The following is a 57,671-nucleotide window of genomic DNA, read 5'->3' as shown; positions in this document are numbered from 1 at the left end:
GGCACCTGTAGTGTGTTGCAATACACCTCCGGCTGGGCGTGAATCTGCCTGATGGCCTCGTAATCCCGTGTTTCTGCGTGGCGTATTACTATCTCACTCATTCCTTTGTCCTCTTTGGGGTAAATGTCCCTTTCAACATCATTGACTTTCAAATGCGAGTCAAATGCATTTTTTTGCAAAAAGTGTTGGACAAGTGCGAATGAGAATGATTATTATTGTCTCGCGATCAGGAAGACCCTCGCGGAGAACCTGAAAGCACGACATTGCTCACATTGCTTCCAGTATTACTTAGCCAGCCGGGTGCTGGCTTTTTTTTTGATCTTTCGTTCTCAATTTATCCACGGGAGTGCTTGTGTTCGTTATGCGCACTCCAGTAGGAACCACGTCCGCTTTGCGCTAAGGTGTAAATAACCACCTTAAAAAGGACGAAATCATGGTCATCAACTGCGCCTTTATTGGCTTCGGCAAAAGCACCACCCGTTACCATCTGCCGTATGTACTTAACCGCAAGGATAGCTGGCATGTCGCGCATATTTTTCGTCGCCATGCGAAGCCGGAAGAACAGGCTCCCATTTATTCCCATATCCATTTCACCAGCGATCTCGACGAAGTACTAAACGATCCCGATGTTAAGCTGGTTGTTGTCTGCACCCACGCGGACAGCCATTTCGAGTACGCGAAACGCGCGCTGGAAGCCGGGAAAAATGTGCTGGTCGAAAAACCGTTCACCCCGACGCTTGCCCAGGCGAAGGAGCTGTTTGCGTTGGCGAAAAGCAAAGGGCTGACCGTCACGCCGTATCAGAATCGTCGCTTTGACTCCTGCTTCCTGACAGCGAAAAAAGCGATTGAAAGTGGCAAGTTGGGAGAGATTGTTGAAGTGGAAAGCCATTTTGACTATTACCGCCCGGTGGCAGAGACCAAACCTGGGCTGCCGCAGGATGGCGCGTTTTATGGCCTTGGTGTGCATACGATGGACCAGATTATTTCTCTGTTCGGTCGCCCGGATCACGTCGCTTATGACATCCGCAGCCTGCGTAATAAAGCCAATCCTGACGACACCTTTGAAGCGCAACTGTTTTATGGCGACCTGAAAGCCATCGTCAAAACCAGCCATCTGGTGAAAATCGATTATCCGAAATTTATCGTTCACGGTAAGAAAGGTTCGTTTATTAAATACGGTATCGACCAGCAGGAAACCAGCCTGAAGGCTAATATTATGCCGGGCGAACCGGGATTCGCAGCGGATGATTCGGTCGGTGTGCTGGAGTATGTCAATGACGAGGGCGTGACGGTCAGAGAAGAGATGAAGCCGGAGATGGGCGATTACGGGCGCGTTTATGATGCGTTGTATCAAACCATCACCCACGGTGCGCCAAATTACGTCAAGGAATCTGAAGTTCTTACGAATCTGGAAATCCTTGAACGCGGATTTGAGCAAGCCTCTCCCTCCACAGTAACTCTCGCTAAGTAAGTTTGATGGCCCCTCGAATAGTTCAATTTTTTTGAACAGAGGGGTCAATTTTCACCCTCTATCATCCCAGGCAGATCGGGTCCACACTAAGCCCATCGAAATCATTCATGGGGCGAATACAAATGATCTACTTACGCAAAGCAAATGAACGTGGTCATGCAAATCATGGCTGGCTGGACTCCTGGCATACTTTCTCTTTTGCCAACTATTACGATCCGAACTTTATGGGCTTTTCCGCGCTGCGCGTGATTAACGACGACGTGATTGAAGCAGGGCAGGGCTTCGGCACTCACCCGCATAAAGATATGGAAATTTTGACCTACGTGCTGGAAGGTACTGTTGAGCATCAGGACAGCATGGGCAATAAAGAGCAGGTTCCGGCGGGTGAGTTCCAGATTATGAGTGCGGGTACGGGTATTCGTCACTCAGAGTACAACCCAAGCAGCACCGAGCGTCTGCATCTGTATCAGATCTGGATCATGCCTGAAGAAAATGGCATTACGCCGCGTTATGAACAGCGTCGCTTCGATGCCGTGCAGGGCAAACAGCTGGTGCTCTCGCCGGATGCGCGAGATGGTTCGCTGAAAGTGCATCAGGATATGGAACTGTATCGTTGGGCGTTGCTGAAAGATGAGCAGTCGGTGCATCAGATTGCCGCTGAACGCCGCGTCTGGATCCAGGTGGTGAAAGGCAATGTCACCATTAACGGCGTGAAAGCCTCGACCAGCGATGGTCTGGCAATCTGGGATGAGCAGGCAATCTCCATCCATGCGGATAGCGACAGCGAAGTGTTACTGTTCGATCTGCCGCCGGTTTAAAACTCAACGGCATCTTTGAAGCCTGCCTTTTTGCAGGCTTCCTCGCTCGCTCCGGTCGCGTGCTGATGCACGCTTCCGGGGTTTTGCCGCGTCGTTAGCACAATGCGATGCAATTGATTTAGTGTATATCTAATAATTGTAAACAAGCACTGTTTTCCCCGGGAAGGTTCTGATGCGTCCGTGTTAAACTAAGAGAATCTATCTCTTTTGTACCTTCAGGACGATGAAAAAGAAAAGACCCGTACTTCAGGATGTGGCTGACCGTGTAGGCGTGACCAAAATGACGGTCAGCCGCTTTTTGCGTAACCCGGAGCAGGTTTCCGTCGCTCTACGCGGCAAGATTGCCGCCGCTCTTGATGAACTGGGCTATATTCCCAATCGTGCGCCCGATATCCTCTCTAACGCTACCAGCCGGGCGATTGGCGTCCTGTTACCTTCTCTCACCAACCAGGTTTTCGCGGAAGTATTACGCGGAATCGAAAGCGTCACCGACGCGCACGGTTATCAGACGATGCTGGCGCACTACGGTTATAAACCGGAAATGGAGCAAGAACGTCTCGAATCCATGCTGTCCTGGAATATCGACGGCCTGATCCTCACCGAACGTACCCACACGCCGCGCACCTTAAAGATGATTGAAGTGGCGGGGATCCCGGTGGTGGAGTTGATGGACAGCCAGTCGCCGTGCCTCGATATCGCCGTCGGTTTTGATAACTTTGAAGCGGCACGCCAGATGACTACCGCCATTATTGCGCGCGGGCATCGCCACATTGCCTATCTCGGCGCACGTCTCGACGAACGTACTATCATCAAACAGAAGGGATACGAACAGGCGATGCTGGATGCAGGCCTGGTGCCGTATAGCGTGATGGTTGAGCAATCTTCTTCTTACTCTTCCGGTATTGAACTGATTCGCCAGGCGCGGCGGGAATATCCGCAGCTGGATGGCGTGTTCTGTACTAATGATGATCTGGCGGTCGGCGCGGCGTTTGAATGTCAGCGTCTGGGGTTAAAAGTTCCTGACGATATGGCGATTGCCGGTTTCCACGGTCATGACATTGGTCAGGTGATGGAGCCACGACTGGCGAGCGTGCTGACGCCGCGTGAGCGGATGGGCAGTATTGGCGCTGAACGCCTGCTGGCGCGTATTCGTGGCGAATCTGTGACACCGAAAATGTTAGATTTAGGTTTCACCTTGTCACCGGGCGGATCTATTTAAGCCCACAAATTTGAAGTAGCTCACACTTATACACTTAAGGCACGGATGGATATTGCTTCTGATATTGTCCGGCCGGACAATGTTACCGATAACAGTTACCCGTAACATTTTTAATTCTTGTATTGTGGGGGCACCACTTTGAGCACGACTAACCATGATCACCACATTTACGTCTTGATGGGCGTCTCAGGCAGCGGCAAATCTGCGGTCGCCAGTGAAGTGGCGCATCAACTTCATGCCGCGTTTCTTGATGGCGATTTCCTCCATCCACGGCGCAATATCGAAAAAATGGCGTCTGGCGAACCGCTGAATGACGACGATCGCAAACCGTGGTTGCAGGCGCTGAACGACGCCGCGTTTGCTATGCAGCGCACTAATAAAGTGTCACTGATCGTCTGTTCTGCATTGAAAAAACACTATCGCGACTTGCTGCGTGAAGGTAATCCGAATCTCTCTTTCATCTACCTGAAAGGCGATTTTGACGTGATTGAAAGCCGCCTGAAAGCGCGCAAAGGCCATTTCTTTAAAACCCAAATGTTGGTGACGCAGTTTGAAACGCTGCAGGAGCCGGGTGCGGACGAAACTGATGTACTGGTGGTGGATATCGATCAACCGCTGGAAGGTGTTGTGGCAAGCACCATTGAGGTTATTAAAAAAGGCAAATAAGTAGTGACTACATTAACGCTTGTTTTAACAGCAGTAGGGTCTGTTTTACTGCTGCTGTTTTTAGTCATGAAGGCGCGTATGCACGCTTTCCTGGCTTTGATGGTGGTGTCCATGGGGGCTGGCCTTTTTTCCGGTATGCCGCTCGATAAAATCGCAGCGACGATGGAAAAAGGGATGGGAGGCACCCTCGGCTTCCTGGCGGTGGTTGTCGCCCTGGGAGCTATGTTTGGCAAGATCTTACATGAAACCGGCGCAGTCGATCAGATTGCCGTCAAAATGCTCAAATCCTTCGGTCACAGCCGCGCGCATTATGCCATCGGCCTTGCGGGGCTGGTCTGTGCGCTACCGCTGTTCTTTGAAGTGGCGATTGTTCTGCTGATTAGCGTTGCTTTCTCAATGGCGCGCCACACCGGTACGAACCTGGTGAAGCTGGTAATCCCATTATTCGCAGGCGTGGCGGCCGCGGCTGCGTTCCTGGTGCCTGGGCCAGCGCCAATGCTCCTCGCATCGCAGATGAACGCCGATTTTGGCTGGATGATCCTGATTGGCCTGTGTGCGGCAATTCCGGGAATGATTATTGCCGGGCCGCTGTGGGGTAATTTCATCAGCCGCTACGTGGAGTTGCATATTCCTGACGACATCAGCGAACCGCATCTCGGCGAAGGCAAAATGCCATCTTTCGGATTCAGCCTGTCGCTGATCCTGTTGCCGCTGGTGCTGGTGGGGCTGAAAACCATTGCCGCGCGTTTTGTGCCAGAAGGCTCTACCGCTTACGAATGGTTCGAGTTTATTGGTCATCCGTTTACCGCGATTCTGGTTGCTTGTCTGGTAGCGATTTATGGCCTGGCAATGCGTCAGGGCATGCCAAAAGACAAAGTGATGGAGATTTGCGGTCACGCGCTGCAACCGGCGGGGATCATTCTGCTGGTGATTGGTGCAGGCGGCGTGTTCAAACAGGTGCTGGTTGACTCTGGCGTAGGTCCGGCACTGGGCGAAGCGTTAACCGGCATGGGCCTGCCGATTGCTATCACCTGCTTCGTGCTGGCAGCTGCAGTGCGCATCATTCAGGGTTCTGCCACCGTAGCCTGTTTAACGGCGGTAGGACTGGTGATGCCGGTTATTGAACAACTGAACTACTCCGGTGCGCAAATGGCGGCGCTGTCGATTTGTATCGCTGGTGGTTCGATTGTTGTCAGCCACGTTAACGACGCCGGTTTCTGGTTGTTCGGTAAATTTACCGGCGCGACCGAAGCCGAAACGCTGAAAACCTGGACCATGATGGAAACCATCCTCGGCACTGTCGGTGCCATCGTTGGGATGATTGCGTTCCAGCTGTTGAGTTAAGTTTGTTCGCCCGGTAGTTGTGACACTACCGGGTTCTTTTCGAAAAACTCTCCTCGTTACCCCTTCATCCACATTCGAATGCCGTCGAGGAACATCTGGGTTGCCATCATCACCAGAATCAATCCCATCAGGCGTTCAAGTGCGTTCACCCCTTTCTCGCCCAGCAGACGTAAAAATAGCGAAGACTGTAGCAGGATGACAAAGGTGCCGCCCCAGGCCAGCAGCAGAGCAATCACCAGATGCCCCATCTGATTCGGGTACTGATGAGACAACAACATCAGCGTGGCGAGAATAGTCGGCCCGGCGACTAACGGAATTGCCAACGGCACGATAAATGGCTCTTCACCTGCCGGAAGCCCGCTGCTATTTCCTGAAGCGCTGGGGAAAATCATCTTAATGGCAATTAGAAACAGAATGATGCCGCCAGAAATGGAGACGGTTTCTGCTCGCAGGCTGAGAAATGCCAGAATTTTCTCACCCGCAAACAGGAACACCAGCATCACCAGGAGAGCAATAAGCAACTCTCGCACCATGATTGCCCGCCGTCTTTTCGGTTCAGTATGTTTCAGTACGGACATGAAAATAGGTAGGTTTCCGAGCGGATCCATAATCAGGATCAATAAAACTGCTGCAGAAATGATTTCATTCATAACTCAAATTCCCTGATAATTGCCGCGGACTTTCTGCGTGCTAACAAAGCAGGATAAGTCGCATTACTGATGGCTTCGCTATCATTGATTAATTTCACTTGCGACTTTGGCTGCTTTTTGTATGGTGAAAGATGTGCCAAGAGGAGACCGGCACATTTATACAGCACACATCTTTGCAGGAAAAAAACGCTTATGAAAAATGTTGGTTTTATCGGCTGGCGCGGTATGGTCGGCTCCGTTCTCATGCAACGCATGGTTGAAGAGCGCGACTTCGACGCCATTCGCCCTGTCTTCTTTTCTACTTCTCAGCTTGGCCAGGCTGCGCCGTCTTTTGGCGGAACCACTGGCACACTTCAGGATGCCTTTGATCTGGAGGCGCTAAAGGCCCTCGATATCATTGTGACCTGTCAGGGCGGCGATTATACCAACGAAATCTATCCAAAGCTTCGTGAAAGCGGATGGCAAGGTTACTGGATTGACGCAGCATCGTCTCTGCGCATGAAAGATGACGCCATCATCATTCTTGACCCCGTCAATCAGGACGTCATTACCGACGGATTAAATAATGGCATCAGGACTTTTGTTGGCGGTAACTGTACCGTAAGCCTGATGTTGATGTCGTTGGGTGGTTTATTCGCCAATGATCTTGTTGATTGGGTGTCCGTTGCAACCTACCAGGCCGCTTCCGGCGGTGGTGCGCGACATATGCGTGAGTTATTAACCCAGATGGGCCATCTGTATGGCCATGTGGCAGATGAACTCGCGACCCCGTCCTCTGCTATTCTCGATATCGAACGCAAAGTCACAACCTTAACCCGTAGCGGTGAGCTGCCGGTGGATAACTTTGGCGTGCCGCTGGCGGGTAGCCTGATTCCGTGGATCGACAAACAGCTCGATAACGGTCAGAGCCGCGAAGAGTGGAAAGGGCAGGCGGAAACCAACAAGATCCTCAACACATCTTCCGTAATTCCGGTAGATGGTTTATGTGTGCGTGTCGGGGCATTGCGCTGCCACAGCCAGGCATTCACTATTAAATTGAAAAAAGATGTGTCTATTCCGACCGTGGAAGAACTGCTGGCTGCGCACAATCCGTGGGCGAAAGTCGTTCCGAACGATCGGGAAATCACTATGCGTGAGCTAACCCCAGCTGCCGTTACCGGCACGCTGACCACGCCGGTAGGCCGCCTGCGTAAGCTGAATATGGGACCAGAGTTCCTGTCAGCCTTTACCGTGGGCGACCAGCTGCTGTGGGGGGCCGCGGAGCCGCTGCGTCGGATGCTTCGTCAACTGGCGTAATCTTTATTCATTAAATCTGGGGCGCGATGCCGCCCCTGTTAGTGCGTAATACAGGAGTAAGCGCAGATGTTTCATGATTTACCGGGAGTTAAATAGAGCATTGGCTATTCTTTAAGGGTGGCTGAATACATGAGTATTCACAGCCTTACCTGAAGTGAGGACGACGCAGAGAGGATGCACAGAGTGCTGCGCCGTTCAGGTCAAAAAAATGTCACAACCAGAAGTCAAAAATCCAATTGGATGGGGTGACACAATAAAACAGGAAGACAAGCATGTCCGATCGTATCGATAGAGACGTGATTAACGCGCTAATTGCAGGCCATTTTGCGGATCCTTTTTCCGTACTGGGAATGCATAAAACCACCGCGGGACTGGAAGTCCGTGCCCTTTTACCCGACGCTACCGATGTGTGGGTGATTGAACCGAAAACCGGGCGCAAACTCGCAAAACTGGAGTGTCTCGACTCACGGGGATTCTTTAGCGGCGTCATTCCGCGACGTAAGAATTTTTTCCGCTATCAGTTGGCTGTTGTCTGGCATGGTCAGCAAAACCTGATTGATGATCCTTACCGTTTTGGTCCGCTAATCCAGGAAATGGATGCCTGGCTATTATCTGAAGGTACTCACCTGCGCCCGTATGAAACCTTAGGCGCGCATGCAGATACTATGGATGGCGTCACAGGTACGCGTTTCTCTGTCTGGGCTCCAAACGCCCGTCGGGTCTCGGTGGTTGGGCAATTCAACTACTGGGACGGTCGCCGTCACCCGATGCGCCTGCGTAAAGAGAGCGGCATCTGGGAACTGTTTATCCCTGGGGCGCATAACGGTCAGCTCTATAAATACGAGATGATTGATGCCAATGGCAACTTGCGTCTGAAGTCCGACCCTTATGCCTTCGAAGCGCAAATGCGCCCGGAAACCGCGTCTCTTATTTGCGGGCTGCCGGAAAAGGTTGTACAGACTGAAGAGCGCAAAAAAGCGAATCAGTTTGATGCGCCAATCTCTATTTATGAAGTTCACCTGGGTTCCTGGCGTCGCCACACCGACAACAATTTCTGGTTGAGCTACCGCGAGCTGGCCGATCAACTGGTGCCTTATGCTAAATGGATGGGCTTTACCCACCTCGAACTACTGCCCATTAACGAGCATCCCTTCGATGGCAGTTGGGGTTATCAGCCAACCGGCCTGTATGCACCAACCCGCCGTTTTGGTACTCGCGACGACTTCCGTTATTTCATTGATGCCGCACACGCAGCTGGTCTGAACGTGATTCTCGACTGGGTGCCAGGCCACTTCCCGACTGATGACTTTGCGCTTGCCGAATTTGATGGCACGAACTTGTATGAACACAGCGATCCGCGTGAAGGCTATCATCAGGACTGGAACACGCTGATCTACAACTATGGTCGCCGTGAAGTCAGTAACTTCCTCGTCGGTAACGCGCTTTACTGGATTGAACGTTTTGGTATTGATGCGCTGCGCGTCGATGCGGTGGCGTCAATGATTTATCGCGACTACAGCCGTAAAGAGGGGGAGTGGATCCCGAACGAATTTGGCGGGCGCGAGAATCTTGAAGCGATTGAATTCTTGCGTAATACCAACCGTATTCTTGGTGAGCAGGTTTCCGGTGCGGTGACAATGGCTGAGGAGTCTACCGATTTCCCTGGCGTTTCTCGTCCGCAGGATATGGGCGGTCTGGGCTTCTGGTACAAGTGGAACCTCGGCTGGATGCATGACACCCTGGACTACATGAAGCTCGACCCGGTTTATCGTCAGTATCATCACGATAAACTGACCTTCGGGATTCTCTACAACTACACTGAAAACTTCGTCCTGCCGTTGTCGCATGATGAAGTGGTCCACGGTAAAAAATCGATTCTCGACCGCATGCCGGGCGACGCATGGCAGAAATTCGCGAACCTGCGCGCCTACTATGGCTGGATGTGGGCATTCCCGGGCAAGAAACTACTGTTCATGGGTAACGAATTTGCCCAGGGCCGCGAGTGGAACCATGACGCCAGCCTCGACTGGCATCTGTTGGAAGGCGGCGATAACTGGCACCACGGTGTCCAGCGTCTGGTGCGCGATCTGAACCTCACCTACCGCCACCATAAAGCAATGCATGAACTGGATTTTGACCCGTACGGCTTTGAATGGCTGGTGGTGGATGACAAAGAACGCTCGGTGCTGATCTTTGTGCGTCGCGATAAAGAGGGTAACGAAATCATCGTTGCCAGTAACTTTACGCCGGTGCCGCGTCATGATTATCGCTTCGGCATAAACCAGCCGGGCAAATGGCGTGAAATCCTCAATACCGATTCCATGCACTATCACGGCAGTAATGCAGGCAATGGCGGCACGGTACACAGCGATGAGATTGCCAGCCACGGTCGTCAGCATTCACTAAGCCTGACGCTACCACCGCTGGCCACTATCTGGCTGGTTCGGGAGGCAGAATGACACAACTCGCCATTGGCAAACCCGCTCCCCTCGGCGCGCATTACGACGGTCAGGGCGTCAACTTCACACTTTTCTCCGCTCATGCCGAGCGGGTAGAACTGTGTGTCTTTGACGCCAATGGCCAGGAACATCGCTATGACTTGCCAGGGCACAGTGGCGACATTTGGCACGGTTATCTGCCGGATGCGCGCCCGGGTTTGCGTTATGGTTATCGCGTTCATGGCCCCTGGCAACCCGCCGAGGGGCATCGCTTTAACCCGGCGAAGTTGTTGATTGATCCTTGCGCGCGGCAAATTGAGGGGGAGTTTAAAGATAACCCGCTGCTGCACGCCGGTCATAATGAACCTGACTATCGCGACAACGCCGCCATTGCGCCGAAATGCGTAGTGGTGGTTGATCACTATGACTGGGAAGATGATGCCCCGCCGCGCACGCCGTGGGGCAGCACCATCATTTATGAAGCCCATGTCAAAGGATTAACGTACTTGCACCCGGAGATCCCGGTCGAGATCCGTGGCACTTATAAAGCCCTCGGGCATCCGGTGATGATCAACTATTTGAAACAATTGGGCATTACCGCGCTGGAACTGCTGCCAGTGGCGCAGTTTGCCAGTGAACCACGTCTGCAACGCATGGGGCTAAGTAACTACTGGGGTTACAACCCGGTGGCGATGTTTGCGCTGCATCCGGCGTATGCCTGCTCGCCAGAAACGGCGCTGGATGAGTTTCGCGATGCAATCAAAGCACTGCATAAAGCGGGTATCGAAGTCATTCTTGATATCGTGCTCAACCATAGTGCGGAACTGGACCTCGACGGCCCGTTATTCTCGCTGCGTGGGATCGATAACCGTAGCTATTATTGGATAAGAGAAGACGGCGATTATCACAACTGGACCGGTTGCGGCAACACGCTCAATTTGAGTCATCCGGCGGTGGTGGATTATGCCAGCGCCTGCCTGCGTTATTGGGTAGAAACCTGCCACGTCGATGGTTTCCGCTTTGATCTGGCGGCAGTCATGGGCCGTACGCCAGAGTTCCGTCAGGATGCGCCGTTGTTTACCGCTATCCAGAACTGCCCGGTGCTCTCGCAGGTGAAGTTAATTGCTGAACCGTGGGATATCGCTCCTGGTGGTTATCAGGTGGGAAATTTCCCGCCGCTGTTTGCCGAGTGGAACGATCATTTCCGCGATGCTGCCCGTCGTTTCTGGCTACATTATGATTTGCCTCTGGGGGCGTTTGCCGGGCGTTTTGCTGCCTCCAGCGATGTTTTTAAACGTAATGGTCGTCTGCCGAGTGCCGCGATTAATCTCGTCACCGCGCATGACGGTTTTACGCTTCGCGACTGCGTTTGCTTCAACCATAAACACAATGAAGCAAACGGAGAAGAAAATCGCGACGGGACCAACAACAATTACAGTAACAATCATGGTAAAGAAGGGTTAGGCGGTTCTCTTGACCTGGTTGAACGGCGGCGCGACAGCATTCACGCCCTGTTAACAACGTTGTTGCTCTCCCAGGGTACGCCGATGTTACTGGCCGGTGACGAACATGGTCACAGCCAGCATGGCAATAACAATGCCTACTGTCAGGATAACCAATTAACCTGGTTGGACTGGTCGCAGGCAAGCAGTGGTTTAACCGCATTTACCGCCGCGTTAATCCATCTGCGCAAGCGCATTCCCGCTTTGGTGGAGAATCGCTGGTGGGAAGAAGGCGACGGCAATGTCCGTTGGCTAAATCGATATGCTCAACCTTTAAGCACGGATGAGTGGCAAAACGGGCCGAAACAGCTGCAAATTCTGCTCTCGGATCGCTTTTTGATCGCAATTAACGCCACGCTTGAGGTAACAGAGATTGTTTTACCTGCTGGGGAGTGGCACGCCATTCCCCCATTCGCTGGAGAGGATAACCCAGTGATTACGGCTGTCTGGCAGGGACCTGCACACGGATTGTGTGTGTTCCAGAGATGATAAAAAAGGAGTTAGTCATGGTTAGTTTAGAGAAGAACGATCACTTAATGTTGGCGCGCCAGCTGCCATTGAAATCTGTTGCCCTGATACTGGCGGGAGGACGTGGTACCCGCCTGAAGGATTTAACCAATAAGCGAGCAAAACCGGCCGTACACTTCGGCGGTAAGTTCCGCATTATCGACTTTGCGCTGTCTAACTGCATCAACTCCGGGATCCGTCGTATGGGCGTGATCACCCAGTACCAGTCCCACACTCTGGTGCAGCACATTCAGCGCGGCTGGTCATTCTTCAATGAAGAAATGAACGAGTTTGTCGATCTGCTGCCAGCACAGCAGAGAATGAAAGGGGAAAACTGGTATCGCGGCACCGCAGATGCGGTCACCCAAAACCTCGACATTATCCGCCGTTATAAAGCGGAATACGTGGTGATCCTGGCGGGCGACCATATCTACAAGCAAGACTACTCGCGTATGCTTATCGATCACGTCGAAAAAGGCGCACGTTGCACCGTTGCTTGTATGCCAGTACCGATTGAAGAAGCCTCCGCATTTGGCGTTATGGCGGTTGATGAGAACGATAAAATTATCGAATTCGTTGAAAAACCTGCTAACCCACCGTCAATGCCGAACGATCCGAGCAAATCTCTGGCGAGTATGGGTATCTACGTCTTTGACGCCGACTATCTGTATGAACTGCTGGAAGAAGACGATCGTGATGAGAACTCCAGCCACGACTTTGGCAAAGATTTGATTCCCAAGATCACCGAAGCCGGTCTGGCCTATGCGCACCCGTTCCCGCTCTCTTGCGTACAATCCGACCCGGATGCCGAGCCGTACTGGCGCGATGTGGGTACGCTGGAAGCTTACTGGAAAGCGAACCTCGATCTGGCCTCTGTGGTGCCGGAACTGGATATGTACGATCGCAATTGGCCAATTCGCACCTACAATGAATCATTACCGCCAGCGAAATTCGTGCAGGATCGCTCCGGTAGCCACGGGATGACCCTTAACTCACTGGTATCCGGCGGCTGTGTGATCTCCGGTTCGGTGGTGGTGCAGTCCGTTCTGTTCTCGCGCGTTCGCGTGAATTCATTCTGCAACATTGATTCCGCCGTATTGTTACCGGAAGTATGGGTAGGTCGCTCGTGCCGTCTGCGCCGCTGCGTCATCGATCGTGCTTGTGTTATTCCGGAAGGCATGGTGATTGGTGAAAACGCAGAGGAAGATGCACGTCGTTTCTATCGTTCAGAAGAAGGCATCGTGCTGGTAACGCGCGAAATGCTACGGAAGTTAGGGCATAAACAGGAGCGATAATGCAGGTTTTACATGTATGTTCAGAGATGTTCCCGCTGCTTAAAACCGGCGGTCTGGCTGATGTTATTGGGGCATTACCCGCAGCACAAATCGCAGACGGCGTTGACGCTCGCGTACTGTTGCCTGCATTTCCCGATATTCGCCGTGGCGTTACCGATGCGCAGGTAGTATCCCGTCGTGATACCTTCGCCGGACATATCACGCTGTTGTTCGGTCATTACAACGGGGTTGGCATATACCTGATTGACGCGCCGCATCTCTATGATCGTCCGGGAAGCCCGTATCACGATACCAACTTATTTGCCTATACCGACAACGTATTGCGTTTTGCGCTGCTGGGGTGGGTTGGGGCAGAAATGGCCAGCGGGCTTGACCCATTCTGGCGTCCTGATGTGGTGCATGCGCACGACTGGCATGCAGGCCTTGCGCCTGCGTATCTGGCGGCGCGCGGGCGTCCGGCGAAGTCGGTGTTTACTGTGCACAACCTGGCCTATCAAGGCATGTTTTATGCACATCATATGAATGACATCCAATTGCCATGGTCATTCTTTAATATTCATGGGCTGGAATTCAACGGACAAATCTCTTTCCTGAAGGCCGGTCTGTACTATGCCGATCACATTACGGCGGTCAGTCCAACCTACGCTCGCGAGATCACCGAACCGCAGTTTGCCTACGGTATGGAAGGTCTGTTGCAACAGCGTCACCGTGAAGGGCGTCTTTCCGGCGTACTGAACGGCGTGGACGAGAAAATCTGGAGTCCAGAGACGGACTTACTGTTGGCCTCGCGTTACACCCGCGATACGTTGGAAGATAAAGCGGAAAATAAGCGCCAGTTACAAATCGCAATGGGGCTTAAGGTTGACGATAAAGTGCCGCTTTTTGCAGTGGTGAGCCGTCTGACCAGCCAGAAAGGTCTCGACCTGGTGCTGGAAGCCTTACCGGGTCTTCTGGAGCAGGGCGGGCAGCTGGCGCTACTCGGCGCGGGCGATCCGGTGCTGCAGGAAGGTTTCCTTGCGGCGGCAGCGGAATACCCCGGCCAGGTGGGCGTTCAGATTGGCTATCACGAAGCATTTTCGCATCGCATTATGGGCGGCGCGGACGTCATTCTGGTGCCCAGCCGTTTTGAACCGTGCGGCTTAACGCAACTTTATGGATTGAAGTACGGTACGCTGCCGTTAGTGCGGCGCACCGGTGGGCTTGCTGATACGGTTTCTGACTGTTCTCTTGAGAACCTTGCAGATGGCGTCGCCAGTGGGTTTGTCTTTGAAGATAGTAATGCCTGGTCGCTGTTACGGGCTATTCGGCGTGCTTTTGTACTGTGGTCCCGTCCTTCACTGTGGCGGTTTGTGCAACGTCAGGCTATGGCAATGGATTTTAGCTGGCAGGTCGCGGCGAAGTCGTACCGTGAGCTTTACTATCGCTTGAAATAGTTTTCAGGAAACGCCTATATGAATGCTCCGTTTACATATTCATCGCCCACGCTTAGCGTAGAAGCTCTTAAGCACTCTATCGCTTACAAGCTGATGTTTACGATTGGAAAGGACCCGGTCGTCGCCAATAAACATGAATGGCTGAACGCAACGTTATTTGCTGTGCGCGATCGTCTCGTGGAGCGCTGGTTACGTTCAAACCGTGCCCAGTTGTCGCAAGAAACTCGTCAGGTTTACTACCTGTCGATGGAGTTTTTGATTGGCCGTACGCTCTCCAACGCCATGTTGTCGCTAGGAATTTACGAAGATGTACAGGGCGCACTGGAAGCGATGGGGTTAAATCTCGAAGAGCTGATTGATGAAGAAAATGATCCGGGCCTCGGTAACGGTGGCCTGGGACGTCTGGCGGCTTGCTTCCTTGATTCTCTGGCGACGTTAGGGTTGCCGGGGCGCGGTTACGGCATCCGCTATGACTACGGTATGTTCAAGCAGAACATCGTTAACGGTAGCCAGAAAGAGTCGCCAGACTACTGGCTGGAATACGGTAACCCGTGGGAATTCAAACGCCACAACACGCGCTATAAAGTCCGTTTTGGTGGTCGCATTCAGCAGGAAGGTAAAAAAACGCGCTGGATTGAAACCGAAGAGATTCTGGGAGTCGCTTACGATCAGATAATCCCTGGTTACGATACCGACGCGACCAACACGTTGCGTTTGTGGAGTGCGCAAGCCAGTAGCGAAATTAACCTCGGTAAATTCAACCAGGGTGACTACTTCGCGGCAGTGGAAGATAAAAACCACTCCGAGAACGTATCTCGCGTACTGTATCCGGATGACTCCACCTACTCCGGGCGTGAGCTGCGCCTGCGTCAGGAATACTTCCTGGTTTCCTCGACCATTCAGGACATTTTAAGCCGCCATTATCAGTTGCATAAAACCTACGATAACCTGGCGGATAAAATCGCGATTCATCTCAATGATACCCATCCGGTACTGTCGATTCCTGAGATGATGCGTCTGCTGATCGATGAGCACCAATTTAGCTGGGACGACGCGTTTGAGGTGTGTTGTCAGGTCTTCTCCTACACTAACCACACGCTGATGAGCGAGGCGCTGGAAACCTGGCCGGTTGATATGCTGGGTAAAATTCTGCCGCGTCACCTGCAGATCATCTTTGAAATCAACGACTATTTCCTGAAAACCTTGCAGGAACAGTATCCGAACGATACCGATCTGCTGGGACGGGCGTCGATCATTGATGAATCCAACGGTCGTCGTGTGCGTATGGCCTGGCTGGCGGTTGTTGTGAGCCACAAAGTTAACGGTGTATCGGAACTGCACTCTAATCTGATGGTGCAATCGTTGTTTGCCGACTTTGCGAAAATCTTCCCGGGTCGTTTCACCAACGTCACCAACGGTGTGACGCCGCGTCGCTGGCTAGCGGTAGCGAACCCATCGCTTTCAGCCGTGCTGGACGAACACCTGGGCCGTAACTGGCGCACCGACCTTAGCCTGCTTAATGAGCTGCAACAACACTGTGATTTCCCAATGGTTAATCACGCTGTGCATCAGGCGAAGCTGGAGAACAAAAAGCGTCTGGCAGAGTATATCGCCCAGCAGCTGAATGTGGTGGTGAATCCAAAGGCGTTGTTCGATGTACAAATCAAACGTATTCACGAATACAAACGTCAATTGATGAATGTGTTGCATGTGATTACCCGCTATAACCGCATCAAGGCCGACCCGGATGCGAAGTGGGTACCGCGCGTGAATATTTTTGGCGGTAAGGCGGCTTCGGCCTATTACATGGCGAAGCACATTATTCATTTGATCAATGACGTAGCGAAAGTGATCAACAACGATCCGCAGATTGGCGACAAGCTGAAAGTCGTGTTCATCCCGAACTACAGCGTTAGCCTGGCGCAGTTGATCATTCCGGCGGCCGATCTGTCTGAACAGATTTCGCTGGCGGGGACGGAAGCTTCCGGCACCAGTAACATGAAGTTTGCGCTTAACGGTGCGCTGACTATCGGTACGTTGGACGGTGCGAATGTCGAGATGCTGGATCATGTCGGTGCTGACAATATCTTTATCTTTGGTAACACTGCGGAAGAAGTGGAAGAACTGCGTCGTCAGGGCTACAAACCGCGTGAATACTACGAGAAAGATGAGGAGCTGCATCAGGTGCTGACGCAAATCGGCAGCGGTGTATTCAGTCCGGAAGATCCGGGTCGCTATCGCGATCTGGTTGATTCGCTGATCAACTTCGGCGATCACTATCAGGTTCTGGCGGATTATCGCAGCTATGTCGATTGTCAGGATAAAGTCGACGAACTCTACGAGCTTCAGGAAGAGTGGACCGCAAAAGCGATGCTGAACATTGCCAATATGGGCTACTTCTCTTCTGACCGTACTATCAAAGAGTACGCCGATCATATCTGGCATATTGATCCGGTGAGATTGTAATTTCACTAATAAATAGAACGGGGCCAAAGGGTCCCGTTTTTTTCGCCATCATTTCGGAAAAGTGTCCAGAAGGGGCAAGGGGACTCGGGGAGTATAATTTCGCCATTCAGAAAGAATGGAAAGAATAATGCAAAACAGAAAATGGATTTTGACCTCGCTGGTAATGACTTTTTTCGGCATCCCCATTCTGGCGCAGTTTTTGGCGGCGGTTATTGCCATGCTGGGTGTCGGACTTGCCGGTATTATTGAAGTTTGTAATATCTTTATCACGCCAACAATTTACCTTCTGCTCAACATTTTTATGCTGGCGCTGGGCGCATTAATGCTATTTTTCTCGGGGCGAGTGTGGGCGGACGATAGTGCACCAGAAAAAAGAGAAATAGCCGTCTGGCGACAATGTCTTTTTTTAGTACCCGCATTATTAACCCTGGGGGTCTGGATAATCGCGCTGCATCTGGCAGATTATCAATTTCGCCAGATGGGAGCGGGTTGGTTGGCTGATCTTATGCTCCCCTGGCTGGGCGTTTTGTTAGCCTCATTAGTCGGTGGTGAGTACTGGTGGTTAGTCATTATACCTGTTGGCGCGCATATCAGTTTTTCGCTGGGGTACGGCTGGCCGACCAGATATCCTTTAACGGGCACGTCCGGGTTACGTTGCCGTAATTCTCTCTTGTTTATCCTTCTCATGCTTGGTTTTGTCGCCGGTTACCAGGCTTATTTATATAAACAGCTTAATCCCGGCGTCGGTGTGCGTGAAAATATTGATACCTGGGCCTGGCGACCCGATAAACTCAATAATCAACTGACACCACTGCGTGGTAAACCGCAAATTCAGTTCACGCAAAACTGGCCGCGACTTGATGGCGCAACGGCGGCGTACCCCATTTATGCCTCTGCCTTTTATGCACTAAGCGTTTTGCCGGAAGATTTTCACGAATGGGAATATCTGGCGAACTCTCGTACTCCCGAAGCATATAACAAGATTGTTAAAGGTAATGCCGATATTATCTTTGTGGCTCAACCTTCCGGTGGGCAGAAAAAACGCGCGGAGGAATCGGGCGTCACTTTGATTTACACGCCTTTTGCCCGTGAAGCGTTTGTTTTCATCGTCAATGTAGATAACCCGGTTAATTCCCTGACCGAACAACAAGTGCGTGACATCTTCAGTGGTGCAATTACCAACTGGCGCACGGTTGGCGGTAACGATCAGGAGATCCAGACCTGGCAACGCCCGGAAGACTCTGGTAGCCAGACGGTGATGCAATCCCAGGTCATGAAAAATGTCCGCATGATCTCGCCGCAGGAAACAGAAGTGGCAAGTATGATGGAGGGAATGATTAAAGTCGTTGCCGAATACCGTAATACAAACAACGCAATAGGTTACACCTTCCGTTATTACGCAACACAAATGAACGCCGATAAAAATATAAAACTGCTAGCGATTAACGGTATTGCACCGACTGCCGAAAACATTCGCAACGGCAAATATCCCTATATCGTCGATGCCTTTATGGTAACGCGGGAAAATATGACGTCAGAAACACAAAAATTGGTGGAGTGGTTTTTAACGCCGCAGGGGCAGAGCCTGGTGGAAGATGTAGGTTATGTGCCGATGTATAAAACGTTGCATTAAGGCGGATAATAAAAATGGAATTAGTTAATACATTATTTGCAAGCCTTGTCGGTACTGATCCATTCACTGGCGTGGATATTACGATTGCCAACTGCAAATCGGCATACTGGGATGAAGGCATTGTTCAGCAACTCATTAACCAGGCCCTGGATGAAGGGGAAAAGTTCGTCGGTGCTGACGGTCTTGAGGGATTGCTTCGATATAATGTCACATTAAATATTGGCTTAACCTCCAGCAAGGTATGGCCGGGATTTTCCCTCGATACCGCCACCATTAGCCGTCTTTGTGCCTGTGGTGCTGATTTTGGATTTGACCCCTATATCAGTGATGTACCAGATGTTCAATGTGACCTGAACACGACAAATGACGTCACCGTACAATTTACGGCGATGCTAAATCCGGATGAGCGGGTGATAATAGCAAAGCGCCCGCTTAAAAAATGTGACTCCTGGATTGAGGATGTCTATATCTTTCAGGTCTTAAAAGATGCCTGGAAATTTCATAACAATAACAGTTTACGCGGATTTCGCGATAAGCAGGCCGAACTGAAACTCTACACGCGTCATTACTCAGTGGAAAATTGCGCAGAGGAAAGCTGTCGAGACTGCAATAGTTGCATTCGCCCCAGCTTTTCCCTTTCGCGTAGCGCCCTTATTCGCCTGAACGCGGCGAATGCTCGTTTTGTCTATCAACCGTTTACACGCGATCAGCGGGCGAGGGGGTAATTATGCAACCCAGCCCCGCCATGCAGGCATTAATTGAGCAGATTTATCATATTTTTCGTCGTTATCCGGTGCCGCAGAAATTTGTGGTTTGTTGTGAATATTGCCTGAGTCAGCAGGAACAAAAGGTATTACGGAGTACATCGTTACGAGCGATCTCGTATTCCTTAATCAATGCATGGAATAGTAGCCCAGGGCCTGATCCGCAAAATAGCGATGAGGTCCGCTATTTTCTGCCGCGTTTACTGGAATTTGTTGCACAGGGGCAGTTTGACAATATTCACGAAGTATTTTCTCTACGGCGTATAAACCTTGCCAGTAAAGAAAATTGGCGTGAGGATGAATGGAAAATTTTGCAACGATTTGCCTGCCAGTATATGACTGATTGGGTATCCGGCGATGAAGCTGTCGAATTACAGTATATGCTGGAAATGTTTTTCCGTGCCGATATCGCTCTTGCGCCATTGCTGGATGCCATTAATTCAGTTCCCGGCTTTTGGTCGACCGTTTCTCTTGCCTGTTTATTGAACAGATATTGTGAGGATTATATCAGAGATAACCAGGACGATATCGATAACGTCATTACCACCCAAATCAATGCCTGGGCTAGAAATAATCATCCTTTACTGAAAGAAAGAGCGCGGCAAGCGATTGAGAACCCGCTAAAACAGCCCGAACCAATGACAGAATATCAGGTCTGGGAAGATGACTGGATAATTGATGAGTGTTTATGCGCGATGTATGACGCATCATCCGAATCACCAGGAAAATAAAAATGATTAAATTCCGGCTTTATATTCCCCCTGTAATTCTCGGTTTTGTTATCGTGCCATTATTGGTATGGCCGACGGTTATTGTCTTAGCCGTACTTATATTCACGTTAACTTTTCTGGCAGAAATAATATTCTCCTTTCCGCTCCTGGTTGTGCGTATTTCTCTTCAGGAATTACAACTTGAGTTAATGGTTGAATATGCACTTTTTTTCAGTGTAATGGCTGGCATCGGTTGGCAATTCTCCCGCAGAACGCCTCCTGAATTAAAAAACAGACTGCATTGCTGGCTGGTCTTTTCGCCGGTCTATTTCTGGTTAATTCTCTCGAATTTCATTCTTTATATTTCTCCAGAGAAATCAGCGTTGCTGGAAAATATCCGAAATTTCTTTCTGACGTTTGTCTGGCCTCCCCTGAATTTTTCCCCTTTTTGGCCGCAGCCTTGGACTGATTTTGTCGGCCCGATTAGTGCACAGCTTGGTTTTGCATTGGGATATTATTGCCATTGGTGCAGAAAAAATAGAAACCAGAGGAAGAAGTGGGGCAATTGGGTAACGTGCTTAAGTTTGGCGATTTTAGCTCAGGGGCCGTTATTCAATTATTTACAATGAATAGTCTAAGGAATCCAAATAGCCCGGTTGCACTTCAACCGGGCATCATCCTTACGACGCCAGCGACAACTTCTGCTGCGTATATTCCACCAGCCACTGACTCACACGAGATTGTTGATCCGCATTCAGCCACATGCCTTGTTTTGTGCGACGCCAAAGGGCATCGTCGGTGCGGCGGACCCATTCGTGATCCACCAGGTATTTCAGTTCCGCTTCGTAGAACTCATGACCGAAATCCTCCCCGAGGTCGCTTATCGCCCCCGCATTGCCGAGCAGCAGCTCGCTGTTGCTGCCGTAAGTGCGTGCGTAATGACGCGCCAGCGATTCAGTCAGGAACGGGTAACGGCGGCGCAGGCGAGCGGCGTAATCGTCGCGGTCGCCTTCAATGGCACCACCCGGCAGCACGCTCTCTTTCGTCCACGCCGGGCCAATGCCCTGATAATACGGCGTCAGTTTTTCCAGCGCATGTTCCGCCAGTTTGCGGTAGGTGGTCAGCTTACCGCCGAATACCGACAGCAGCGGTGCTTTGCCGTTTTCATCATGGATATCAAGGGTGTAATCACGGGTAATGGCTTGCGGCGAGTCGGACTCATCATCACACAGCGGACGCACACCGGAGTAGGTCCAGACGATATCGTCACGGCTTAGCTGCTTTTTAAAGTGCGCGTTATACACTTTCAGCAGGTAGTTGATTTCACTCTCTTCAATCTTCACCGCTTTTGGATCGCCTTTGTATTCCACATCGGTGGTGCCGATGATGGAAAACTCGTCCATCCACGGGATCACGAACACAATGCGTTTATCTTCGTTTTGCAGAATGTAGGCCTGCTTTTGGGTATGCACGCGCGGCACCACAATATGGCTGCCTTTGATCAGGCGAATGCCATAAGGCGAAGGCAGATGCATCCCGTCGTCGAAGAACTGTTTCACCCACGGGCCGGTGGCGTTAACCAGGCCGCGCGCTTGCCAGATATATTTTTTGCCGGTATCGATATCTTCCGCTTCCACAATCCACAGGCCGTTTTCGCGGCGAGCAGAGGTGGCGCGAGTCCGAGTAAGCACTTCGCCGCCTTTACGCACCACCATCTGGGCGTTGGCGAGTACCAGACGGGCGTCGTCTACCCAACAGTCAGAATATTCGAATCCGCGCTTAATTTCCGGTTTTAACACTGAGTTTGCGCCAAAACGCAAACCGGTTGATCCCGGCAGGCTGGTGCGTTTACCCAGATGATCGTACATAAACAGACCAATCCGAATCATCCACGCCGGGCGCAGATGCGGACGATGTGGCAGGCGAAAACGCATCGGGAAGGCGATATGCGGAGCCATTTTCAGCAGCACTTCACGTTCAGCCAGCGCCTCGCTGACCAGGCGGAATTCATAGTGCTCAAGGTAGCGCAGGCCACCGTGAATGAGTTTTGAACTGGCGGAAGAGGTCGCGCAAGCGAGATCCTGCGCCTCCAGCATCAGCACGGATAAACCGCGTCCAGCGGCGTCTGCCGCGATACCAGCACCATTGATGCCGCCACCTATCACAATCAGATCTTTGGTTTCCATGCTGCCCTCATTCACTTTCGTTAAAGCTCATAAATGTTCGTTATCGAACATATTAGCAAAGAATCGCGCTTTAGGTAACATTGAAAAAACATTTTAGAGTGATATGTATAACATTATGGCGTTTATCTGCCGCTTCGACGTAAACTGTGCGGTAAATTTGCCCACTTGTTTGTAAAGAAAGAGAGACGCATGGATCAGTTCGAATGTATTAACGTTGCCGACGCGCACCAGAAGTTGCAGGAAAAAGAGGCGGTGCTGGTCGATATTCGCGATCCACAGAGTTTCGCTATGGGGCATGCGGTGCAGGCTTTCCATTTAACCAACGACACGCTGGGCGCGTTTATGCGTGATAACGACTTTGACACTCCGGTGATGGTGATGTGTTATCACGGCAATAGCAGCAAAGGCGCGGCGCAGTATCTGCTGCAACAGGGCTACGATGTGGTCTATAGCATTGACGGCGGCTTTGAAGCCTGGCAACGTCAGTTTCCCGCAGAGGTGGCGTACGGCGCGTAACGCTTTATACTGTCCCCTTTTGTGTGGAATAAGCGACAGCAACGATGTTGATGATTACCTCTTTTGCTAACCCCCGCGTGGCGCAGGCGTTTGTTGATTACATGGCGACGCAGGGTGTTATCCTCACGATTCAACAACATAACCAAAGCGATGTCTGGCTGGCGGATGAGTCCCAGGCCGAGCGCGTACGGGCGGAGCTGGCGCGTTTTCTCGAAAACCCGGCAGATCCGCGTTATCTGGCGGCCAGCTGGCAGGCAGGCCATACCGGCAGTGGCCTGCATTATCGCCGTTATCCTTTCTTTGCCGCCTTGCGTGAACGCGCAGGTCCGGTAACCTGGGTGGTGATGATCGCCTGCGTGGTGGTGTTTATCGCCATGCAAATTCTCGGCGATCAGGAAGTGATGTTATGGCTGGCCTGGCCATTCGATCCAACACTGAAATTTGAGTTCTGGCGTTACTTCACCCACGCGTTAATGCACTTCTCGCTGATGCATATCCTCTTTAACCTGCTCTGGTGGTGGTATCTCGGCGGTGCGGTGGAAAAACGCCTCGGTAGCGGTAAGCTAATTGTTATTACTCTCATTAGCGCCCTGTTAAGCGGCTATGTGCAGCAAAAATTCAGCGGGCCGTGGTTTGGCGGGCTTTCTGGCGTGGTGTATGCGCTGATGGGCTACGTCTGGCTACGTGGTGAACGCGATCCGCAAAGTGGCATTTACCTGCAACGTGGGTTAATTATCTTTGCGCTGATCTGGATTGTCGCCGGATGGTTTGATTTGTTTGGGATGTCGATGGCGAACGGAGCACACATCGCCGGGTTAGCCGTGGGTTTAGCGATGGCTTTTGTTGATTCGCTCAATGCGCGAAAACGAAAATAATTCCAGGGATTTATAAATGAAACAAACACAACGTCACAACGGTATTATCGAACTGGTTAAACAGCAGGGTTATGTCAGTACTGAAGAGCTGGTAGAGCATTTCTCCGTCAGCCCGCAGACTATTCGCCGCGACCTCAATGAGCTGGCGGAGCAAAACCTGATCCTGCGTCACCATGGCGGTGCGGCGCTGCCTTCCAGTTCGGTTAACACGCCGTGGCACGATCGCAAAGCCACCCAGACCGAAGAAAAAGAGAGGATTGCCCGCAAAGTGGCGGAGCAAATCCCCAACGGCTCGACACTGTTTATCGATATCGGCACCACGCCGGAAGCGGTGGCGCACGCGCTGCTTAATCACAGCAATTTGCGTATTGTCACCAACAATCTCAATGTTGCTAACACGTTGATGGTAAAAGAAGATTTCCGCATTATTCTCGCCGGTGGCGAATTACGCAGCCGCGATGGCGGGATCATTGGCGAAGCGACGCTCGATTTTATCTCCCAGTTCCGCCTTGATTTCGGCATTCTGGGGATAAGCGGCATCGATAGCGACGGCTCGCTGCTGGAGTTCGATTACCACGAAGTTCGCACCAAGCGCGCCATTATTGAGAACTCGCGCCACGTTATGCTGGTTGTCGATCACTCGAAATTTGGCCGTAACGCGATGGTCAATATGGGCAGCATCAGCATGGTAGATGCCGTCTACACCGACGCCCCGCCGCCAGTAAGCGTAATGCAGGTGCTGACGGACCATCATATTCAACTGGAGCTGTGCTGATCCTGCACGGCTTCCCACGTCAGACCAAAACGCGCCAGGTATTTGCGTAGCCGATCCGCGTCATTGACGCTGGCTTTGCCCTGGCGCGAAACATCAAAAAGCAGGCGTCCGGCAGCGGAAAGCGACTTTGCCTGGCGACAGAGAGCTATCACGTGTTCCAGTTGCAGCCTGTCAAAAAGGTCGATGTTTTCTGCCTCTGCGCCCAGCAACGCCGTAAGCGCGGAGGGGCGGCTCTCCTGCCAGTTATAGCGCAGACGGTTTATCTCATCTTCAACCACGTCCAGAGTGATGCGTCCGCTAGTGGCAAAGGTGGCCATCCGCGTGACGCTGGCAGAAAGTTCGCGAAAGTTACCGCGCCATGTTGCCTGGGGAGAGGTCGCAAAAGCCAACCAGGCGCGCCGCGCTTCGGTGTTAAAACGCACGCTGTCGCCAGTGAGTGTGGCGTGGCGCTCCACTTCATAATCAAGGTTCGGTTCAATATCTTCCTGGCGCTGGCGTAGACCCGGCAGGGTGAAGGTCCAGAGATTGATCCGCGCGTACAGATCTTCGCGAAATTTGCCTTCGGCAACCAGCTGGCGCAAATCGCGCACCGTTCCGGCGATAAGCTGAAAATCACTGCTCACCTGGCGATCGCTGCCAAACGGGTAAAAGGTTTTCTCTTCAATGGCTTTTAGCAGCATTGCTTGTTCGTCTGCGCCCAGTTCGCCAATCTCATCAAGAAACAACATTCCGCCGTTGGCGCTGCGTAATAAACCTTCACGAGATTCCCGCGCCCCGGTAAACGCGCCTTTTACATGACCAAACAGCGTCGACATGGCGGTATCGCCGCGCAGGGTGGCGCAGTTCACTTCCACAAACGCGCCGCTAAACTGATGCCGCGCCTGTTTTAACTCGAAGATGCGTCGCGCCAGAAATGACTTGCCCGCGCCGGTTGGACCGTTAAGCAGAATCGGCGCGCGGGATTTGATCGCCACTTTTTCGATCTGCTCAATCATGCGGTTGAAGTGGGGGTTACGCGTGGCAATGCCGGACTTAAGAAAATCAAGCGTTTGCTGGCGTTCCTCGGCAAAGCGGCTGGCGATGGCGTTATAACGGCTTAAATCGAGATCGATAATCGTCACTTCACCTGCGCCGCGCGGCTGTTCTTTTTTGCGCGGAGGTGAAGATTGTATCAGCCGGGCGGGCAGGTAACGCGCTTCCGCCAGCAGAAACCAGCAAATCTGCGCGACGTGGGTGCCGGTGGTGATGTGAATTAAATAGTCTTCTTTTTCTGGCTGAAACTCGTAACCACGGGCGAAATCATGCAGGCAGGCGTAAACCTCTTCGAAATCCCACGGGTTATGCAGTTCAATCTCAACGCCCACGACTTCTGTTTCTGGCGAAACGCTGGCGATATCGCGTTTAAGCGTTTCGAATAGCGAGCGCGAGCGGGTGTCGTGCAACAATTCCAGCCGATCGATGACTAACGATTCTTGCTGGCATAAACAAAGCGTCGGACGCCATTTCGACCAGCGCTGACTGCCGCGTCCGGCATAATCCAGCACGGTACCGACAAAGCCAAAAGCCACTGTTTTACGCATCTTAGATATCCTTATAAAAGACGATATTTCATTATCGGTGAATTGGTTTTGTGGAAAATCTCCGTTTACGGACGTAAAGATTTAACCTATTTAAAAACAATGAATTAAAAAATTAATCTGCTTATTTAATTTTCTGGCACAACGGTTGCAATTATCACGACAGCAAACAACGAAAAGAGAAAAACAAAATGAATTACGAATTACTGACCACTGAAAATGCCCCGGTAAAAATGTGGACCAAAGGCGTGCCGGTAGAAGCCGATGCGCGTCAGCAACTTATTAATACGGCGAAGATGCCGTTTATTTTCAAACATATTGCGGTAATGCCTGATGTACACCTGGGTAAAGGTTCCACCATTGGTAGCGTGATCCCGACCAAAGGGGCGATTATTCCGGCGGCGGTGGGCGTGGATATTGGCTGTGGAATGAACGCGCTGCGTACCGCGTTAACGGCGGAAGACCTGCCTGAAAACCTGGCAGAGCTGCGTCAGGCGATTGAAATGGCCGTGCCGCACGGGCGTACCACTGGCCGTTGTAAACGTGATAAAGGCGCATGGGAAAACCCGCCTGTTAACGTCGATGCGAAATGGGCTGAGCTTGAAGCCGGTTATCAGTGGTTAACGCAAAAATATCCGCGTTTCCTTAACACTAACAACTATAAACACCTGGGAACGCTGGGAACGGGTAACCACTTTATTGAAATCTGCCTTGATGAGTCAGACCAGGTGTGGATTATGCTGCACTCCGGTTCACGCGGAATTGGTAACGCCATCGGGACTTACTTTATCGATTTGGCACAAAAAGAGATGCAGGACCAGCTTGAAACGTTGCCATCGCGCGACCTGGCGTACTTTATGGAAGGTACGGAATACTTTGATGATTACCTAAGAGCCGTGGCCTGGGCGCAGCTTTTCGCCAGCCTTAACCGCGATGCGATGATGGAAAACGTGGTAACGGCGTTGCAGAGCATTACGCAGAAAACGGTCAGACAGCCACAAACGCTGGCGATGGAAGAGATCAACTGTCACCACAACTATGTGCAAAAAGAACAGCACTTTGGTGAAGAGATCTACGTGACGCGTAAAGGCGCGGTGTCTGCGCGTGCTGGTCAATATGGAATTATTCCCGGTTCGATGGGAGCAAAAAGCTTTATCGTCCGTGGGCTGGGAAATGAAGAGTCGTTCTGTTCGTGCAGCCACGGTGCCGGGCGGGTAATGAGCCGTACTAAAGCGAAAAAACTGTTCAGCGTGGAAGATCAAATTCGTGCCACCGCGCATGTGGAATGCCGTAAAGATGCCGAAGTGATCGACGAAATCCCGATGGCGTATAAAGATATTGATGCGGTGATGGCGGCACAAAGCGATCTGGTGGAAGTTATCTATACCCTGCGTCAGGTGGTGTGCGTAAAAGGATAAATGATGAAAAGGATGATTGCGCTGGATGGCGCACAGGGCGAAGGTGGCGGGCAGATCCTGCGCTCGGCGCTGAGCCTGTCGATGATAACCGGCCAGCCATTTACCATCACCAGCATTCGTGCCGGGCGGGCGAAACCGGGGCTGTTGCGCCAGCATCTGACCGCGGTAAAAGCGGCTGCGGAAATTTGTAGGGCAACGGTGGAAGGCGCGGAGCTGGGGTCGCAGCGTCTGGTCTTCCGGCCTGGCACCGTGCGCGGCGGCGAGTACCGCTTTGCTATCGGTAGTGCCGGAAGCTGTACGCTGGTGCTGCAAACGGTGCTGCCCGCGCTGTGGTTTGCCGATGGACCTTCGCGTGTTGAAGTGAGCGGAGGCACCGATAACCCGTCGGCCCCGCCTGCGGATTTTATCCGCCGGGTGCTGGAGCCGCTGCTGGCGAAAATAGGAATTCATCAGCAAACCACGCTGTTACGTCACGGTTTTTATCCTGCCGGAGGCGGCGTGGTGGCAACGGAAGTCTCGCCCGTGGCATCGTTTAACACCTTGCAACTTGGCGAGCGCGGGAACATTGTGCAGATGCGTGGAGAAGTTCTATTAGCTGGTGTGCCGCGCCATGTTGCTGAGCGTGAAATCGCTACACTGGCGGGGAGTTTTTCCCTGCATGAACAGAATATTCATAACCTGCCGCGCGACCAGGGGCCGGGTAATACCGTCTCGCTGGAAGTCGAAAGTGAAAATATCACTGAACGCTTTTTCGTCGTCGGTGAAAAGCGCGTCAGTGCCGAGGTGGTAGCCGCGCAGTTAGTGAAAGAGGTGAAACGCTACCTGGCAAGCCCGGCGGCGGTGGGGGAATATCTCGCCGACCAACTGGTACTGCCGATGGCGCTGGCGGGCGCGGGAGAATTTAAGGTCGCCCATCCTTCATGCCATCTGCTGACCAATATCGCGGTGGTGGAGCGTTTCTTGCCGGTGCGGTTTGGTTTGATAGAAACAGATGGCGTAACGCGGGTGAGTATTGAATGATGTAAAGATGTAAACCGGATCCAATGCATTATCCGGCTAAACTCACACCCCATAACCCATCATCTTCAGCAGTTTCTGCGCGTGCTGCACGGCAGCCTGACGGTGGGCGACGCCGAGTTTTTGGTACAGATTGCGGATATGCGTCTTGATGGTGGTTGCCGCCACTTCCAGTTCACCCGCTATTTGCTCATTGCTGTAACCGGAGTAAATCAGCCCCAGGACCTGCCATTCACGTTGGGTCAACGGGCTGGTGCGGATCAGTTCTGGCACTTCCGGATGATTCAGCAGACGTTCAACGAAATTCTCATCGAAATGGGCGAATTTATGCCGATGATGTTGATTGATTTCTCGCAGAATACGCTGTGCGCGATGCTGTTCCAGTTCCGGCAGCGTATTGAGTTGAATCAGCTGGCGCAGTTGTTGCGCCATCGCTTCGCCTTCGATGACAAAATGGCTGATAAATCCGGTGCGATTCGCCAGTTTTAATGCGTCCAGCAACACGCGCTGGGCGTCACTTTTACGTCCGGCCTGCCAGTACAGTTGATTAAGCAGCAACAGGTTACGGTTGAGATCGCTCATCAACCGCAGACTGCGGGCATTTTCATTGAGTTCTTCGAGAACAATTTCCGCAGGTTCAAACTCGCCCAGCAAGATTTGTGCGCGGGCAATGTTGCGCCATTGACCTTGCAGGAAGTGGTTGTTCGCAAACTCCGGTTTAGCCGTATGACGCAACCAGTTGGCAGCGGCGGCTTTATCGCCGGTCATTTGCCAGTAAATCACCCGGACTTTGTTGGCGTTAGAGATCCAGTCGCTGTGATATTTGCCATTCCCCAGCAGGTTTTCCAGACGGTTCAGCTGGCTACGGGCGTTATCTAAATCACCACGGGCCAGCGAGCATTGAATCAACATTGCCAGGCACTGAAGCTGTTGCTGTGGCTGATAAGACGACAAGACTTCAATCCCGCTACGCGCCGACGCTTCGGCTTCATCCAGCCGTGCCCAGGCCCATAACAGTTGTGCTCGGATGCGCACCAGAAACTCATGCATCGGCAGCTGTTCCAGATGTTGCTCGTTGATCAGCTGGAACGCTTTTTCCTGTGTTTCCCACGCGGTTTGCAGGAACCCTTGGGCAAACAGAATTTCACTTTGCTGGATTAAACTCCATAAGGCGTAGTGCCAGACGTCGTGCTGGCGTGCCATCTGTTCGGTTTGCTGCATTAGCGCCAGTGAGCGGGTCAATTCGCCTTTGCAGTGCAGCACTTCACCCAGCACCGAGGTTGCCACAATGCGGCTATAGAACCAGCCCGGCGGCAGCTCTTCCAGTGCCAGTTTTGCCAGCCGTTCCGCTTCATCCGGATTACCATCGTTAATCGCCACCTGGGCGCGCAGAGCGTTAAATTCTGCGTGCATGGTGCCTTCTCTGATGTCCTTGATTTCATGTTCAGCACGGGCTAGCAGGGTGTTAACTTCGCCATAGCGATGTTGGCTTTGCATTAGCCACGCCTGCAATAACACTAACTGCGGATTTTCCAGCAAACTGTCCCACGGCAGGGCCTTAAGCGACTCTTCCAGCAGCGACAGTTCGCTATGGTTGAACAAACTCCAGGCGTGATTAAGCAGAATATCGCGCAGCATCAGCGCATCGCCTGCCGCCAGCGCATGATGAATCGCTTCGCTGGGAAATCCCTGGGCCATCCAGCTTTCTGCGGCGGCACGGTGGATTTCCGGCAGCTCCGCCGCCAGTTCCCACTGGCAGCGCTGGCGCAGGAAGTTGCCAAACAGCGGGTGATAGCAGAACCACTCGCCGGTATCATCCATCCGCTGTAAAAACAGCCCCTGACGCTCAATCTCTTCGAGGCGCATTTGCCCGTTTTCTTCGCCGGTCACACGGGTGATGAGTGCATCGTTCATTGAGCGCAAAATGGCGCTTTTCAACAGAAAATGGCGCGTTGCGAGATCGACGTTATCCAAAACCTCATCGACCAGATAATCCGAAAGATGGCTGGCATTGATTCCCGCCAGGCGGCGTGCCGACTTATGGGCTGAGTGGGTATTCTGCCGGGCGGAGAGGGCGATTAGCTGTAGTGCCGTCGCCCAACCGGAAACGTCATGGCAAATCCGACTGCTTTCTGCGGCTTCAATCGGCGATGACAGACGGCAATCAAAAAACTGCTTCGCTTCCTGATGGGTAAATGCCAGTTGCTGACTGCCAATTTCCAGCAGTTGATCACGAACACGCAGATTGGCAATGCCCAGTTGCGGAAGGTTGCGTGACAACACCACCAGGGTGAGATTTTCTGGTTGATGGCGAATAAAGAAGCGCATTGACTCGTGGATCACTGGATTAGTGATCAGATGATAGTCATCGATGACCAGATAAAGTGGGCTATGCCATTCCGCCAGCTCAATGAAAAGCTGGGCGAAGAGTGACGTCAGGCTGGCATATTGCCGTTTTTGCGCCATCGTCTCACATATCGCACAGTGACCGTTGGTTGCCTGCTGCACGGCGGCAATGAGATAGCTGGCGAAACGCTCTTGCTGGTTATCACCTTCATCCAGCGAGTACCAGCCGATATCGTTTTTGCCTGCCGCCCACTGGGAAATGAGGGTGGTCTTTCCGTAGCCCGCAGGACTCGTGATCAGCGCCAGCCGGAAGTTGTTCGCGCCGGAAAGTTTAGCCAGCAGGCGCTCACGAACCACGGTATGGTCGAGTCGAACCGGACGACTTAGTTTTGACGGAATCAGCATAGTTAATCACTTCACTGTGGAAAATGAGGAAATATTATTTTTTTTGCGCTTCGTAATTAATGGTTATAAGGTCGGCCAGAAACCTTTCTAATGCAAGCGATGACGTTTTTTTATGTGTCTGAATTTGCACTGTGTCACAATTCCAAATCTTTATTAACAACTCACCTAAAACGACGCTGATCCAGCGTGAATACTGGTTTCCCTTATGTTCATCAGATTCATTTAAGCAAGGGTTTCTTCTTCATTCCTGATGAAAGTGCCATCTAAAAAGATGATCTTAATAAATCTATTAAGAATGAGATGGAGCACACTGGATATTTTACTTATGAAACTGTTTCACTCCTTTACTTAATTTATAGAGTTACCTTCCGCTTTTTGAAAATACGCAACGGCCATTTTTTGCACTTAGATACAGATTTTCTGCGCTGTATTGCATTGATTTGCTGCTAATCCTGTGGTTTGCACTAGCTTTAAGTGGTTGAGATCACATTTCCTTGCTCATCCCCGCAACTCCTCCCTGCCTAATCCCCCGCAGGATGAGGAAGGTCAACATCGAGCCTGGCAAACTAGCGATAACGTTGTGTTGAAAATCTAAGAAAAGTGGAACTCCTATGTCACAACCTATTTTTAACGATAAGCAATTTCAGGAAGCGCTTTCACGTCAGTGGCAGCGTTATGGCTTAAATTCTGCGGCTGAAATGACTCCTCGCCAGTGGTGGCTAGCAGTGAGTGAAGCACTGGCCGAAATGCTGCGTGCTCAGCCATTCGCCAAGCCGGTGGCGAATCAGCGACATGTTAACTACATCTCAATGGAGTTTTTGATTGGTCGCCTGACGGGCAACAACCTGTTGAATCTCGGCTGGTATCAGGATGTACAGGATTCGTTGAAGGCTTATGACATCAATCTGACGGACCTGCTGGAAGAAGAGATCGACCCGGCGCTGGGTAACGGTGGTCTGGGACGTCTGGCGGCGTGCTTCCTCGACTCAATGGCAACTGTCGGTCAGTCTGCGACGGGTTACGGTCTGAACTATCAATATGGTTTGTTCCGCCAGTCTTTTGTCGATGGCAAACAGGTTGAAGCGCCGGATGACTGGCACCGCAGTAACTACCCGTGGTTCCGCCACAACGAAGCACTGGATGTGCAGGTAGGGATTGGCGGTAAAGTGACGAAAGACGGACGCTGGGAGCCGGAGTTTACCATTACCGGTCAAGCGTGGGATCTCCCCGTTGTCGGCTATCGTAATGGCGTGGCGCAGCCGCTGCGTCTGTGGCAGGCGACGCACGCGCATCCGTTTGATCTGACTAAATTTAACGACGGTGATTTCCTGCGTGCCGAACAGCAGGGCATCAATGCGGAAAAACTGACCAAAGTTCTCTATCCAAACGACAACCATACTGCCGGTAAAAAGCTGCGCTTGATGCAGCAGTACTTCCAGTGTGCCTGTTCGGTAGCGGATATTTTGCGTCGCCATCATCTGGCGGGGCGTAAACTGCACGAACTGGCGGATTACGAAGTTATTCAGCTGAACGATACCCACCCAACTATCGCGATTCCAGAACTGCTGCGCGTGCTGATCGATGAGCACCAGATGAGCTGGGATGACGCCTGGGCCATTACCAGCAAAACTTTCGCTTACACCAACCATACCCTGATGCCAGAAGCGCTGGAACGCTGGGATGTGAAACTGGTGAAAGGCTTACTGCCGCGCCATATGCAGATTATTAACGAAATTAATACTCGCTTTAAAACGCTGGTGGAGAAAACCTGGCCGGGCGATGAAAAAGTGTGGGCCAAACTGGCGGTGGTGCACGATAAACAAGTGCATATGGCGAACCTGTGTGTGGTTGGCGGTTTCGCGGTGAACGGTGTTGCGGCGCTGCACTCGGATCTGGTGGTGAAAGATCTGTTCCCGGAATATCACCAGCTATGGCCGAACAAATTCCATAACGTCACCAACGGTATTACCCCACGTCGCTGGATCAAACAGTGCAACCCTGCACTGGCGGCTCTGTTGGATAAATCACTGCAAAAAGAGTGGGCTAACGATCTCGATCAGCTGATCAATCTGGAAAAATTCGCTGATGATGCGAAATTCCGTCAGCAATATCGCGAGATCAAGCAGGCGAATAAAGTCCGTCTGGCGGAGTTTGTGAAAGTTCGTACCGGTATTGAGATCAATCCACAGGCGATTTTCGATATTCAGATCAAACGTCTGCATGAGTACAAACGCCAGCACCTGAATCTGCTGCATATTCTGGCGTTGTACAAAGAAATTCGTGAAAACCCGCAGGCTGATCGCGTACCGCGCGTCTTCCTCTTCGGCGCGAAAGCGGCACCGGGCTACTACCTGGCGAAGAATATTATCTTTGCGATCAACAAAGTGGCTGACGTGATCAACAACGATCCACTGGTTGGCGATAAGTTGAAGGTGGTGTTCCTGCCGGATTATTGCGTTTCGGCGGCGGAAAAACTGATCCCGGCGGCGGATATCTCCGAACAAATTTCGACTGCAGGTAAAGAAGCTTCCGGTACCGGCAATATGAAACTGGCGCTCAATGGTGCGCTTACTGTCGGTACGCTGGATGGTGCGAACGTTGAAATCGCCGAGAAAGTCGGTGAAGAAAATATCTTTATTTTTGGTCATACCGTGGAACAAGTGAAGGCTATTCTGGCCAAAGGCTACGACCCGGTGAAATGGCGGAAGAAAGATAAGGTGCTGGACGCAGTATTGAAAGAGCTGGAAAGCGGTAAATACAGCGACGGCGATAAGCATGCCTTCGACCAGATGCTGCACAGTATCGGCAAACAAGGCGGCGATCCGTATCTGGTGATGGCGGATTTCGCAGCCTATGTTGAGGCACAAAAGCAGGTGGATGTGCTGTACCGCGACCAGGAGGCCTGGACTCGCGCGGCGATCCTCAATACCGCCCGCTGCGGTATGTTTAGCTCGGATCGCTCTATTCGCGATTATCAGGCTCGTATCTGGCAGGCAAAACGCTAAGGAAGCTCGATGGAAAGCAAACGTCTGGATAATGCCGCGCTGGCGGCGGGGATTAGCCCCAATTACATCAATGCCCACGGTAAACCGCAGTCGATTAGCGCCGAAACCAAACGGCGTTTGCTTGACGCGATGCATCAACGTACCGCCACGAAAGTGGCGGTAACGCCAGTCCCGAATGTCATGGTTTATACCAGCGGCAAAAAAATGCCGATGGTGGTGGAGGGCAGCGGCGAATATAGCTGGCTGCTGACCACCGAAGAAGGAACACAGTACAAAGGCCATGTAACGGGGGGCAAAGCGTTCAATCTACCGACGAAGCTGCCGGAAGGTTATCACACGCTGACACTCACCCAGGACGACCAGCGCGCGCATTGCCGGGTGATTGTCGCCCCGAAACGCTGTTACGAACCGCAGGCGTTGCTGAATAAACAAAAGCTGTGGGGTGCCTGCGTTCAGCTTTATACGCTGCGATCGGAAAAAAACTGGGGTATTGGGGATTTTGGCGATCTCAAAGCGATGCTGGTGGATGTGGCAAAACGTGGCGGGTCGTTCATCGGCCTGAACCCGATTCATGCGCTCTATCCGGCAAATCCGGAGAGTGCCAGCCCATACAGCCCGTCTTCTCGCCGTTGGCTGAATGTGATTTATATCGACGTTAACGCCGTTGAAGATTTCCATCTTAGCGAAGAGGCTCAGGCCTGGTGGCAGTTGCCGACCACGCAACAGACGCTGCAACAGGCGCGCGATGCCGACTGGGTCGATTACTCCACGGTTACCGCCCTAAAAATGACAGCATTACGAATGGCGTGGAAAGGTTTCGCGCAACGTGATGATGAGCAGATGACCGCGTTTCGCCAGTTTGTTGCAGAGCAGGGCGACAGCCTGTTCTGGCAGGCAGCCTTTGATGCGCTACATGCCCAGCAAGTGAAAGAGGACGAAATGCGCTGGGGCTGGCCTGCATGGCCAGAGATGTATCAGAACGTGGATTCACCAGAAGTGCGTCAGTTCTGCGAAGAACATCGTAATGACGTCGATTTTTATCTCTGGTTGCAGTGGCTGGCTTACAGCCAGTTTGCCGCCTGCTGGGAGATAAGCCAGGGCTATGAAATGCCGATTGGCTTGTATCGTGATCTGGCGGTTGGCGTAGCGGAAGGTGGGGCGGAAACCTGGTGTGACCGTGAACTATATTGCCTGAAAGCGTCGGTTGGCGCGCCGCCGGATATCCTCGGCCCGTTGGGGCAGAACTGGGGATTACCGCCAATGGACCCGCATATCATCACCGCGCGTGCCTATGAACCGTTTATCGAGCTGTTGCGTGCCAATATGCAAAACTGCGGCGCATTACGAATTGACCATGTGATGTCGATGCTGCGTTTGTGGTGGATACCGTATGGCGAGACGGCAGATCAGGGCGCGTATGTTCACTATCCGGTGGATGATCTGCTCTCGATTCTGGCACTCGAAAGTAAACGTCATCGCTGTATGGTGATTGGTGAAGATCTCGGTACCGTACCGGTAGAGATTGTCGGTAAGCTGCGCAGCAGCGGTGTGTACTCCTACAAAGTGCTCTATTTCGAAAACGACCACGAGAAGACGTTCCGTGCACCGAAAGCGTATCCGGAGCAGTCGATGGCGGTTGCGGCGACACATGACCTGCCTACGCTACGCGGTTACTGGGAGAGCGGGGATCTAACGCTGGGCAAAACCCTGGGGCTGTATCCGGATGAAGTGGTACTGCGCGGTCTGTATCAGGATCGCGAACTGGCGAAGCAAGGGCTGCTGGATGCACTGCATAAATATGGTTGTCTGCCAAAACGTGCCGGGCATAAGGCATCGTTGATGTCGATGACGCCGACGCTGAACCGTGGTTTGCAGCGCTACATTGCCGACAGTAACAGTGCTCTGTTAGGACTACAGCCGGAAGACTGGCTGGATATGGCCGAACCGGTGAATATTCCTGGCACCAGTTACCAGTATAAAAACTGGCGACGCAAGCTTTCCGCAACGCTTGAGACGATGTTTGCCGATGATGGCGTGAACAAGTTGCTGAAGGATTTGGACAGACGGCGCAGAGCTGCAGCGAAGAAGAAGTAGAGTGCGGTTGATGCCGGATGCGATGCATCCGGCAGTCAGTGTTATCAAATCACCATATTCAGCAGCAGACAGCCTACCAGACCGCACACCGAGATAATGGTTTCCAGCATCGACCAGGATTTGATGGTCTCGCCGATAGTCAGGTTAAAGTACTCTTTGAACAGCCAGAAGCCCGGATCGTTCACATGAGAGAAAATCACACTACCGGAACCCACCGCAATAACCATCAGCTCTGGGCTAACACCCGTCGTTGCAATCAGCGGTGCCGCGATACCACCCGCAGTGATTGCCGCAACGGTTGCGGAACCCAGCGCGATACGCAGTACGGCAGCAATCGACCAGGCCATCAGCAGCGGAGAAATGTTGGTTTCGTGCATCATGGAAGCAATGTATTTGTCCACGCCGCTGTCTACCAGCACCTGCTTGAACGCACCGCCACCACCGATGATCAACAGCATCATCGCAATGATTTTGATGGAAGAAACCAGCGTGTCGTTAATCTGATCCATTGAACGACCACGGTTCAGACCAAAGGTGAACATCGCAATCAGCACGGCAATCAGCGTTGCCATTACCGGGTCACCGAGGAACTCCGCTACCGGCAGGAAAGCGTGACCTTTCGGCAGGATCATTTCGGCAATCGCACGCATCGCCATCAGCACAACCGGCACCAGAGAAGTCCAGACGCTGACGCCAAAGCTCGGCATCTCTTCTTCGCTGAAGGTTTTCGCGCTGTAGAGACCTTCCGGGATTGGCTTATCGATACCTTTCAACACGCGAGCGTAAACCGGACCGGCGAGAATCACGGTCGGGATTGCCAGAATAGTACCGTACAGCAGGGTTTTACCCATATCGGCATTGAAAATGGTGGCAATCGCAGTCGGGCCCGGATGCGGTGGCAGGAAGCCGTGGGTCACAGACAGTGCAGCCGCCATTGGTACACCAACATACAGCAGTGGAATATTCGCGGAAGCCGCGATGGTAAACACCAGAGGCAGCATCAGCACGAAGCCCACTTCATAGAACAGGGCAAAACCAACGGTAAAACCGGTTAACACCACCGCCCACTGGATGTGCTTTTTACCAAATTTGGCAATCAGCGTGGTGGCGATACGTTGTGCGCCACCGCAGTCTGCCAGCATTTTGCCCAGCATTGCGCCAAAACCCATGATCAGGGCAAGGCTACCGAGCGTCCCGCCGACACCGGCTTTGATGGAGCCAATAACTTTATCCAGCGGCATTCCTTGCATTAATCCAACAGCAAGCGCCACGAGGACGAGAGCGATGAAGCCGTTCATTTTGAAGCGGATCATCAGGAGCAACAACAAGATTACACCGATAGCAACAATGACTAATGGCATGATTTACCTGGCCTTTCATTTGTTATGGGTAACGTCAATTTTCTGACGACAAACTCTAATTATCCCAATCGGGAACAGAGATATTGCGGCACCACGACTGATACCCACTAAAACTAATTATTGTAGTCAGATGTCAGGAGTATGTTTGGTACCCATGTGAATGATACGGGTAACATCTGGCGTTTGAGAATCACCAGAGCGGGGTAAATTTAAATTATGAGAGGTTGGTCATATTATCGCGGGGAAACGAAGGGAGGGATTTGCCAAAGCAATGCTGTGCCAACGTCTGGCACATGTTCAACGTAGGCCCGAAATGACGCTTTAGCGTCGCATCGGGCAATCTACAAAAGAGGGGATAACTTAGTAGTAGGAGTGTTCGCCGCGCTGGTGTTCGGTGAGATCGCGCACACCTTTCAGCTCCGGGAATTCGTTCAGCAGCTGCTTCTCGATCCCTTCTTTCAGCGTCACATCGACCATGGAACAACCGTTACAGCCGCCGCCAAATTGCAGAATGGCGTAACCGTCTTCTGTGATTTCCATCAGCGAAACGCGACCACCGTGACCAGCAAGCTGTGGGTTGATCTGCGACTGCAGCATATACTCCACGCGCTCCATCAGCGGTGCATCGTCTGCCACTTTACGCATTTTGGCGTTCGGGGCTTTCAGCGTTAACTGAGAACCCAACTGGTCGGTAACAAAGTCGATCTCTGCATCTTCCAGGTATGGTGCGCTTAACTCATCAACATACGCGGTCAGCAGGTCAAATTTCAGGGCAGTGTCGGTGGCTTCCACGGCATCCGGCGGACAATAAGAAACACCACATTCAGCGTTAGGCGTGCCAGGGTTAATCACAAATACGCGGATTTGTGTCCCTTCTTCCTGATTTGCCAGCAGTTTGGCAAAGTGCGCTTGTGCAGCATCGGAAATACGGATCATAGTAATGGCCTAATAGTTGACTATTTTAGTTGGTTATAATACGCCCATCATCGAGGCTCTACAAGGTTCGACAAAGGCACCAGACCTGGACAGTCGCCGCACCATTGCGTAAAAGCAACTGCGCAATCTCTGCGACGGTACTTCCGGTGGTAACGACATCATCCACAATCACCATATGGCGACCTTGCACGGGCAATTCAAGACGAAAGGCATTTTTCAGGTTGCGCTTGCGCAGCCGGGCACTGAGAAAATGCTGGGTCGCAGTGGCCCGTGTACGTGTGACGGCTTCGCTATCCCATTGGCAGTGCAACCAGCGTGATAACGGCTGACACAGCAAATCGCTCTGATTAAATCCCCGACGCCAGTGACGCCGCTGCCATAACGGAACGCTGATGATGCGATCCGGCAATTGCAACCCGGTGGTGCGACGAGCGTGCAAGACTTCCAATAGTAACAGACGTGACAGGGCGCTGGCGATTTCACTGCGCCGGGAAAATTTAAGCTGGTGGATGAGCAGACTTAACGGCGGCGCATAGTCGGCAACTGTGACCAGTCTTTGCCAGGGCGGCGGTTTTTGCAGGCAGCGACCGCAGGGAAGATGGGAGTGTGTGGCGGGTAATCCACATTGTGGGCATAACGTTTTATCTGTGCGGGTGGCGCGTGAACAGACCGAACAAATCCCCCAATGACCTAACGCCAGTGGCATTCGGCATAGCCAGCATAATCCCGGTACTGTTAGCATATGTTCATCCTTGTAAGTCAAAAGAGAACAATAGCGGATGAATAACATCTGGTGGCAGACCAAAGGTCAGGGGAATGTTCATCTTGTGCTGCTGCACGGATGGGGACTGAATGCCGAAGTGTGGCGTTGCATTGACGAGGAACTTAGCTCGCATTTTACGCTGCACCTTGTTGACCTGCCCGGCTTCGGGCGTAGCCGGGGATTTGGTGCGCTGTCACTTGCTGATATGGCCGAAGCCGTGCTGCAACAGGCACCTGATAAAGCCATTTGGTTAGGCTGGAGTCTGGGCGGGCTGGTGGCAAGCCAGATTGCGTTAACCCATCCCGAGCGTGTTCAGGCGCTGGTCACCGTGGCGTCGTCACCTTGTTTTAGTGCTCGTGACGAGTGGCCGGGGATAAAACCGGACGTGCTGGCGGGATTTCAGCAGCAACTCAGTGATGATTTTCAGCGTACAGTGGAGCGGTTCCTGGCGTTACAAACCATGGGCACTGAAACGGCGCGCCAGGATGCGCGGGCGTTGAAGAAAACCGTTCTGGCGTTACCGATGCCGGAGGTTGACGTGCTTAATGGCGGGCTGGAAATCCTGAAAACGGTCGATCTCCGTCAGCCGCTGCAAAACGTGCCCATGCCGTTTTTGCGATTGTATGGCTATCTCGACGGTCTGGTGCCGCGCAAAGTGGTGCCGATGCTGGATAAACTTTGGCCTCACAGCGAATCATATATCTTCGCCAAAGCGGCCCATGCGCCGTTTATTTCGCATCCGGTCGAGTTTTGTCACCTGCTGGTGGCGTTGAAGCAGAGGGTGTAGGCAACTTTTGAAATGGCGAGACAGAAATTTACTGGCTCGCCGCAGCCAACTCTTCTTCTGACACCCCGGTAAAGCGCATGATGTCTGTAAGAGGGACTCCGGATTCAAGCATTATTTTGGCTATATGCAGGGCTTTGGATTGTTCCCCCTCCTGCCGCAATCTTTCCGCAATTGTCATTAAACTCTCCTTGTGTTTCGGTGAACGTTCGGCAACGCCGTCGATAAAATCGTTAAAACGTACCGCGTCGCCGGTTTGCAGTATGTAATTAAACAGCCCTTTGATTTGTCTGTCATTAGCGTATCCACTACTTAATAAGCAGGCCATTTGCTCTACCAGCCCCATCAGGTCGCGTTGACGAATATGTTTTTGAATTAACTCCAGCAGCGCCATACGTCGGTGCTGCATGATTTCATCATCAGGCATGACGGTGACATCAATCAGCGGAAATGCGGAGGCATAAAGCTGCCTTGCCAGTTTGGGATCGGCGAAACAATCCAGCCAACACAGCGAATAGGGATAGGGGCTTTCAATACCGTGGTAAAACAACAATAGCACCACCATCGGCAACGTTTTGTATCCAGCATCAAGGTGATTTTGCATTGCGGCAATAGCGTAACGCATCATGCGAAATGCGATCAGTTTGTTTGAGGTGCTTTGATGTTCAATCAGACAATAGATGTATCCTGGTCCTTGTTCCGTTTTCACCGACCACAGCACATCGGAATAGCTTTCACGCAGATCGTCATCAATAAAGCTGCTCGACTCCAGCTTGAGGGTTTTCATATCACAGAGCGCGTGAATGGGGGCCGGTAAATGGAACGCAAGAAAATCGCGAGCCGTGTCCGGTTGGCGTAAAAAGAGTTTGAACAGCGCATCATGTGGGGTGGAACTCTGCTTTTTACTCATGGCGTTCCTTCACCTGTTGTTTGAATGCCGCGACTCTACGCGCCACTCCACATCTGTGCATTAGCGAGTTTTCATCCCTGCGAGATGCTTTCAAAGGAACTTACGCCGTGCTGCAAGAGTTGCATTTTTATGGAAAGCCGCACGCAAAAAAGCCCGGATGCAGACGCATACCGGGCTTTCCAAAACAGGCGATGGAGTAAGGTTAACGCAGCGCCCACCACTCGCGCAGACAGGCTTTTCCTTCCGGGCAGCTTTTACAACTGCCAGAGAGGCAGCCGTCAGGTTCTTCCTGAATCCGCACGGCTTTGCCCATACTTTCCAGTTGTTGCAGCATGGCGTTAATCATTGGCTGTGGAGTGTTCAATGTCTGGCTTATCTGGGCCGCTTCCATACGGCCCCGTAACGCCAGCAAATCGCGCACCTGAATAAGTGAAGCCATTAATGGCAATCACCGGTGGTGCTGGCTGCGCAGCAACTGCTTACCGACTTGCGGGTTGCCAGCAGTTCGATATCCACCCGGCTACGCGCGCGGCGCAGCAGACCGATAACCACGATGTTAAACAGGATAACCGCCAGAATGCACACCAGGCTGTAAGTTGGGTGCTGACTGTAGCTGGCGACCTGATAGAACAATGTTGCCAGCGAGTAAGCGATATTCAGCCCCCACAGGATGGAGAAGCCCATCCAGCCACGGCTTGATTCACGGGCGATGGCTCCCATCACCGAGATACATGGTACATACAGCAGGACGAAAATCAGGTAGCTGTAAGCTGCTGCTGCGCTACCGAATTTCTGATCCATCACGCCCATCGCCCCGGTACCCATTTCGCCGTCGCCTTTGCTGGCTTCAATGGGGTTCATCAGTACGCTAAGGCTGAAGGTGTCTTTCAGGCTCTGCCAGGTTTCATCTATCGCACTGAACAGCTCTTCACCGAGGTTAAACTCTGCCGGATTGAACTCTTCGTCCTGAATATTTTCTGCGGTGTAGAGGGTGTTGAGCGTACCCACTACCACTTCTTTCGCCATGGCACCTGTAAACAGGCCAACCGTTGCCTGCCAGTTATCTTCATGCACGCCAATTGGCTTGAAGACCGGGGTGATCACCCGGCTGACGGACGCCAGCGCCGAGTCGTTGATGTTATCGACGATTTTCCCGCTCAGCGAGAAGCTGTTGAAAGCGCTCAGGAAAATGCTGACGATGATGATCACTTTACCAGCACGCAGAACGAAGCCTTTCAGACGCTGCCAGGTCTGGATAATCAGGCTTTTAACGTGTGGTACATGATAGACCGGCAACTCCATGACAAACGGCGTCGCTTCACCGCGCATGATGGTGTACTTGAGCATCAGGCCAGTCAGCACCGCCATCACAATACCCAGCATATACAGCGAGAAGACCGCCAGCGCACCGTTCTGCCCGAAGAAGGCAGCCGCGAATACTGCGAAGATAGCCAGACGCGCGCCGCAGGACATAAACGGTGCCATCATGATGGTCATCAGACGTTCACGCGGTGCATCAAGCGTACGTGCACCCATTACCGACGGTACGTTACAACCGAAACCGACGATCAGCGGCACAAAGGATTTCCCCGGCAAGCCCAGCGCCTGCATCAGACGGTCCATCACAAACGCCGCACGCGCCATATACCCGGAGTCCTCAAGGAAGGAGAGGAACAGGTACATCATGCCAATCTGCGGCACCAGTGGCAGCACGGTGTTAATGCCGCCACCCAGGCCCTGGGCGAGGAAGATAGTCAGCCAGTCCGGGAAGTGGAGCGTGTAGCCAATCCATTGAATACCATGCACAAATAGCGCCACGGAGCCGACGTCAAACAGCGGCTGTAACGCCCCGCCGATGTTGATAGCCAGCAGGAACATCAGGTACATCACAAAGAGGAAAATCGGCAGACCGAGGAAACGGTTGAGCACGATTTTATCTACCGCAGTGGTGAAACGGCTGGGTTCTGCCGTCAGGGTGTTGCTTACCACATCACAGATGGCAGCAATGCACTGGTAACGCGCATCGGCAATGTGCAGCGCCGGATCGTCCATCTCATTACGCAGACGGGCGAGGGCGGCATCCAGATGCTGCGACGCTTCACCGGCGTAGGCGCGGCTGTAGATATCGCCTTCCAGCATTTGCAGGCCCAGCCAGCGACGTTGTTTCAGCGGGATGTCGGAAGGCATCACTTTTGCCAGTGAATCTGCTTCGTTGAGTAGCGGCTGTGCGTAATGCACCAGTTCCACATTCTCGTTAGCTTTATAGCGATCAATCGCCAGCTTGAGCGCTTCAATACCGCGACCACGGGTTGAAACCAGCGGGATCACTGGGCAGCCAAGACGCGCCGACAGAGCATCAATTTCAATACGAATATTTTGCTTCTCGGCAATGTCGAGCATGTTCAGTGCCACGATGCAGGGAATGCCGAGTTCCAGCAGTTGTAGCGTCAGGTACAGGTTACGCTCAAGGTTAGACGCATCCACCACGTTAATCAGCAGGTCGGCGTCGCCACTCAAAATGTAGTGACAGGCGATTTGCTCATCGAGCGAGGTCTGCGATGAGATGGTGGTCAGAGAATAGGTGCCGGGCAGGTCCACCAGCGTGACCTGATGATCGGTGGTGGAGAATTGCCCTTCTTTACGTTCGACGGTAACGCCAGCCCAGTTACCTACACGCTGACGTGCGCCAGTGAGCTGGTTAAATAAGGTTGTCTTGCCAGAATTTGGATTACCAATTAAGCCTATGGTTAATTTTTTCATTGTTGTTATCACCGTATTAACAGGAAACCGCTTCCACTTCTAATAAGGCCAGATCTTTTTTGCGTAATACCAGGCTCACACGACGGGTTTCGATATGAATGGGGTCGCCGAGTGGAGCGACGCGCACCACATTAAAAGAGGAGCCAGGTAACATGCCAAGAGAAAGCAGTTTTTGGCGATATGCCGGGCTGATTTCACGGGAAAAGCCAGTGATTTTCCACGCAGTATCTGGAGTGTATTGCATAGGTGCCTACTTGTTTCTCATTAACTGGATAACTACCTCATGGGGCGTTTGACAGCGACATGAGACCAGATGATTTGCCAACAAAGGAGAGATTAAATAATCAACAACACAATGATAATGAGAATGGTTTCTATCAGCAATACTTAAAATGTGTGCGAATGTTGGTTTGAATAATAATCTGACTCAATGTTGATGTGGCTCAAGGTTATATCGCAGCGAAAATATAATTCGAATAGCGAATTACCAGGACTGGCTAATGTTTAATTAAGGTTTCAGTTGTTAATGAAGTGATAAATGTTGCCGGAATATATTGTGAGTTTGGCTGTGGAATAAAAATGCCGGAGATATTCTCCGGCACTTTTATGTCAGACAAGGCGTTCGTTGCCAGATGCGGCGTGGACACCTTATCGCGCAGGTTTAGGGGTCAATCAGGGCGTTTAACGTTTTTTGCCCATTGCTGCCGCCAGCGCGTCCATCATCGCGCTGTTACCGGCAGGCTGCGCTTCACGTCCGCGCGGTTTGGCTGCCGGGCGGTTGTTTTGCGGGCGTTCATTACCGCCGCCGCGACGGGCGTTGGTTTCGCCAGGCTGCTCGTCCAGACGCATGGTCAGGGCGATACGTTTACGCTGAAGATCCACTTCCAGCACTTTCACCTTCACAATGTCGCCCGCTTTCACCACGGTATGCGGATCTTCTACAAACTTGTTCGACAATGAAGAGATGTGAACCAGGCCGTCCTGATGCACGCCGATATCGACAAACGCGCCAAAGTTGGTGACGTTGGTCACCGCACCTTCGAGGATCATACCCGGTTGCAGGTCGTTCATTGTCTCGACGCCATCGGCAAACTGAGCGGTTTTAAATTCCGGACGCGGATCGCGACCCGGTTTTTCCAGCTCTTTGATGATGTCAGTTACTGTCGGCACACCGAATTTTTCATCAGTAAAGTCAGACGCTTTCAGGTTACGCAGTTCGCTGCTGTTACCCATCAGATCTTTCAGTGCCTGCTGTGTTGCTGCCAGAATGCGTTCCACCACCGGATAGGCTTCCGGGTGGACGGTAGACGCGTCCAGCGGGTTATCACCATGGTTAATGCGCAAGAAGCCCGCGCACTGCTCGAAGGCTTTCGGCCCCAGACGGCTCACTTTCAGCAGTTGCTGACGGTTCTGGAACTGACCGTTCTCATCGCGCCAGGCCACGATGTTTTGCGCCATCATGCGCGTCAGGCCCGCCACGCGGGTTAACAGCGGAACAGAAGCAGTGTTGAGATCGACGCCAACGGCGTTTACGCAGTCTTCTACTACTGCGTCCAGTTTGCGGGCCAGTTGCGTCTGGCTGACGTCATGCTGATACTGACCTACGCCGATAGATTTCGGATCGATTTTCACCAGCTCCGCCAGCGGATCCTGCAAACGGCGGGCGATAGACACCGCGCCACGCAGCGAAACGTCGAGATCCGGAAACTCCTGCGCTGCCAGCTCGGAAGCCGAGTAAACCGACGCGCCAGCTTCGCTGACGATCACTTTCTGTGCGGTCACTTTCGGGAACTGCTTCTGCACGTCGAGATAGAAACGTTCGGTTTCGCGGGAAGCTGTACCGTTGCCGATCGCCACCAGTTCAACGTTATGCTTTTCACACAGCGCAGCAACAGTCATCGCTGCTTTTGCGGCTTGTCCGGTGTGCGGGTAAATGGTATCGGTCGCTACCAGTTTGCCAGTGGCATCGACCACCGCCACTTTTACCCCAGTACGCAGACCCGGATCGAGGCCCATCGTTGCACGCAGTCCGGCAGGGGCCGCCATCAGCAGATCGTGCAGGTTACGGGCAAAGACGTTGATTGCTTCATCTTCCGCGCGTTCGCGCACGGTACCCATCAGTTCGGTTTCCAGATGCATCAGCACCTTGATGCGCCAGGTCCAGCTCACTACGCCTTTGCGCCAGCTATCCGCCGGGGCATTGTTCAGGCGCAGGCCAAGGTGATCCATGATGATTTGCTCGCAATAGCTCTCTTTGGGCGGCTCATCGAACTGCGGATCGGCATTCAGCGAAAGCTGGAGTACGCCTTCGTTACGCCCACGGAACATCGCCAGCGCGCGGTGAGAAGGCACCGTGGACAACGGTTCGTGATGATCGAAATAGTCGCGGAATTTTGCCCCTTCCTCTTCTTTACCGCTCACCACGGTTGAGACCAGATGCGCGTTCTTCCACAGATAATCACGCACTTTTGCCAGCAGCGCGGCATCTTCGGCAAACCGTTCCATCAGGATATAGCGCGCGCCGTCCAGCGCGGCTTTGGTATCTGCCACGCCTTTATCGGCATCAACATATTGTGCAGCGGCGACTTCTGGCGTGTGTGACGGATCGCTCCACAGCAGGTCAGCCAACGGCTCAAGCCCTGCTTCAATGGCGATTTGCCCGCGGGTGCGGCGTTTAGGTTTGTAGGGCAGGTAGAGGTCTTCGAGTTCGGTTTTGCTTAAGGTGGCGTTGATGGCATTCGCCAGCTCGTCAGTGAGTTTGCCTTGCTCGGAAATGGATTTGAGGATCGCCTGACGTCTCTCTTCCAGTTCGCGCAGGTATCCCAGACGCGTTTCCAGATTACGCAGCTGCGTGTCATCCAGACCGCCGGTGATTTCCTTACGATAACGTGCGATAAACGGCACGGTATTCCCTTCGTCAAGCAGGCGAACGGCAGCGTCAACCTGTTCCGGGCGCGCCTGAATTTCACCCGCAATAATGCGGCAGAACGAATCATTCATCATGGTTTGAGTTCATCTTTTCGGATCAAAAATCAGGGGATAGTTATACGGACTGGCTGGCAAAAATGCCAGCCATCGGCAGGAGGTTAAGACTCTTCCTTACGGTTTCACGTACTCGATAGCATTAACATACCAGCTCGCTTCCCCGGCAGGGGTATTCACCACCGCCAGATCGCCGACTTCTTTTTTCAGCAATGCGCGGGCCATCGGGGAATCGATAGAGATGTAATCTTTACGGCCAAAAATTTCATCGTAGCCGACAATACGGAAACGGTGAGTCACGCCATCGTCGTTTTCAATCTCCACCCATGCGCCAAAAAAGACCTTGCCTTCCTGCTGCGGGGAGTAATCGACGATTTTGAGATTTTCCATGCATTTAGTGAGATAGCGCACGCGACGGTCGATTTCACGCAGGCGCTTTTTATTATACTGATAGTCAGCATTTTCGCTGCGGTCGCCCAGACTTGCGGCCCAGGTCACCTTTTTTGTGACCTCCGGGCGTTCTTCACGCCAGAGATAATTAAGCTCTTGTTTGAGTTTTTCATACCCTTCCCGGGTAACCAGGGGCGTTTTCATCTCGTTGATTCCCTTTGTCTGTTTGATAATGCGCACATTGGGTATAACGTGATCATATCAACAGAATCAATAATGTTTCGCCGAATAAATTGTATACTTAAGCTGCTGTTTAATATGCTTTGTAACAATTTAGGCTGAAATTCATACCAGATTTAGCTGGTGACGAACGTGAGCTTTTTTAAGAATACACGCTTACAAATTGTTGCGAACCTTTGGGAGTACAAACAATGCAAGAGAACTACAAGATTCTGGTGGTCGATGACGACATGCGCCTGCGTGCGCTGCTGGAACGTTATCTCACCGAACAAGGCTTCCAGGTTCGAAGCGTCGCTAATGCAGAACAGATGGATCGCCTGCTGACTCGTGAATCTTTCCATCTTATGGTACTGGATTTGATGTTACCTGGTGAAGATGGCTTGTCGATTTGCCGACGTCTTCGTAGTCAGAGCAACCCGATGCCGATCATTATGGTGACGGCGAAAGGGGAAGAAGTGGACCGTATCGTTGGCCTGGAGATTGGCGCTGACGATTACATTCCAAAACCGTTTAACCCGCGTGAACTGCTGGCCCGTATCCGTGCGGTGCTGCGTCGTCAGGCGAACGAGCTACCAGGCGCACCATCACAGGAAGAGGCGGTAATTGCTTTCGGTAAGTTCAAACTTAACCTCGGTACGCGCGAAATGTTCCGCGAAGACGAGCCGATGCCGCTCACCAGCGGTGAGTTTGCGGTACTGAAGGCACTGGTCAGCCATCCGCGTGAGCCGCTCTCCCGCGATAAGCTGATGAACCTTGCCCGTGGTCGTGAATATTCCGCAATGGAACGCTCCATCGACGTGCAGATTTCGCGTCTGCGCCGCATGGTAGAAGAAGATCCAGCGCATCCGCGTTACATTCAGACCGTTTGGGGCCTGGGCTACGTCTTTGTACCGGACGGCTCTAAAGCATGAGGCGATTGCGCTTCTCGCCACGAAGTTCATTTGCCCGTACGTTATTGCTCATCGTCACCTTGCTGTTCGCCAGCCTGGTGACAACTTATCTGGTGGTGCTGAACTTCGCGATTTTGCCGAGCCTCCAGCAGTTTAATAAAGTCCTCGCGTACGAAGTGCGTATGTTGATGACCGACAAACTGCAACTGGAGGACGGCACGCAGTTGGTTGTGCCTCCCGCTTTCCGTCGGGAGATCTACCGTGAGCTGGGGATCTCTCTCTACTCCAACGAGGCTGCCGAAGAGGCAGGTCTGCGTTGGGCGCAACACTATGAATTCTTAAGCCATCAGATGGCACAGCAACTGGGCGGCCCGACGGAAGTGCGCGTTGAGGTCAACAAAAGTTCGCCTGTCGTCTGGCTGAAAACCTGGCTGTCGCCCAATATCTGGGTACGCGTGCCGCTGACCGAAATTCATCAGGGCGATTTCTCTCCGCTGTTCCGCTATACGCTGGCGATTATGCTATTGGCGATAGGCGGGGCGTGGCTGTTTATTCGTATCCAGAACCGACCGTTGGTCGATCTCGAACACGCAGCCTTGCAGGTTGGTAAAGGGATTATTCCGCCGCCGCTGCGTGAATATGGCGCTTCGGAGGTGCGTTCCGTTACCCGTGCCTTTAACCATATGGCGGCTGGTGTTAAGCAACTGGCGGATGACCGCACGCTGCTGATGGCGGGGGTAAGTCACGACTTGCGCACGCCGCTGACGCGTATTCGCCTGGCGACTGAGATGATGAGCGAGCAGGATGGCTATCTGGCAGAATCGATCAATAAAGATATCGAAGAGTGCAACGCCATCATTGAGCAGTTTATCGACTACCTGCGCACCGGGCAGGAGATGCCGATGGAAATGGCGGATCTTAATGCAGTACTCGGTGAGGTGATTGCTGCCGAAAGTGGCTATGAGCGGGAAATTGAAACCGCGCTTTACCCCGGCAGCATTGAAGTGAAAATGCACCCGCTGTCGATCAAACGCGCGGTGGCGAATATGGTGGTCAACGCCGCCCGTTATGGCAATGGCTGGATCAAAGTCAGCAGCGGAACGGAGCCGAATCGCGCCTGGTTCCAGGTGGAAGATGACGGTCCGGGAATTGCGCCGGAACAACGTAAGCACCTGTTCCAGCCGTTTGTCCGCGGCGACAGTGCGCGCACCATTAGCGGCACGGGATTAGGGCTGGCAATTGTGCAGCGTATCGTGGATAACCATAACGGGATGCTGGAGCTTGGCACCAGCGAGCGGGGCGGGCTTTCCATTCGCGCCTGGCTGCCAGTGCCGGTAACGCGGGCGCAGGGCACGACAAAAGAAGGGTAAATAAAACGGGAGGCGAAGGTGTCTCCCGTTTTTAGATTGTTTTCAATTGATTGATAATGAAAGGATTCGCTTGCAAAAGCAGGAGCAATTTTCGAGGTGCTCCGGTAGGCTGACGGCGTTTGGTTTCCCAGCTTTTGACCAGGTCATAACTTACCCCTACGGCGACAGCAAAATCTTGCTGACGTAAACCCGTTGCTTCACGGATCGCTTTTACATCGATCTCGCTAAAAGTATGGACGTGCTCTGGTTCAGGCGTTTCTTCACCCTTTTCGATGCGTACCATTTCTTCTGCGCTGGCAAGAAGATCAGCAAATAATTCATCTTTCATCTGTTTTCAATGTCTCCGTTGGCATTTCGACCATGGTGGAATTTGTGGAGCTTCAACATTAAAGCAGCTTCTCTGACAATAGTTTCAATGCCTTTCTTTGTTCTTCTGTTAAATCATCCTGTTCATTTTTAGGATAAATCAACGCCAGATAAATTCGGCCATTGCGTGTTACGTTGTAATAAATTATCCGAATGCCACCCCGTTTCCCCATTCCAGAACGGTTCCAGCGAATTTTTCTAAAACTGCCTGTGCCTGCGATAATGTCACCGGCAGTGGGATCTTGAATGAGTAGTTCCTGAAAAGCCCGGAACTCATCATCAGGTAACAATAACTGGCGGCGTTTGCTAAATCCTTGTAGTTCAATAAAGGTGAACATAATGCATCCTGCGGTCTATTGATTATTATAAGTGTACCGTGTACATATTGATAGCTAATCAGATATAAAAAAACCCCTTATCCGTTTGGATAAGGGGTCAATGAGATATCAGCTGATTACAGCTTCGGACCTGCCGCTACCAGCGCAGCACCCGCTGGGGTGTCAGTGTATTTATCGAAGTTGTCGATAAACAGTTTCGCCAGGGTTTCGGCTTTTTCCTGCCACTGTTCCGGGGAAGCGTAGGTGTTACGCGGATCGAGGATCTTCGTGTCTACGCCCGGCAGTTCGGTTGGGATCGCCAGGTTAAACATCGGCAGAGTGAAAGTTTCTGCGTTATCCAGCGAACCGTTGAGGATGGCGTCGATAATAGCGCGGGTATCTTTAATCGAGATACGTTTGCCAGTGCCGTTCCAGCCAGTGTTAACCAGATACGCCTGCGCACCTGCCGCTTGCATACGTTTTACCAGCACTTCTGCGTACTGAGTCGGATGCAGCGACAGGAACGCCGCGCCGAAGCAAGCGGAGAAGGTTGGTGTCGGTTCGGTGATGCCACGCTCAGTACCGGCCAGTTTGGCGGTGAAGCCAGAGAGGAAGTGGTACTGGGTTTGATCGGCAGTCAGACGAGAAACCGGCGGCAGCACACCAAAGGCGTCTGCGGTCAGGAAGATAACTTTCGTTGCGTGACCCGCTTTGGAAACCGGCTTAACGATGTTATCGATGTGATAGATCGGATAAGAAACGCGGGTGTTCTCGGTTTTTGAACCATCATCAAAGTCGATAGTGCCATCTTCACGCACGGTGACGTTTTCCAGCAACGCATCACGACGGATAGCGTTGTAGATTTCAGGTTCCGCTTCTTTCGACAGCTTGATAGTTTTTGCGTAGCAGCCGCCTTCGAAGTTAAACACGCCGTCATCGTCCCAGCCGTGTTCGTCATCGCCAATCAGGCGACGTTTCGGGTCGGTGGAAAGGGTGGTTTTACCGGTGCCGGAAAGGCCGAAGAACACCGCAACATCGCCTTTCTCACCAACGTTGGCGGAGCAGTGCATAGAAGCGATACCTTTCAGCGGCAGCAGGTAGTTCATCATCGAGAACATCCCTTTCTTCATTTCGCCGCCGTACCAGGTGCCGCCAATCAGCTGCATGCGCTCGGTCAGGTTAAACGCCACGAAGTTTTCGGAGTTCAGACCCTGTTCTTTCCACTGCGGGTTAGTGCACTTCGCGCCGTTCATAACGATAAAGTCTGGTTTGAAACCTGCCAGCTCTTCATCGCTCGGGCGAATAAACATGTTTTTGACAAAATGCGCCTGCCAGGCCACTTCGGTGATGAAACGGACGGAAAGACGAGTATCCGGGTTCGCACCACAGAAAGCGTCGACAACGAACAGACGTTTGCCGGAAAGCTGCCTGGTCACCAGGCCTTTCAGATGCTGCCAGGTTTCCGGAGAGAGAGGTTTGTTGTCGTTTTTACCTTTGCCTTTGTCTGCCCACCAGAAAGTATCGCGAGTGGTATCGTCACGGACGATATACTTATCTTTTGGTGAACGACCGGTGAAGATCCCGGTATCGACGGCAACGGCACCCAGATTAGTTAACACCCCGCGCTCATAACCTGTCAGGCTCGGATCGAGCTCTTCCTGATACAGCAGGTCGTAGCTTGGGTTGTAAACGATATCATGTACGTCACTGATACCATAAGCCTCGAGTTCTTGCGGGGTCAAACCATTGTTAACGCGCATTTCACTGCTCCTTAGCCAATATGTATTGCCTGAATAGTAAAGTCTTTTTGGGGGTGTTAACCGCGACAAGGCTCATAGATTTACGTATCTGGAGAAATTCATATTTGACAAAAAACTCCGTGATTCCTGTCACGAAACGGTTGCTATTATCGCAGAAATAGCATTTTAGGTGTGGAAAATGTTCTCAAAAGGTTAAATCTTGGTTTATATGGCGGGAATATTGTGAGTGGAATCGCATTCCTTAATGAAATTGATGCAAATTCAATCGGTAAAGTATCGATTCACCACGCTAACTTTTTTTGATTATTTTCTGAAAAAAGCAAAATACTACTGCCCGGATGCGATAATTAACCCACCTTTTGATTCTGGATAACCAACATGGATAACGTTGAACTTTCACCGGCAACACGCTGGGGGATGATTGCTACCGGATTACTTCAGGGGCTGGTTTGCTACCTGTTGATCGCCTGGCTTGCCGGAAAAAATCACAGTTGGATTGTTTATGGCGTGCCTGCGACCGTTGCGTTTTCATCCGTTTTACTCTTCTCCGTGATCTCTTTTAAACAGAAGCGCCTTTGGGGATGGCTGGCGCTGGTGTTTATTGCCACGCTGGGGATGAGCGGCTGGTTGAAGTGGCAAACTGATGGCATGAACCCCTGGAGAGCTGAAAAGGCGATTTGGGATTTTGGCTGCTATCTGCTGTTGATGGCAATGTTGTTGCTACCGTGGATACAACAAAGCCTTCGCATCCGCAATGACAGTAGCCGCTATCGCTATTTTTACCAGTCAGTATGGCATAACGTACTTATATTACTGGTGATTTTTCTCGCCAATGGCTTGACGTGGCTGGTGCTTTTACTGTGGGGTGAGTTGTTTAAACTTGTTGGCATCAAGTTTTTCAATACGCTCTTTTTTGCAACCGACTGGTTTATGTATCTTACATTAGGTCTGGTTACCGCACTGGCGGTGATTCTCGCGCGCACACAGTCACGTTTAATCGACTCTATTCAAAAGTTGTTCACGTTAATCGCCACGGGGTTGCTGCCGTTAGTATCATTGCTAACCCTGATGTTTATCATCACTCTGCCGTTTACGGGCCTGAGCGCGATTTCTCGCCACATCTCCGCCGCCGGGTTGCTGTTAACGCTGGCCTTTTTGCAATTGATCTTAATGGTTATTGTCCGCGATCCGCAAAAAGCGTCACTTCCCTGGACGGGGCCGTTGCGTTGCCTGATTAAAACCGCTTTGCTGGTTGCTCCGCTGTATGTGTTCGTCGCCGCCTGGGCGTTATGGCTGCGGGTCGCTCAGTACGGCTGGACTGTCGACCGCTTGCAGGGCGCGCTGGCGGTGCTGGTGTTACTGGTGTGGTCGCTGGGGTATTTTGTCAGTATCGTCTGGCGTAATGGGCAAAATCCCCTTGTTCTTCAGGGCAAAGTGAACCTTGCGGTTTCGTTATTGGTGTTGGTGATACTGGTGCTTCTTAATTCGCCGGTGCTGGACAGTATGCGTATTAGCGTGAACAGTCATATGGCGCGTTATCAGAGCGGCAAAAACACGCCAGACCAGGTAACTATCTACATGCTCGAACAGAGCGGTCGCTATGGACGTGCGGCGCTTGAGTCGCTGAAAAGCGATGCCGGGTTTATGAAAGACCCGAAACGCGCGCGGGATCTGCTGATGGCGTTAGATGGAGAGCAACATCTTCAGGAACAGGTATCGGAAAAAGTATTAGCCGAAAATGTGTTAATTGCCCCTGGTTCTGTTAAACCGGATGCGACATTCTGGTCGGCCTTAATCCAGGATCGCTATAACGTGATGACCTGTATTGAAAAAGACGCCTGCGTCCTGGTCGAGCAAGATCTGAATAGTGATGGTCAGGCGGAGCGGATCCTGTTTGCTTTTAATGATGACAGAGTCATTGTCTATGGCTTTGACTCAGACAGAAAAGAATGGGACGCGCTTGATATGAGTTTACTTCCGAACGAAATAACGAAAGAAAAATTACTCACAGCTGCGAAGGATGGAAAACTGGGGACGAGGCCGAAAGCGTGGCGCGATCTGACGGTAGATGGTGAAACGCTGGAAATAAACTTAAGTAAGTGACAACTCTTTTAACGGATACGACGCTGTATCTGACCAACAATAATTTGCGATTTATTTCACAGGCCTGGTAAGCGCAGCACATCAGGCCATTACGTCGTAAAATCCGGCAGAGCCCTCTCTGCCGGACATACTCATTAATGAACTTGCGGATCTGCCGGAGACGCGTTGTTGCGGATTTCAGCAATATCCATCGCATTGAACAGATAGTGGTTACCGCAGTAATCACAATGCATGTCAATTTCGCCATCTTCCGCCAGGATGCTATCAACTTCTTCATCAGGCAGCGTTTTCAGCGCATCGGCGCAACGTTCACGCGAGCAGGTGCATTTGAACTCCACATCCTGCGGATCGTAAACCGTCACCTCTTCTTCGTGATACAAACGCCACAACACTTCGTTTGCCGGTAAGGTCAGCAGTTCTTCGGTTTTGATGGTTTCGGTTAGCGTCGCCAGGTGGTCAAAGTCGTCCTGCTGGGCATTTTGCGCAGGCATTACCTGCAACAACATACCGCCTGCAGCCGGTTTGCCGTCTACGTCGCCGGTGCGAATAAACAGGCGCGTCGGCAGCTGTTCAGAACGCATAAAGTAATCTTCCAGGCAGGCCGCCAGGGTATCACCTTCCAGACCAACCACGCCCTGATAGCGTTCGCCTTCGCTCGGGGTAATGGTGATCACCACGTAACCATTGCCGACCAGCGTTTTCAGGTCGGCATTTTCTGGAATTTCGCCCTGCACGCGCGCCACACCGCGCATTTGCTGGTTATTGTTACCGTTAATAACCGCCAGATTCATCGGACCGTCGCCTTGCAGCTGTACGGTGATATCACCATCAAACTTCAGCGTAGCGGTTAACAGGCTGGTCGCAACCAGCAGTTCTGCCAGCACGTTTTTAACGGGCTGCGGATAATCGTGGTTCTCAAGGATCTGTTGCAGGGTTTCCGAAACGGTTACCAGTTCGCCGCGAACGGCAAAATTTTCAAACAGATAGCGATGTAATTGGTCATGTTGCGGCATAATCATCTCTCTTGCAGGTGACAGTTATTCACTGTCGCCGTGTTTAAATCGTAACAGGTCGCGGCGCTCTTTTTTGTCCGGGCGTCGGTCCGGGTGCGGCATGGTTAAGGCATTAAGTTTACGTGCCATCGCCATTTTTTCGCGTTTCTCTACACTTTCCGCAGTCTCTTCATACAGCAAGGCTGCCTCGCTGGCGGGGCGACGCTGTTCAGTAATCGCCTTTACAATCACCGTGCGTTCGTCATTTCCCTGGCGCAGAGTGAGCGTGGCATTCAGCTCGACGATTTTGCTCGGCTTGCTGCGCTGCCCGTTGTAATGCACCTTACCGCCTTCAATCATTTCACGGGCCAGCGCGCGGGTTTTATAAAAACGGGCAGCCCATAGCCATTTATCCAGTCGAACCTCAACAGCAGGTTTTTCTTTCATGGCGTCTCCTTCACATTAGCGAGGGGATCAGGCGGCGGTAGTCATTCAGTGACGGATGGCGTTGATACTGTTTCTCGGCAATCCCGGAATCAGGATTAGTCACGCCGAGGCAGTAACGAATACCAAATTGCGCGGCAGCATCGAGAATCGCTTCGCTGTCATCAATAAACAGCGTTCTTTCAGCTTTCAGACCCGTAGCTTCGGCCACCGCATGCCATAACCGCTGATCCTCTTTCGGATAACCAAATGTGTGGGTGGAAAGTAATAAATCAAGGTGTGCGTCCAGACCGGTATGCTCAAGTTTTACCGCCAGGTTGTGCGGATGCGCATTGGTGAGCAAAATTCGCTGCTTACCGCTGGCTTTCAGTGCCTCAAGAAACGGAATGGTATCTTCACGCAGTACGGCACGCGGTCCCATCTCGGTGGTCATCGCACAGATATCCAGACCCAGTTGCTCACTCCAGTAATCAAGACAGTACCAGTTTAGCGTATGCTGTACGTCGTGATATTGCTGGCGCATATATTCCATCGCTTCCTGTGGCGTAACCCCGTTTTTCGCGCCCCATGTTTCAGGCACCAGCTTTTGCCAGAAATAGTTATCGAAGGCGAGGTCGAGCAATGTGCCGTCCATATCCAGCAGAACGGTATCTACGTCCTGCCAGGCAATGTTGATATGCATGAGGGAAATCTCCAGAGTGAAGCAATTTGCGCGACAGGGTAGCATAACCTGCCGCGCAAACGTGTTATTCGATAAGGCTTTCTGAAGGGGTGATCAGTTGCGGGTTCAGGCAGCTTTCATAATAGGCCTGAATCTCCATCATGCGAGTGCGATGACGCTGGTAACGACGCCAGGCCTGTACGCCATTGTAAATGGCGCTACCCAGCATCGTCAGTAGCAGCAATGTGGTGCTGAGATAGCGCCACAGGCCGGAACGATCCGGGATCGGATGAAGGCCAATATGCTGCGTACCATTGGCGTCAGTGAAGATTTTTGTGACGATACCTTCGGCGTTAAACGGCGTATGCATCAGCATTTGTGCCAGTTTCTGGAAAGCGTTCCACTGTTCTTGCGGCGGGTAGTCGTAAAGTGATGCCGAAGGCCAGGGCTGATCAACAAAATCGCTGCCTTCGTCGCTGACAATCAGGAATCCGCCGGGGGCCGGACTGTTTAGTGATTGTGCCGCTCGCGCCGTTTCATGCGTGATAAACGGCGCGGTGGAGGTTGCCACCAGGTTATCCAGCGATTCCGCACTCACCGGGCGTAATAACACATTCACGCCATCGAGCTTCCCGGCGTTGGCGCGTTTTACCAGCGCGTCCCAGTCTTTACTGTTGCCGAGATTGACCAGCGCATTTTTCAGTCGCACACAGTCATCTTTGGCAGAACATAAATCCGCTGTCTTCAGTACAATGTCGCCAAAATCATCAAGCAATACCATGCCGGATTTTTGAATCGCTGAACGTAATGAGGCACTGACGCGAGATTCATCTTCCGGTTTAGGGTGCAGCTGGCGATTAACTGCTTCAGTCAATGCCGTCGCTTTGTTGACCAGTTCAGATTCTGGTAATGGTAATGAGCGGGCGTCATTCCAGATGATCTGCGAGCAGTCAAACGGTAAAAAAGGTGAATTGGTTTTCGCGCTCCAGGTTCCGGAAGTGCGAATATTACACATTCCCGTACCGCTAATACGCAATGTATCGCCTACCCGCACGCCAGCGTCAGCCAGTTGTTTTACGCTGGTGGCTTCAATGGTCTGCGCGCCTTTCATCCATGAGAGAGTGAATTTCAGCGGCATATCCAGCGGGATCCAGAATAACAGCATAAACAGCACCAGCAGCGAGCCCGCAGCGATAATCGTACTGCGCAGCCAGTG

General features: G+C 52.1%; 47 protein-coding genes (2 of these 47 cut by a window edge). 26 read left to right on the top strand and 21 right to left on the bottom strand.

All coding sequences use genetic code 11. The features are described 5' to 3' along the window. Window positions 1-101: the 5' portion of an N-acetyltransferase gene (gene yhhY, locus ACJHXA_RS07305; RefSeq protein WP_001295206.1), read on the bottom strand. It extends 388 nt beyond the left edge of the window; the window shows 101 of its 489 coding nt (coding positions 1-101); it begins with the start codon at window positions 99-101; the stop codon falls past the left edge of the window. A gap of 332 nt (window positions 102-433) precedes the next feature. On the opposite strand from yhhY, the gene ACJHXA_RS07300 reads away from it, so the two are divergent. The 5 genes from ACJHXA_RS07300 to gntU all read left to right on the top strand — a co-directional run bounded on the left by ACJHXA_RS07300 (window position 434) and on the right by gntU (window position 5,518). Next, on the top strand, window positions 434-1,471 hold the full coding sequence (locus ACJHXA_RS07300; protein ID WP_000236293.1) for an oxidoreductase: 1,038 nt from the start codon (window positions 434-436) through the stop codon (window positions 1,469-1,471). A 122-nt stretch (window positions 1,472-1,593) separates the two neighbouring features. Then, window positions 1,594-2,289 (top strand): quercetin 2,3-dioxygenase, encoded by a 696-nt coding sequence (gene yhhW / locus ACJHXA_RS07295; RefSeq protein WP_000639811.1) that lies wholly within the window; start codon window positions 1,594-1,596, stop codon window positions 2,287-2,289. A gap of 223 nt (window positions 2,290-2,512) precedes the next feature. Continuing rightward, entirely contained in the window at window positions 2,513-3,508 is a 996-nt protein-coding gene (gene gntR / locus ACJHXA_RS07290) for a gluconate operon transcriptional repressor GntR (RefSeq protein ID WP_000730263.1), read from the top strand. A 138-nt stretch (window positions 3,509-3,646) separates the two neighbouring features. After that, entirely contained in the window at window positions 3,647-4,174 is a 528-nt protein-coding gene (gene gntK / locus ACJHXA_RS07285; RefSeq protein ID WP_000108330.1) for a gluconokinase, read from the top strand. A 3-nt stretch (window positions 4,175-4,177) separates the two neighbouring features. After that, window positions 4,178-5,518 (top strand): gluconate transporter, encoded by a 1,341-nt coding sequence (gntU, locus tag ACJHXA_RS07280; RefSeq protein WP_000210111.1) that lies wholly within the window; start codon window positions 4,178-4,180, stop codon window positions 5,516-5,518. A gap of 56 nt (window positions 5,519-5,574) precedes the next feature. Here gntU and yhgN read toward each other — a convergent pair whose 3' ends face one another. Continuing rightward, window positions 5,575-6,168, bottom strand: coding sequence for an NAAT family transporter YhgN (gene yhgN, locus ACJHXA_RS07275; RefSeq protein WP_001002544.1), 594 nt, complete (start codon window positions 6,166-6,168; stop codon window positions 5,575-5,577). A gap of 192 nt (window positions 6,169-6,360) precedes the next feature. Between yhgN and asd the strand changes: the two genes are divergently transcribed. The 10 genes from asd (at window position 6,361) to ACJHXA_RS07225 (ending at window position 20,841) form a co-directional block, all read left to right on the top strand. Then, window positions 6,361-7,464 carry an aspartate-semialdehyde dehydrogenase gene (gene asd, locus ACJHXA_RS07270; RefSeq protein ID WP_000799956.1) on the top strand — a complete coding sequence of 368 codons (1,104 nt, stop codon included), beginning with the start codon at window positions 6,361-6,363 and terminating at the stop codon, window positions 7,462-7,464. 272 nt (window positions 7,465-7,736) lie between these two features. Continuing rightward, window positions 7,737-9,923 carry a 1,4-alpha-glucan branching enzyme gene (gene glgB, locus ACJHXA_RS07265; RefSeq protein WP_001283723.1) on the top strand — a complete coding sequence of 729 codons (2,187 nt, stop codon included), beginning with the start codon at window positions 7,737-7,739 and terminating at the stop codon, window positions 9,921-9,923. After that, a complete protein-coding gene (gene glgX / locus ACJHXA_RS07260; RefSeq protein ID WP_000192552.1) occupies window positions 9,920-11,893 on the top strand; it encodes a glycogen debranching protein GlgX in 1,974 nt (657 codons plus the stop codon). Before glgB ends, glgX begins: the two co-directional genes overlap by 4 nt. Before the next feature lie 17 nt (window positions 11,894-11,910). Then, window positions 11,911-13,206, top strand: a complete 1,296-nt coding sequence (gene glgC, locus ACJHXA_RS07255; RefSeq protein ID WP_000253975.1) for a glucose-1-phosphate adenylyltransferase — start codon at window positions 11,911-11,913, stop codon at window positions 13,204-13,206. Then, window positions 13,206-14,639 carry a glycogen synthase GlgA gene (gene glgA / locus ACJHXA_RS07250; protein WP_001197646.1) on the top strand — a complete coding sequence of 478 codons (1,434 nt, stop codon included), beginning with the start codon at window positions 13,206-13,208 and terminating at the stop codon, window positions 14,637-14,639. Before glgC ends, glgA begins: the two co-directional genes overlap by 1 nt. An 18-nt stretch (window positions 14,640-14,657) precedes the next feature. After that, window positions 14,658-17,105 (top strand): glycogen phosphorylase, encoded by a 2,448-nt coding sequence (gene glgP, locus ACJHXA_RS07245; protein WP_000993449.1) that lies wholly within the window; start codon window positions 14,658-14,660, stop codon window positions 17,103-17,105. A gap of 124 nt (window positions 17,106-17,229) precedes the next feature. Beyond that, entirely contained in the window at window positions 17,230-18,738 is a 1,509-nt protein-coding gene (locus ACJHXA_RS07240; RefSeq protein WP_122633146.1) for a PstS family phosphate ABC transporter substrate-binding protein, read from the top strand. Between the two features lie 14 nt (window positions 18,739-18,752). Then, window positions 18,753-19,463 carry a hypothetical protein gene (locus ACJHXA_RS07235; protein ID WP_000424555.1) on the top strand — a complete coding sequence of 237 codons (711 nt, stop codon included), beginning with the start codon at window positions 18,753-18,755 and terminating at the stop codon, window positions 19,461-19,463. 2 nt (window positions 19,464-19,465) lie between these two features. Next, window positions 19,466-20,233, top strand: coding sequence for a hypothetical protein (locus ACJHXA_RS07230; RefSeq protein ID WP_001183149.1), 768 nt, complete (start codon window positions 19,466-19,468; stop codon window positions 20,231-20,233). Between the two features lie 2 nt (window positions 20,234-20,235). Continuing rightward, window positions 20,236-20,841: a hypothetical protein gene (locus ACJHXA_RS07225; RefSeq protein ID WP_000589360.1), complete on the top strand. Its 606-nt coding sequence runs from the start codon at window positions 20,236-20,238 to the stop codon at window positions 20,839-20,841. A gap of 51 nt (window positions 20,842-20,892) precedes the next feature. On the opposite strand, the gene glpD is transcribed toward ACJHXA_RS07225, so the two are convergent. Further along, complete coding sequence (glpD, locus tag ACJHXA_RS07220) at window positions 20,893-22,398, bottom strand: glycerol-3-phosphate dehydrogenase (protein WP_000448115.1); 1,506 nt, start codon at window positions 22,396-22,398, stop codon at window positions 20,893-20,895. 189 nt (window positions 22,399-22,587) lie between these two features. Between glpD and glpE the strand changes: the two genes are divergently transcribed. Genes glpE through ACJHXA_RS07205 form a run of 3 tightly spaced genes read left to right on the top strand, consistent with a single transcriptional unit; the run spans window position 22,588 to window position 24,564 of the window. Beyond that, window positions 22,588-22,914, top strand: a complete 327-nt coding sequence (gene glpE, locus ACJHXA_RS07215; RefSeq protein WP_000371928.1) for a thiosulfate sulfurtransferase GlpE — start codon at window positions 22,588-22,590, stop codon at window positions 22,912-22,914. 44 nt (window positions 22,915-22,958) lie between these two features. Next, window positions 22,959-23,789: a rhomboid family intramembrane serine protease GlpG gene (gene glpG, locus ACJHXA_RS07210; RefSeq protein WP_000928731.1), complete on the top strand. Its 831-nt coding sequence runs from the start codon at window positions 22,959-22,961 to the stop codon at window positions 23,787-23,789. Window positions 23,790-23,805: 16 nt separating this feature from the next. Further along, window positions 23,806-24,564 (top strand): DeoR/GlpR family transcriptional regulator, encoded by a 759-nt coding sequence (locus ACJHXA_RS07205; protein WP_000815099.1) that lies wholly within the window; start codon window positions 23,806-23,808, stop codon window positions 24,562-24,564. On the opposite strand, the gene rtcR is transcribed toward ACJHXA_RS07205, so the two are convergent. After that, window positions 24,546-26,144 carry a DNA-binding transcriptional regulator RtcR gene (gene rtcR / locus ACJHXA_RS07200; RefSeq protein WP_001232966.1) on the bottom strand — a complete coding sequence of 533 codons (1,599 nt, stop codon included), beginning with the start codon at window positions 26,142-26,144 and terminating at the stop codon, window positions 24,546-24,548. The genes ACJHXA_RS07205 and rtcR overlap by 19 nt on opposite strands. Before the next feature lie 188 nt (window positions 26,145-26,332). Here rtcR and rtcB point away from each other — a divergent pair, with 188 nt between their 5' ends. Both rtcB and rtcA read left to right on the top strand, forming a co-directional pair. Then, window positions 26,333-27,559 (top strand): RNA-splicing ligase RtcB, encoded by a 1,227-nt coding sequence (gene rtcB / locus ACJHXA_RS07195; RefSeq protein WP_001105493.1) that lies wholly within the window; start codon window positions 26,333-26,335, stop codon window positions 27,557-27,559. A 3-nt stretch (window positions 27,560-27,562) separates the two neighbouring features. Then, window positions 27,563-28,579 carry an RNA 3'-terminal phosphate cyclase gene (gene rtcA, locus ACJHXA_RS07190; RefSeq protein ID WP_001341929.1) on the top strand — a complete coding sequence of 339 codons (1,017 nt, stop codon included), beginning with the start codon at window positions 27,563-27,565 and terminating at the stop codon, window positions 28,577-28,579. 42 nt (window positions 28,580-28,621) lie between these two features. Here the strand turns inward: rtcA and malT are convergent, their stop codons facing one another. Beyond that, window positions 28,622-31,327, bottom strand: a complete 2,706-nt coding sequence (gene malT / locus ACJHXA_RS07185; protein ID WP_000906995.1) for an HTH-type transcriptional regulator MalT — start codon at window positions 31,325-31,327, stop codon at window positions 28,622-28,624. A 611-nt stretch (window positions 31,328-31,938) separates the two neighbouring features. On the opposite strand from malT, the gene malP reads away from it, so the two are divergent. Both malP and malQ read left to right on the top strand, forming a co-directional pair. Continuing rightward, a complete protein-coding gene (gene malP / locus ACJHXA_RS07180) occupies window positions 31,939-34,332 on the top strand; it encodes a maltodextrin phosphorylase (protein ID WP_000081909.1) in 2,394 nt (797 codons plus the stop codon). A gap of 9 nt (window positions 34,333-34,341) precedes the next feature. Next, window positions 34,342-36,426 carry a 4-alpha-glucanotransferase gene (gene malQ / locus ACJHXA_RS07175; protein WP_000444354.1) on the top strand — a complete coding sequence of 695 codons (2,085 nt, stop codon included), beginning with the start codon at window positions 34,342-34,344 and terminating at the stop codon, window positions 36,424-36,426. Between the two features lie 44 nt (window positions 36,427-36,470). Here malQ and gntT read toward each other — a convergent pair whose 3' ends face one another. From gntT to gntX, 3 genes are all read right to left on the bottom strand, one after another. Continuing rightward, entirely contained in the window at window positions 36,471-37,787 is a 1,317-nt protein-coding gene (gntT, locus tag ACJHXA_RS07170) for a gluconate transporter (protein WP_001131758.1), read from the bottom strand. A 360-nt stretch (window positions 37,788-38,147) separates the two neighbouring features. Next, window positions 38,148-38,723, bottom strand: a complete 576-nt coding sequence (gene nfuA, locus ACJHXA_RS07165; protein ID WP_000619389.1) for a Fe-S biogenesis protein NfuA — start codon at window positions 38,721-38,723, stop codon at window positions 38,148-38,150. Window positions 38,724-38,781: 58 nt separating this feature from the next. Beyond that, window positions 38,782-39,465 (bottom strand): DNA utilization protein GntX, encoded by a 684-nt coding sequence (gntX, locus tag ACJHXA_RS07160; protein WP_001297265.1) that lies wholly within the window; start codon window positions 39,463-39,465, stop codon window positions 38,782-38,784. A gap of 37 nt (window positions 39,466-39,502) precedes the next feature. Between gntX and bioH the strand changes: the two genes are divergently transcribed. Next, entirely contained in the window at window positions 39,503-40,273 is a 771-nt protein-coding gene (gene bioH / locus ACJHXA_RS07155; RefSeq protein ID WP_001060069.1) for a pimeloyl-ACP methyl ester esterase BioH, read from the top strand. Window positions 40,274-40,301: 28 nt separating this feature from the next. Here bioH and rpnA read toward each other — a convergent pair whose 3' ends face one another. The 6 genes from rpnA to greB all read right to left on the bottom strand — a co-directional run bounded on the left by rpnA (window position 40,302) and on the right by greB (window position 47,516). After that, a complete protein-coding gene (rpnA, locus tag ACJHXA_RS07150; protein WP_000039057.1) occupies window positions 40,302-41,180 on the bottom strand; it encodes a recombination-promoting nuclease RpnA in 879 nt (292 codons plus the stop codon). A 202-nt stretch (window positions 41,181-41,382) separates the two neighbouring features. After that, the gene (gene feoC, locus ACJHXA_RS07145; protein ID WP_000157586.1) at window positions 41,383-41,619 is read right to left on the bottom strand and encodes a [Fe-S]-dependent transcriptional repressor FeoC; all 237 of its coding nucleotides are present in this window, start codon (window positions 41,617-41,619) and stop codon (window positions 41,383-41,385) included. Then, window positions 41,619-43,940 (bottom strand): Fe(2+) transporter permease subunit FeoB, encoded by a 2,322-nt coding sequence (gene feoB / locus ACJHXA_RS07140; protein WP_000737007.1) that lies wholly within the window; start codon window positions 43,938-43,940, stop codon window positions 41,619-41,621. Before feoB ends, feoC begins: the two co-directional genes overlap by 1 nt. A gap of 16 nt (window positions 43,941-43,956) precedes the next feature. Further along, window positions 43,957-44,184: a ferrous iron transporter A gene (gene feoA / locus ACJHXA_RS07135; protein WP_001200455.1), complete on the bottom strand. Its 228-nt coding sequence runs from the start codon at window positions 44,182-44,184 to the stop codon at window positions 43,957-43,959. A 437-nt stretch (window positions 44,185-44,621) separates the two neighbouring features. Then, window positions 44,622-46,943, bottom strand: coding sequence for a Tex family protein (locus ACJHXA_RS07130; protein ID WP_000980692.1), 2,322 nt, complete (start codon window positions 46,941-46,943; stop codon window positions 44,622-44,624). A 96-nt stretch (window positions 46,944-47,039) separates the two neighbouring features. After that, window positions 47,040-47,516 carry a transcription elongation factor GreB gene (gene greB / locus ACJHXA_RS07125; protein WP_000856744.1) on the bottom strand — a complete coding sequence of 159 codons (477 nt, stop codon included), beginning with the start codon at window positions 47,514-47,516 and terminating at the stop codon, window positions 47,040-47,042. A 227-nt stretch (window positions 47,517-47,743) separates the two neighbouring features. Here greB and ompR point away from each other — a divergent pair, with 227 nt between their 5' ends. Continuing rightward, window positions 47,744-48,463 carry a two-component system response regulator OmpR gene (ompR, locus tag ACJHXA_RS07120; protein WP_001157751.1) on the top strand — a complete coding sequence of 240 codons (720 nt, stop codon included), beginning with the start codon at window positions 47,744-47,746 and terminating at the stop codon, window positions 48,461-48,463. Next, complete coding sequence (gene envZ / locus ACJHXA_RS07115; RefSeq protein ID WP_001253696.1) at window positions 48,460-49,812, top strand: two-component system sensor histidine kinase EnvZ; 1,353 nt, start codon at window positions 48,460-48,462, stop codon at window positions 49,810-49,812. The genes ompR and envZ overlap by 4 nt, the downstream gene beginning before the upstream one ends. A gap of 31 nt (window positions 49,813-49,843) precedes the next feature. Here the strand turns inward: envZ and nadS are convergent, their stop codons facing one another. The 3 genes from nadS to pckA all read right to left on the bottom strand — a co-directional run bounded on the left by nadS (window position 49,844) and on the right by pckA (window position 52,255). Beyond that, a complete protein-coding gene (nadS, locus tag ACJHXA_RS07110; protein WP_000650976.1) occupies window positions 49,844-50,140 on the bottom strand; it encodes a NadS family protein in 297 nt (98 codons plus the stop codon). Window positions 50,141-50,198: 58 nt separating this feature from the next. Further along, window positions 50,199-50,516, bottom strand: a complete 318-nt coding sequence (locus tag ACJHXA_RS07105; protein WP_000493756.1) for a type II toxin-antitoxin system RelE/ParE family toxin — start codon at window positions 50,514-50,516, stop codon at window positions 50,199-50,201. A gap of 116 nt (window positions 50,517-50,632) precedes the next feature. Beyond that, window positions 50,633-52,255, bottom strand: a complete 1,623-nt coding sequence (gene pckA, locus ACJHXA_RS07100; protein ID WP_001265681.1) for a phosphoenolpyruvate carboxykinase (ATP) — start codon at window positions 52,253-52,255, stop codon at window positions 50,633-50,635. 378 nt (window positions 52,256-52,633) lie between these two features. Between pckA and ACJHXA_RS07095 the strand changes: the two genes are divergently transcribed. Beyond that, on the top strand, window positions 52,634-54,358 hold the full coding sequence (locus tag ACJHXA_RS07095; RefSeq protein WP_000370803.1) for a DUF4153 domain-containing protein: 1,725 nt from the start codon (window positions 52,634-52,636) through the stop codon (window positions 54,356-54,358). 134 nt (window positions 54,359-54,492) lie between these two features. On the opposite strand, the gene hslO is transcribed toward ACJHXA_RS07095, so the two are convergent. The 4 genes from hslO to igaA all read right to left on the bottom strand — a co-directional run. After that, a complete protein-coding gene (hslO, locus tag ACJHXA_RS07090; RefSeq protein WP_001135574.1) occupies window positions 54,493-55,371 on the bottom strand; it encodes an Hsp33 family molecular chaperone HslO in 879 nt (292 codons plus the stop codon). 24 nt (window positions 55,372-55,395) lie between these two features. Beyond that, the gene (hslR, locus tag ACJHXA_RS07085) at window positions 55,396-55,797 is read right to left on the bottom strand and encodes a ribosome-associated heat shock protein Hsp15 (protein ID WP_000660485.1); all 402 of its coding nucleotides are present in this window, start codon (window positions 55,795-55,797) and stop codon (window positions 55,396-55,398) included. A gap of 10 nt (window positions 55,798-55,807) precedes the next feature. Continuing rightward, window positions 55,808-56,476 (bottom strand): GMP/IMP nucleotidase, encoded by a 669-nt coding sequence (yrfG, locus tag ACJHXA_RS07080; protein WP_001295168.1) that lies wholly within the window; start codon window positions 56,474-56,476, stop codon window positions 55,808-55,810. Between the two features lie 64 nt (window positions 56,477-56,540). Then, window positions 56,541-57,671, bottom strand: the 3' portion of a protein-coding gene (igaA, locus tag ACJHXA_RS07075; protein ID WP_000104549.1) for an intracellular growth attenuator protein IgaA. Its footprint extends 1,005 nt past the window's final position; 1,131 of the gene's 2,136 nt are visible here — the last part of the coding sequence; its start codon lies off the right edge, out of view; it ends in the stop codon at window positions 56,541-56,543.

It is taken from the genome of Escherichia sp. WS33, from assembly GCF_046486385.1.
Lineage (GTDB): Bacteria > Pseudomonadota > Gammaproteobacteria > Enterobacterales > Enterobacteriaceae > ECMA0423.
This window is presented reverse-complemented; position numbering and strand designations above follow the sequence as displayed.

Excerpts from the sequence above, each read along its gene's own strand:
- ACJHXA_RS07300 (WP_000236293.1), top strand. The coding sequence starts at position 434 with ATGGTCATCAACTGCGCCTTTATTGGCTTCGGCAAAAGCACCACCCGT.
- yhhW (WP_000639811.1), top strand. The coding sequence starts at position 1,594 with ATGATCTACTTACGCAAAGCAAATGAACGTGGTCATGCAAATCATGGC.
- gntR (WP_000730263.1), top strand. The coding sequence starts at position 2,513 with ATGAAAAAGAAAAGACCCGTACTTCAGGATGTGGCTGACCGTGTAGGC.
- yhgN (WP_001002544.1), bottom strand. The coding sequence starts at position 6,168 with ATGAATGAAATCATTTCTGCAGCAGTTTTATTGATCCTGATTATGGAT.
- asd (WP_000799956.1), top strand. The coding sequence starts at position 6,361 with ATGAAAAATGTTGGTTTTATCGGCTGGCGCGGTATGGTCGGCTCCGTT.
- glgB (WP_001283723.1), top strand. The coding sequence starts at position 7,737 with ATGTCCGATCGTATCGATAGAGACGTGATTAACGCGCTAATTGCAGGC.
- glgX (WP_000192552.1), top strand. The coding sequence starts at position 9,920 with ATGACACAACTCGCCATTGGCAAACCCGCTCCCCTCGGCGCGCATTAC.
- glgC (WP_000253975.1), top strand. The coding sequence starts at position 11,911 with ATGGTTAGTTTAGAGAAGAACGATCACTTAATGTTGGCGCGCCAGCTG.
- glgA (WP_001197646.1), top strand. The coding sequence starts at position 13,206 with ATGCAGGTTTTACATGTATGTTCAGAGATGTTCCCGCTGCTTAAAACC.
- glgP (WP_000993449.1), top strand. The coding sequence starts at position 14,658 with ATGAATGCTCCGTTTACATATTCATCGCCCACGCTTAGCGTAGAAGCT.
- ACJHXA_RS07235 (WP_000424555.1), top strand. The coding sequence starts at position 18,753 with ATGGAATTAGTTAATACATTATTTGCAAGCCTTGTCGGTACTGATCCA.
- ACJHXA_RS07230 (WP_001183149.1), top strand. The coding sequence starts at position 19,466 with ATGCAACCCAGCCCCGCCATGCAGGCATTAATTGAGCAGATTTATCAT.
- ACJHXA_RS07225 (WP_000589360.1), top strand. The coding sequence starts at position 20,236 with ATGATTAAATTCCGGCTTTATATTCCCCCTGTAATTCTCGGTTTTGTT.
- glpD (WP_000448115.1), bottom strand. The coding sequence starts at position 22,398 with ATGGAAACCAAAGATCTGATTGTGATAGGTGGCGGCATCAATGGTGCT.
- glpE (WP_000371928.1), top strand. The coding sequence starts at position 22,588 with ATGGATCAGTTCGAATGTATTAACGTTGCCGACGCGCACCAGAAGTTG.
- glpG (WP_000928731.1), top strand. The coding sequence starts at position 22,959 with ATGTTGATGATTACCTCTTTTGCTAACCCCCGCGTGGCGCAGGCGTTT.
- ACJHXA_RS07205 (WP_000815099.1), top strand. The coding sequence starts at position 23,806 with ATGAAACAAACACAACGTCACAACGGTATTATCGAACTGGTTAAACAG.
- rtcR (WP_001232966.1), bottom strand. The coding sequence starts at position 26,144 with ATGCGTAAAACAGTGGCTTTTGGCTTTGTCGGTACCGTGCTGGATTAT.
- rtcB (WP_001105493.1), top strand. The coding sequence starts at position 26,333 with ATGAATTACGAATTACTGACCACTGAAAATGCCCCGGTAAAAATGTGG.
- rtcA (WP_001341929.1), top strand. The coding sequence starts at position 27,563 with ATGAAAAGGATGATTGCGCTGGATGGCGCACAGGGCGAAGGTGGCGGG.
- malT (WP_000906995.1), bottom strand. The coding sequence starts at position 31,327 with ATGCTGATTCCGTCAAAACTAAGTCGTCCGGTTCGACTCGACCATACC.
- malP (WP_000081909.1), top strand. The coding sequence starts at position 31,939 with ATGTCACAACCTATTTTTAACGATAAGCAATTTCAGGAAGCGCTTTCA.
- malQ (WP_000444354.1), top strand. The coding sequence starts at position 34,342 with ATGGAAAGCAAACGTCTGGATAATGCCGCGCTGGCGGCGGGGATTAGC.
- gntT (WP_001131758.1), bottom strand. The coding sequence starts at position 37,787 with ATGCCATTAGTCATTGTTGCTATCGGTGTAATCTTGTTGTTGCTCCTG.
- nfuA (WP_000619389.1), bottom strand. The coding sequence starts at position 38,723 with ATGATCCGTATTTCCGATGCTGCACAAGCGCACTTTGCCAAACTGCTG.
- gntX (WP_001297265.1), bottom strand. The coding sequence starts at position 39,465 with ATGCTAACAGTACCGGGATTATGCTGGCTATGCCGAATGCCACTGGCG.
- bioH (WP_001060069.1), top strand. The coding sequence starts at position 39,503 with ATGAATAACATCTGGTGGCAGACCAAAGGTCAGGGGAATGTTCATCTT.
- rpnA (WP_000039057.1), bottom strand. The coding sequence starts at position 41,180 with ATGAGTAAAAAGCAGAGTTCCACCCCACATGATGCGCTGTTCAAACTC.
- feoC (WP_000157586.1), bottom strand. The coding sequence starts at position 41,619 with ATGGCTTCACTTATTCAGGTGCGCGATTTGCTGGCGTTACGGGGCCGT.
- feoB (WP_000737007.1), bottom strand. The coding sequence starts at position 43,940 with ATGAAAAAATTAACCATAGGCTTAATTGGTAATCCAAATTCTGGCAAG.
- feoA (WP_001200455.1), bottom strand. The coding sequence starts at position 44,184 with ATGCAATACACTCCAGATACTGCGTGGAAAATCACTGGCTTTTCCCGT.
- ACJHXA_RS07130 (WP_000980692.1), bottom strand. The coding sequence starts at position 46,943 with ATGATGAATGATTCGTTCTGCCGCATTATTGCGGGTGAAATTCAGGCG.
- greB (WP_000856744.1), bottom strand. The coding sequence starts at position 47,516 with ATGAAAACGCCCCTGGTTACCCGGGAAGGGTATGAAAAACTCAAACAA.
- ompR (WP_001157751.1), top strand. The coding sequence starts at position 47,744 with ATGCAAGAGAACTACAAGATTCTGGTGGTCGATGACGACATGCGCCTG.
- envZ (WP_001253696.1), top strand. The coding sequence starts at position 48,460 with ATGAGGCGATTGCGCTTCTCGCCACGAAGTTCATTTGCCCGTACGTTA.
- nadS (WP_000650976.1), bottom strand. The coding sequence starts at position 50,140 with ATGAAAGATGAATTATTTGCTGATCTTCTTGCCAGCGCAGAAGAAATG.
- ACJHXA_RS07105 (WP_000493756.1), bottom strand. The coding sequence starts at position 50,516 with ATGTTCACCTTTATTGAACTACAAGGATTTAGCAAACGCCGCCAGTTA.
- pckA (WP_001265681.1), bottom strand. The coding sequence starts at position 52,255 with ATGCGCGTTAACAATGGTTTGACCCCGCAAGAACTCGAGGCTTATGGT.
- ACJHXA_RS07095 (WP_000370803.1), top strand. The coding sequence starts at position 52,634 with ATGGATAACGTTGAACTTTCACCGGCAACACGCTGGGGGATGATTGCT.
- hslO (WP_001135574.1), bottom strand. The coding sequence starts at position 55,371 with ATGCCGCAACATGACCAATTACATCGCTATCTGTTTGAAAATTTTGCC.
- hslR (WP_000660485.1), bottom strand. The coding sequence starts at position 55,797 with ATGAAAGAAAAACCTGCTGTTGAGGTTCGACTGGATAAATGGCTATGG.
- yrfG (WP_001295168.1), bottom strand. The coding sequence starts at position 56,476 with ATGCATATCAACATTGCCTGGCAGGACGTAGATACCGTTCTGCTGGAT.